Below are 42,225 nucleotides of genomic sequence, written 5' to 3' on the forward strand. Positions count from 1 at the left end.
TGGAGCCGGTGTTTGGCATCATCAAGGCGATACTGGGATTCCGTCAATTCTCACTACGTGGATTGGAAAACGCCAAAGGCGAGTTTAATCTGGTCGCGATGGCATGGAATTTGAAGCGAATGTTTGTGTTGGCAGGATAGTGTAGAAAGGGAAAGGAGTGATTTACGACGGCAATGACCGTTCTTGAGAGCCTGAAAAACGATTTGATGAAAAACTGAAAATACAATTTATGAAATCACGATCAAATCCGCTCGACAAGTCCGAGTTGTTGGCAGCTTTAACGGCAAGACCGACAGGCTGCTAGGAGGTCAGTGCCATGCGTGTTGCCAAGCCAATCCAGTTCGGTTCCGACGATGATCGCCGCCTGCGAGTTATTTCCAAGTGCAAACGTGTTGAAGCGCGCGTTCAAATTCGCAGTCGCATCGTGCTCTTGGCTGCGGCCGGGATGACGGACAAGGACATCGCGCAGAAGCTTGACATTGGTCGCCGAGTTGCAGCGCGCTGGCGGGCGCGCTTTCTCGCCGCTGGCGTCGATGGACTGTTTCAAGATGCGATGCGCCCTGGTCGTCCGCGCACGGCGCGCAATGTGGCCAACGTGGAACAGGTGGTGCGGATCACGCTTGAAAAGACTCCTGCAGGCGCGACGCACTGGAGCACGCGCACCTTGGCTGCGCACTTGGGCACCAGCGCATCTGCCGTTGCCCGCATCTGGCGCGCACATGGACTCAAGCCGCATCGGGTCGAGTCTTTCAAACTTTCCAACGATACACATTTCATTGAAAAACTTGAGGACATCGTTGGCATGTACCTCGATCCGCCCGAGCACGCGTTGGTGCTGTGTTGCGATGAGAAAACGCAGATTCAGGCACTTGACCGTACGCAGCCTGGCCTACCCCTCAAGCGCGGACGAGGCAGAACAATGACACACGACTATAAACGCAATGGTGAAACGACACTGTTTGCTGCATTGAATATGCTGGATGGCAAGGTGCTGTCAATGACCGACCCACTCCATCGGCATCAGGAGTGGCTGAGGTTTCTCAAGATGATTGATCGCAAGACGCCGAAGACCAAGGAACTGCACCTGGTCATGGATAACTACGCAACCCACAAGCACCCAGAGATCAAGTATTGGCTGGCCAAGCACCCGCGCGTTCATATCCATTTCACACTCGCCAGTTCTTCCTGGCTCAACATGGTCGAGCGGTTCTTTCGCGACATCACAGACAAACGCATTCGTCGTGGCGCCTTTGCCAGCGTGGCCGAACTGGAGGCCGCCATCAACAAATATATCGCTGTGCATAACGCCAAACCAAAGCCGTTTATCTGGACAGCAAAGGCCAGCGACATCCTCGCCAAGGTCACCCGCGTTCGTGCCACTTTGAATAAGTGCACTTCTAATTGACGCATCACACTAGCAGGACATGTTGATGCTGCCACCAATCTTACGGGCACGCAACGCAACTAGCCAAACAGGTTAAGCAGCGTGCGTGGTACGCCTGCGTCAGTCCGATTCTCTAAAACTTGAATGGATTTGTATTGGGATACTTACATACCGTCGGTCGAGAGAGTCCAATGTCGTAAATTATGTTCATATAAAACACTCCAGTTTCACTCCGGCTAAACACTGAGGTGGAACAATTGGGCACTGTATCCACACCTAATCTGGAAAATATTGTCCACTTTTTGACAGCCAAATGTGAGGATGTCTCAACCATGGGCAGTGATTGTCCGCTGCGTGAGATGGTCAAAATTGCCTATTTAACCTTATCTTCGTGATATCCCGCTCCTCCTTCAGTTTGTTTGTCGTCGTTGACTTGACTCTAGTTATATGTGTGATACCGCACTGACTATAGATAGATTTGCTATCAGAGTGACCTCAAAGTTTTAACGTTGCCAAAGTTTGGCCGTAAGGATTGGTGCTTATTGAAATGACTTCTTCATCTTCGTTCGCGATGGTGCCAAAGGCTAATAAGAACGGCCAAGGATTCCGTTCTGAGAGTGTTTGCACTGTAAATGTTAAGTATTTGATATGCGGCTCGCGTTGCCTTGGAATTTTACGTCTCGATAAATTATTCTGAAAAGGGCTTAAGTTATATGAGTCAGGATTCTATTATTACTACTGAAAGCAAGCGCAACATATGGGTACGTGGCTTGTATATGTTGTTAATGGTCCTTGCATACCAACTATCTGGGACATTGATGTTTATCGTTGCTATCTTTCAATTTTTGGTGACTTTAATAAACGATACTCCCAATACCCGATTACTTTCATTTGGCCGTAACTTGGGGCGCTACTTTCAGCAAATTGTATATTTCCTTACCTTTGCTTCTGAAGAGGTGCCTTTCCCGTTTAACGATTGGCCATCAGGCGACTGAAGAGAAATTGGAAGACGTCCGACAGAAGTTAACTCAGACGATTTGCTTTAACTTTACGCCTGTTGAGACTCAGTCCGGCGAGACCTATCATGCGCAGAACTAGCAACTTCTCTTGTCAGTTTTGGATAGGATAATCTTCATTAAAAACTCTGCATAATGCAACCATGAGCAGCAACGTCCGCCTTTGGTATCATTGGGTTCTGGCTAATGCGTTCGCCGAAGTTGTCGGTCTCGGTCTCGTAGGAACCATCGGATGGCTCATGTCCGGCGCAATCGGCGAGCGCTCGACAGTAACCGTGGTGTTGGCATTCGCTACGTTTACAGTAGCGCTCGGGGCGCTAGAGGGCGCCGTGGTTGGTTGGGCTCAATCGCTTGTCATTCGTGAGCGGCTTTCGGGGTTTGAAGGCTGGGTTCAGGCTACTATCTTGGGAGCTCTGGTCGCGTGGTTTGTTGGCATGATTCCCAGCACCGTCATAAATTTGATGCCTCATAACCAAGCTGAACTTTCGCCCTCTATCTCACAGAGCATACGCATGTTGCTAGCGGTTGGTTTAGGTTTTGTCGCAGGGCCTTTGCTTGCCGTTTTTCAGTATCGCATCTTGTGTCGATATGTCGGCCGTGCCGGATGGTGGCTCCTTGCCAATGCGCTCGCTTGGGCAGTGGGTATGCCGGTGGTATTCGCAGGGCTTCATGTAGCATATATGGCTGTCGAACCTTGGGTAGTAGGTAGCGTTATTGTCGGCACCCTGGCGCTTGCAGGCGCAGCTGTCGGTAGCATTCATGGCATCTTCTTGGTTCACTTGCTGCGGCCCGAGAATCAGTTGCGTTTTCCCCTTCGTTGCACCGGGCAGCCATCTGCGACCGATGAATTCAAACCTTGATGCTGTTTAAAAATCATCCTTTCCAGTAATTATCAGGGGGAATTTTCCTTGCCTTAAACGTTTCCGTTTCAGCATCAGTAAGCCGGTTGTGATTTTTGCTGCAGAAGGCCGGTATTCCGTTTGGGGTGAACTGTTGACCTGTGTGCGTTATCGAACAGACTAAAGGCTGTATTAAAAATATTCTACGATTTTATTTGGCTTACTGTGCACATTGGGGATTGATCGCAGTTGAGAATGCCCGACAAGACATTGTAAGCAAGGCCAATTTCAACCAAATTGCAGAAATGGAGTCAATATGTATACTCTTGGAGCAAACAGCAATGCCGCCGAAAATCCGACTGACATTTCCCCGTCTGACCTGGATCTTCAACCAAGCGATGAAGAGCGGTTATCGCATATTGCTGAATCTGCCTATTGCAAGGCAGTAGCACGTGGATTTTCCTCTGGCTATGAATTAGACGACTGGGTGGCTACCGAAGCCAGCGGAAAATGATGGAACCCGAACTCATGACACCCAATTTCCCCAAGCAATTAATTGCACCTCTAAGCGCTTTTGACAACAAGATAGAATTGACACTTAGCGAGCAGGGCATGATCTGCGACTGTAATATTCCCACCGGCGATCTGTTCGGCTATCGTCGTGGTGCATCAGCCTGGGGGCATATTTCAGAACTGATGCCAGAACTTGCTGCAATCAAACTGATGCGTGACGGCCAGATTAATCCCCGCTTACGTTTTCTTTCCCATATTGGCCACCGGTTTCAACTGATAAGTTTGGGCGGCAAGCTTTTCGACGTTAAGTTTTTCATCCGCGCTATAGAGAACCAAGGCCAACGTTACTTGCGTGCCATGATTTTTCCATTCGAAGTGGGGTTTAATGCTGTCGGTAGCAATGGGTAATAAACTGGTGAATGATAGGAAACCGCCCTTGCCCAAGAGGACATAAACTTTTTTTGTTTTTGTGACGCGCCTGATTAATGTTGGACATCGTGATGTTGCCCGCTTCACTGTTGGTTGGTTCTCCCTGAAAGGAAAGCGAAGATGAAAACAGTTCTGAACTTTATTGGTTTTTCCTTAGTTGTGATGTGTGCTTCAGCTCATGCTGCCAACGAAGGATGCATGTACGACACACAATGCAAAATTGACCGAATTTGTGACCAGGGCCGCTGTGTGTCTCCTTCTTCGCAAGGTCTTGAATCGGACGATTTCCCGGAGCCCAAGCACACGCAGTGGTTACCAAAGTTTTGTTGCACCCCCGCTGGCAAGTTGGGGCCATACATGAATCCAGATGCAAGAACCGGTAAGCCTGTCTATGAAGGCGAATCGTGCATCGGTATTACACCCATGTGGGGAATCGTGCCCGGTAGCGCTTGTTACTGATTCAGTTCACGACAGTGGATTCTATCGCGACCATGTCGATATTGAAGGCCTTGAGCCAGTCGGCCAAGGCGTTGGGATGGGTGATTATCAGGGCCTGTCTGGATTCCCCCCAGTTTAAGGCTGACATTGCGATTGTATCGGGCCATAGTGTGCTTCGACATTCTGTTTGGAACGTGGCTCCGAATCGTTACGCCATCTTGCTCTCTCATTCAAACGGGATATCGGCGCACCGGTTGCGAACCGCCAAGCCGGTTCAAAGATGTCAATGGCATCACCCATGACTAAGCTAATCCGCAGGCAATATGTACCATTACTATACCGATCTTCTCAAGCACCGCACTTCACTTTGCCACAATACAGCCGCCTCATATTCCTTCGGCGTTATTTGCAGCTGCGAGCCGAAAGCAGACAGCCTCGCCGAGCGCATTGGCGTTTGGCTCCAGCACATCGCTGCTCGTCGGGTACGAGGAAAGCGGGGTTGACGCCGCGTTTAGCTTTTCACACTGTCGCCAAACGATGCGCTCAAGCCGGCGCTGCAAGGCGACGCGGCTAAGCCTGTTCGTTGGGCAGGTCGACATTCCGCGGAAGTAGTGGAGGTAGTCATGCAACCCCAGGCTTCCCGAATCTGCTTGACCAACCCAGCGGTGGTTCCGCCTCCGGGCGGTGGTCGATCAGGATTGCGGGAGTACTCATCACGGGCGGTTCATACAGCGCGTCTCACGATGGTGACCGCGTCGCCGTCGAACTTGACATAACCGAGCACTGGAAGCCGTCCGGCCTGCCCCTGAGCATGGTGAAATTCACTCGCGTGGTACGCATGTTTCGCATTTGGCCAGCTACTTACCGATGGAGAGGTGTCATCGAACTCAGCAAAGCGCCAACTTTGTGCGGGGGATATGGGAGCGCGTACGCAGACGATGACTGAAGGGCTCACGGTGCCAGGCACAAGTCCTTTGTTCACAAAGTGAGCAGTCAGGCACACGGGTAGCTAATTCCGATGGACCATAGGAGGAAGCACAATGGCATCAACCGATAAGTACGACAAAATGGCAAGTGACATTCATCATAAATCTACTGCGCGACCCCGATGCCGGTTTGCTCGCTATATTTCTTTTTCTAGTAAGTCCTTTACGACATAACCCTAAGAAATGAGATTAACATGAAATCCCTATCCCATTGCGTGCCCCTGTTGATTTCGGCGTTCCTCTTGACGGTGATTGCTGCGCCGCTGTCGGCACAGAATACGACTACAGCGCGCGAACCGGTAGAACGCGATCTTGGCCCGGACCACTTTATTGCCGGCGGCACGGTCTCGGTTTCCAAATCCGTCGCGGGTGACTTGGCCGCAGCCGGCGGTAACGTCGATGTCGCCGCAGAGGTCGGCGGCGACGCGCTGGTGGCAGGCGGCAATGTGCGCCTTGGAGCCTCAATCAAGCAGGGCCTGTATGCTGCGGGCGGGCGTGTCTCGGTCAATGGGCCGGTGCAACGGAATGCCCGCATCGCCGGCGGCACGGTCGAGATCGGCCCGCAAGCAAGGATTGCCGGTAACGTCATCGTGGGCGGCGGCGAAGTCCGCATCACGGGAGCGATCGACGGTTACCTCCAGGCGAGCGGCGGGCATGTCGTTATCGACGGCCCGGTTGGCGGCGATGTCGAGGTTGCCAGCGGCTCGATCGAGCTTGGCCCGAACGCGCGTATCAATGGCCGGTTGCGCTACGCGAGCCGCGACGAATTGCGGCGCGATCCGGCCGCAGAGGTTAAGGGCGGGATCGAGCGTTTCTCACCGCGCGCCGCCTGGCCAGTTCCATCCGACGTGCAGGAGCGCGCCGGGCGTGGCGCTGGCTGGGTCTGGACCGTCGGCCTGATGGTCATCGCCGCCATCCTGGTAGCCGCTCTGCCGGGTGTGTACACGGGCATAGGCTCGATCGTGCGGGGGCGCTGGCCGCTATCGCTGCTAGTCGGTTTCATCGCGCTGGTGTGCATTCCGGTCGCGGCCCTGATCGCGATGTTCACCGTGATTGGGGTGCCGCTCGCGCTTGTGATGATCGCGCTGTATCTGGCGCTGCTTCTGGTCGGTTACGTGTCCGCAGGCGTCTCCGCCGGCGAAGCGGCGGTGCAGCGATGGCAAGCGGCGCGCGCCTCGCAAACAAGCTGGCGTATTGCCGCAGCTGTACTCGGCATGCTGGCGGTGAGTCTGCTCGGCCGCCTGCCGTGGATTGGAGGGCTGGTTGTGTTCGCCGCGATGCTGCTCGGCATCGGCGCATTGCTGATGCAGCTGGCGCCAACACGCGCGACGAAGACGGGATGATCGTGGAATAATTGACGTGGTAAATCAGGGAAAATTTGGCTCGACTATGTTTCGAACGGATTCATTCTTGCAGATTGGCGCGGTAATGCAATGCGCGCTTTTCACCGGCGGCTGTCAGTCCCCTCATGTGCAGCGCCTGCCGCGCGCCGATGCACCGGAGCAATGTGTGCTACCCGCGCCGGAGCGATACACGCCGCCTTGGCCAAGACCGTCATCCCGGGCGTGGCATATATTCGCCTTGATGCAAACGCGGCATTGCCGCAAGCAGTGGAACGTCCACAATGAGCGGTTTGTTGAAACCATGAGGGCATGAGCTGTGAATGCGATAGCTAGGCTCAGTGATCTTTCTCATCGCTACAAGAAAATTGTCGCGCTGGACGGTATCACGCTCGACCTGCCGGCTGGCCGTATGGTCGGCCTGATTGGCCCCGATGGTGTGGGTAAGTCCAGCCTGCTGGCGCTGATGGCCGGGGTGCGCAAGATACAGGCCGGCTCAGTGCAGGTGCTCGGTCGCGACATGCGCCGCATGCGTTCCCGTCGCGCCATTTGCCCACGGATCGCCTACATGCCCCAAGGCCTCGGGCAGAACCTCTACATGACCTTGACGGTATTCGAGAACATCGATTTCTTTGGCCGGCTGTTCGGTCAGCCCCGTGAGGAGCGGCTAAGGCGCATCAAGGAACTGCTCGAAAGCACCGGCCTGGCACCCTTTGCCGGCCGTGCTGCGGGAAAACTCTCCGGCGGCATGAAACAGAAACTGGGCTTGTGCTGTGCGCTGATCCACGATCCGCAGCTGCTGATTCTTGACGAACCCACCACCGGCGTCGATCCCTTGTCGCGTCGGCAATTCTGGGAGCTCATCGAGCGGATACGCAGCCGCCGGCAAGACATGAGTGTCATTGTGGCGACGGCCTATATGGACGAGGCTGAGCGCTTCGACTGGCTGGTGGCGATGGATGCAGGCCAGGTGCTCGCCAGCGGCAGCCCGGCAGAGCTGAAGGCCCGCACTGGCACCGCAAACCTGGATGCGGCATTCATCCAGCTGCTGCCCGAGCACAAACGCCGCGACCACCTGGCACTGATCATCCCGCCGCACCAGGTCAAGCATGGCTCGCCGGTCATCGAGGCCAGTGCGCTGACGCGGCGTTTTGGCGACTTCATTGCAGTCGACCAGGTCAGCTTCACCATCGAAGGGGGTGAAATCTTCGGCTTTCTGGGCTCCAACGGCTGCGGCAAGACCACGACCATGAAGATGCTCACCGGCTTGCTGCCCAGTTCAGGCGGAGAAGCGCGATTGTTTGGCCATCCCGCAGATGCACGTGACATCGATCTGAGAAAGCGGGTCGGATACATGTCACAGTCCTTCTCGCTCTACAGTGAACTGACGGTACGCCAGAATCTGCTGCTGCATGCACGCATCTTCCAGTTGCCCCGGGCGGAGATCGAGGCACGGGTGAAAGAGATGACCGAGCGCTTCGGCTTGGACGACGTGACCGATGAACTGGCGGACAAGCTGCCCTTGGGTGTGCGCCAAAGGCTCTCTCTGGCCGTGGCTGTGATTCACGGCCCGGAGATTCTGATCCTGGACGAGCCGACATCGGGGGTGGATCCCGTTGCCCGCGATCAATTCTGGGCGTTGCTGATACAGCTGTCGCGCGACGACGGCGTCACCATTTTCATCTCCACCCATTTCATGAACGAGGCCGAACGCTGTGACCGCGTCTCCCTCATGCACGCCGGACGGGTGCTGGCTCAGGGCTCTCCCGTTGCGTTGATAAGCGCACGCTCTGCCAAAAACCTGAAAGAGACCTTTATTGCCTACCTGGAAGAGGCCGCCGGAACTGAGCCTGCGGCAGCCCAGCTCGGCACGGCGCTTGATCGCAATAATCAGGTCGCAGCGCCGCAGCTCAGATCGAAACGCCTGCCCATCGATCCTGCCCGCCGCGCCTGGGCATACGCCCGCCGTGAGAGTCTCGAAATCATGCGCGACCCGATCCGCATCGCCTTCGCCCTGCTGGGCCCTATTATCTTGATGATTGCCTTCGGCTATGGCATCACCTTTGATCTGGAAGATATCTCCTACGCAGTGCTCGACCACGACCAAACTCCGGAAAGCCGCAACTATCTGGAAAACTTTGCCGGTTCGCGCTACTTCAACCAACGTTCACCGCTGCAGAATTACGCCGAGATGGAAAGCCGGTTGTCCAAGGGCCGGCTTACCTTTGCCATTGAAATACCGCCGGGATTCGGCAATGACCTAAAGCGTGACCGCCAGCCGGAAGTGGGCATCTGGCTCGACGGCGCTATCCCGTTTCGCGCCGAAACCGCGCTCGGTTACATCCTCGGCGTGCACCAGTATTACCTGGAGCAGCGGATACGCAGCGAGTCCAGCAGTGACCAGCGACCGACGCCGCTCACCATCGAAACACACTTTCGTTACAACCAGGACTTCAAGAGCGTCTATGCCATCGTGCCCGGCACCATCATGATGCTGCTGGTCTGGATACCCGCCATGATGACCGCCGCGGGTGTGGTGCGGGAAAAAGAGATGGGTTCCATCACCAACTTCTACGCGACTCCGGTAAGGGGGCTGGAATTTCTGCTGGGTAAGCAGGCGCCCTATGTGGTGATCGCCTTGCTCAACTTCGCCAGCCTGATGCTGTTGGCGGTATTCCTGTTTCAGGTCCCGGTGAAAGGTAGTTTAGCCGCTCTGCTGGTGGGGGGGCTGCTCTATGTCATCGCCACCACCGGCCTGGGACTGCTGATGTCCTCGTTTATGAAGACCCAGATTGCGGCGATCTTCGGCACGGCCATTATCACCACCATGCCCGCAGTCAATTTTTCGGGCTTCTTTGCCCCGGTAGCTTCTCTTACACCCGGCGCCCAGGTATTCGCCCGGATCTTCCCCAGCAGTTACTTCCAGCAGATCAGCTTGGGCACCTTTACCAAGGCATTGGGTTTCGAAGCGCTGATGGTCAACTTCTGGATGTTGGCGCTGTTGATCCTGGCCTACCTGTTATCGGCGCTGAGCCTGTTGCAGACACAGGAGCGATGACCATGAGACGATCCCTCGCCAATATCTTCCAACTGGGCATCAAGGAGCTATATAGCCTGCGTTTTGACCCGGTGATGCTGTTGCTGATCGTGTATATGTTTACCTTCGCCGTGTTCGAGGAGGCCCAGAACGCTAACGTCGACGTGGTCAATGCTGCAGTGGGCATAGTCGATGAGGATCGCTCCCAACTCTCTAGGCGCATCGGCGACGCCTTGCTGCCGCCCCGCTTTCAGCCACCCGATGCTTTGGCGATCGACGAGATCGATGCCGCCATGGAAGCGGCCCGTTACACCTTTGTCATCGATATTCCGCCGGGGTTTCAGGCGGACATCCTGGCCGGCCGTCCAGCAGTGGTACAGCTCAATGTCGACGCCACCGCCATGGGCCTGGCGGGAACCGGCGCCGGTTACATCCAGCGCATTATTGCCCAAGAGCTAAACGCGTTTTTGCAATCGGATGGCGCAACACCCGCTGTGAACATCGTTACCCGTGCCCGCTTCAACCCCAATCTGGAGACGACCTGGTTTCAAGGCGCGATGTCGCTCACCAACAACATCACTCTGATGGCCATGCTGCTTACCGGTGCAGCGCTGATTCGCGAGCGCGAGCACGGCACCATTGAACATTTACTGGTGATGCCGCTGCGGCCGGTTGAAATCATGCTTGCCAAGGTTTGGGCCAACGGCCTGGTGGTGGTCATCGCTGCCAGCCTCTCGCTTTTTATTGTCGTGCAGGGTGCCCTGGCGGTTCCCATCAGCGGCTCAATTCCGCTGTATTTGAGCGGGACGGTGATCTACCTGTTCTCGGTGACCTCACTGGGAATTTATCTGGCGACGCTGGCCCGCTCCATGCCGCAGTTCGGGCTGCTCACCATGATCGTGTATGTGATCATGCTGTTATTGTCCGGTGGCAACACTCCATTGGAGAGTATGCCAGCGCAGTTGCAGACCATCATGCAGCTGGTGCCGTCCACCCATTTTGTCAGGCTGGCGCAGGCCATTCTGTTCCGTGATGCCGGTTTGGCGGTGGTGTGGCCGCAGTTCGTCGCCACCGCAGCCATCGGTGCGCTGTTTTTCCTTGCGGCACTGCTGCGTTTCCGCAAGACCGTTACCCTGATGCAGGGTTGAAGCCATGGGTTCAACAAAGGAGATGGCAATGAGACGAGTTAGGCTGCTCACCATATTGGCCACACTGCTTGTATTACTAATGCCCACGGCACAGGCCGCAAAGGTCGTAACCATCGGCATCGTCACCGATGGCCCTATCGAGCACATCAGCTGGTCACCCGAGTTGTTTAAAAAAGAACTCCGGGTGCTGACCCAGGCCGACTTCGACGTGCGTTCCCCTGCGGCAAAACAGCTCGGTGGCGCCTGGTCGGCCGGCCATATCGCCGCAGCGTTGAAACAATTGCAGAAGGATCCCGAGGTGGACATGGTGTTGGCGCTGGGCTATGTCTCCAGCGCCGTCGCTGCCCTGAGTGGGTCGTTGCGGAAGCTGACCTTTGCGCCGTTTGTGATGGATGCAGGCTTGCAGGGCCTGCCCAGAAAAAACAACACCAGCGGCGTGCGCAACCTGAACTACTTGAGCGGCGAAGCCGACTTTATCCGCGACCTGATGGTCTTTAAAAGCGTGGCCGACTTCAAGAAAGCCGCAGTATTTATTGACGTGCACAGAAATGGGGTTACACAGAAATGCACACAGAAATGGGGTCAGGTCTCAATGCTGTTCGGATAGCGCGCTTGACGGAGTGTTTTTGCTGTTCAGTACGTTGATTTTATTTAACTTATTTTTATTAACCGAACAGTATTGAGACCTGACCCCAGTGATTGACGTCCTCTGAGGCAGGGCTGTCGGCTGAAACCGTTTGTTGGGCCGCTGACCGCTTCTATGTCCACATAGTCACTTCGTCTTGTAGCCAGCCGTTACCTCGTTCTTATGCGCTGCGAAGGCGGCGAGGACTTCTCTCTTCTCACGCGCAGGCACTTTGGCAAAGTCAAGGCTGCGCCCCAACTCGGCCGCAACCTCGTCGAATTCTTCTGGCGATATTTTAAGGTCACGATGCGCCTCCTCAAGGCCCAAATGAGTTTTACCCGGCTTTGTTGGCGAGAATTTGAACGGCCCGCCTGTGACTTCGCAGAACCACAGGGTTCGCATGAACTTGAGGCCCGGCAATCTGCCTAGGTTCTTCGTGTGCCATTCCCTGAGGGCTGGGTTCTGTGAAGTCTTTCCCACAATCGGGTTCTGCACCACCGCGTCGCTAAAATGATCAACAACCGCGGCGATGGCGAAGACGCCGCCAAGCCGTTCATACAGACTCTTCTCAGTTTTTGGAGCGGCTTGCAGCGGCAGTGTCAGTGCCACCATAAATAGAGACAGTATTGCGATTAAGAACTTTTTCATAAAAAACTCCTTGATGTGAGTTATCGCGCCGAAAGTTCGACGTGCGAAGAAGATTGCATGTAAGGCGAGGGTATGTCTGTTCGCCAGCGTACACAGGGTGAGAGACATGTTGGGCAACGAATAGCATTTATCTGCCGCACTCCCCAAACTTGTTAACCCGCGACCTTATTGGCGGCGGATAAACCTCGTTGGACTGAACCATAGGAGAACGGAAACTATGGGGATTGTAAGGTTTTGAAGTGGGGCGTCAACCCAATGTCGTGAGGGGGCGGCAATGGGTGAAGAAGAAGCGGGTATGCTGGAGAGTATTTGTGGCTTGCACCGACACCAAAACGCCGCACAAACTGTCCGGTCAAAGCGCTATTCATCATGTTGCATGGACGAGCAAACCCCCGACTATTGAAACCACACAGCCGCCGGTTGAAACGAGCATAAATAAAAAAAATATTCATGATGGTTTCTGAGGGGGAGCACGCGGTAGCCGAAAAACCTCCTTCTTGAAACCCGAAGCCAAAATTCCCTGCAGCACCCGGAATCGCCCTTCACGGCAGCATGGACAGTTCAGCCACTCGATGCCCGCCATCCGCAGCATGAACGCCTCCACCGACTCCATCACGACCGGATCGGGGGCAGGCGGAGGTTATATTACTGAACATGGGAAATTCTTCTGGAACTAACTCGTAACTATGGACCAAAAAACCTGTGGGGATTTCTACTGTGGGTTGCTCGGCTGGAAGCGTCGCGAAGTAGATGCCGACCCCTTCGGCCCCTACACAATTTTCAGTTGCGGAGGCACTGATGCGGGGAATGACGAATCCCACAACCGACTATTCGCGGTCTCGTTTATCTTGGTGGCAAGCGTTCATTGCTGTCGCTGATGTTGATGCTTGCGCCGCTCACGTCAGCGAACTCGGTGGCGCCATCATTGAATCACCGCATTATGTTCCAGGCGTTGGCCGGGTGTGTATGATCGCTGACCCAACGGGTGCTGTAATTCAGCTTATTACTCCGGCATCTTAAAATTTGTTGTTGCAGGAAATGCTGGTCTTGTAGTGAAACTATGGAGGGCGCAAATATGAAACCTGCTTACTTTGATTTTACGGTCCACGATGTCGCTCAAGCACGAAAGTTTTTCGAAGAGATTTTCGGCTGGCAGTTCGAGCGATTCCCGATGCCCTACGAGTATTACCGGATACAGGCGGGCCCTGCGGGCGAACCGGGAATTGATGGGGGAATCGGAGCGTTGAAAGACGCGCCAATCGCGGGCGGAACGCCTGTGACTCAGCTCACCGTGCCGGTCGCCAATCTCGATGAGGTCATCGCGAAGGTCCAGGCCAGTGGCGGGCGTGTGATCGAGCCTAAAATGCCGATTCCCGGCATCGGCTGGTATGCCACCTGTGCGGAGCCAGGCGGTCTTCGTTTCGGGATAATCCAGGCTGATCCTACGGCCATGTGAATGAGGCTTGATGCCCAGCAATTTATTCCAGCGGATGTTGGGCGGCAGGATCCGCTTCTTGCTACTGCGTCACATATACGGAGGCATAACCTATGCATCAGCCAAATCTTGAGGGAACGCACTATGAAATGGGCCAATACTATGGTGCCCAACTATACGAGCGGGGTTTTCGTATTACGCAGCTGCCCCGCATAAAAACCGATGCAAAGGTAATTGCTGAATCCCAGCGCGCAGTCACGGCAAGGGCATGAGCATGAGGGTGTTGCGCTACAGAAATGACGGTAGGGTCGAAGTCTATTGGCAACTTTGTGTCCGAGTCGATAAGAGCACCTTCGTCGTGGGTGCCGGAATCGGCGACTTTCTCGGCGCGGCGCCAACGATGTCCAAGGGGTGGGAGCGCATATGCAGACAATGATTGAAGAACTTACGGTTCCAGATTCGGCTTCTCAGTTCACTTAAAAAAACACTTAACCATGACTGGAATGGACGGCACTTCACCGCAGCTAAAAACCTGGCGTTGGACACAAAGGAGGCTATACGGGATAGCAAGCTCAAGAAGTTGGCACTTGGCAACTTAGCCCGGTTGACTTCCTCGATATGGGAGCCGCCCATAAGCAACTTGCATGTCGCTTGAATATCAGGTTGCCACGGTGTATTTTGAACGTCGGCCACTTACCGCAATCAACAACGGCATGAGCCAAAGTACTCCTTTCAGTTATATTGATGTGAAACACTGCACGCATCCTCTACCTTGCCCCACCACAAAGCATTGTACCAACTGGCAAGTTTATTCAAAATCATAAACAAGGCGCGTCCACCCAGCCAGCGGGATGTGCTAATAACATCGGAGGCCAAAATGAAAATTTTCAATGTAACTGTAATTGTTATTGCAGTCATTTTCATAATATTGTTATTGGCTCTTTCTCGATATGGTTTATTTGCTTCGGTGAGCGTGTCGGAGAAAGTTGTCGGGCCATATTTACTGATCTACAAGAAGCATATCGGGGACTACAAGAATGTCGGTTTGGTCATGGATGAAATGTATAGCGACCTGAAGAACAACTATTCGATGGAAACAACAAAAGGTTTCGGCCTTTATTATGACGATCCGCGACAAGTGGACAAGGCTCAATTAAGGAGCATTGTAGGTTGCATAGTAGAAGGCAAAACGCGCGAGGATTTGAGCAAGGTCAGCAGCAAGTATGACGTCAGGGAATACCCGTCATCGAAAAGCGTGGTGGCTGAATTTCCTTACAAAGGGAAAATATCGATATTCATTGGAATAATGAAAGTTTATCCGGCTCTGGGTACCTATATCAAAGAACACCAATACAATCGGTCGCCAATAATGGAACTCTAAGATATGCCGAATGAAAGAATCGAATATATTTCTTCGATGAATCTGCCTAAAGAAATATTTGACGATTTTTTAAAATCGAAAGAAAAAAACTAAGGTAACAAGTGTGCTGCACTCGATAGCGGCAAGTTTACTGGCTAACTATTTTACTGGTTAACTATGGCGGCCTCTGATCCCAGATGCGGGACTACCACCCAACAAACAGGAGGTTGGAATAAACGTGCAAAAATTAATCGATACTTATCACCACGCTGACACACGGCTACAAAGTAGGAGGCACTGCCGATTTCGATACCGGCAGTGTTTGGGTGAGTGATTGTCAGTGCGGTTCTGGACTTGGTAGGTCTGAGGTTAAGGCTGCGATTGCGTTGTGCCATAATTTACTCCATCATTCAAGCTGGAATGTGGCGCTGCATCGGGTACATCGACTTGCTCACTTTCTTAAACTGGATATCGTGCCAGCGGCAATATACCACCAGTGCGATTCATCAATGTCGATGACGTCACCCAGTACCAAGCTAACCCGCGGGCAATATGTACCATTGCTATATCGGTCTTCCGCAGCGCCGCCTTCCACTTTGCCATAACACAGCCATTATGTGTTTCTTCGGCGCGTTTAGCTTGATGCGGTTAGACGACTTTAGTTGTCTGCATCCAAGCTTTGCTAACCCACCTATTTTTAGTAGGTGGTAGTTTATTCATCGAACCGCCGTGTATGTGATCCATAAGCACAATTGCGTGAAAAGGAGGGGCCGTGACGCTTCTTCCTATCCCGATTGGGCGGCATCACCGCTCAGGCAAATGAGAAGGACTTAAGGAGAGCCAATGGCAACCAGCATTCAAAAAGAACTACATGTCATTTTCGGCACAGGACCGCTTGGAATGGCTGTCATGCGCGAGCTTGCTAGCCGCGGGAAGCGTGTACGCATGGTCAACACCCGTGGACAGGCTGATGTCCCATCAGGTGTAGAGGTCATAAAAGGCGACGCTTGTTCAATCGATTCCACAACCGAACTGACATGCGGTGCAGCGGTTGTATATCAATGCGCCATGCCGCCGTACACTGAATGGCTACAGAAATTTCCTCCTATGCAGGCTGCCATTCTCGAAGGCGCGGCCAGGAACAAGGCCAAACTGGTCATCGGTGATAACCTGTATATGTATGGTGAAGTGAACGGCAGAATTCACGAAGGACTGCCCTACGCCGCCCAGACTCGCAAAGGGCGGCTGCGCGCGCAGATGGCGGAAAATGCTCTGGCTGCCCATCAGGCCGGCAAGGTGCGCGTAGCGCTTGGTCGAGGCTCAGATTTCTTTGGTCCTGGCGTACTTGCATCATCCATCGGTAAGCAAGCCATACGTAATGCACTGCAGGGCAAACAAGCGCAATTACTTGGCAAACTGGATGTACCGCACACGTTCACATACATTGATGATTTCGGCAAGGCTTTGGTCATTCTTGGCGAGCGCGAAGAGGCCTTGGGGCAGGCTTGGCACGTTCCCAACGATAGCCCAGTCACCCAGCGCGAATTGATGACGTTTTTTTTTGAAGAAATCGGCAAACCCCCGAAGATGGTTGTCATGCGCGGGATGTTGATGTCGATGGTGGGCATGTTCTCACCGGTTGTACGCGAAATGAAAGAGATGATGTATGCGTTGGATAAGCCATACATAGTGGATAGCAGCAAGTTCGAGCAAGCCTTTCAAATGAAGGCTACGCCACTTCGCGAAGCAGTGCGCCGGACGGTAGAATGGTATCGCGCCCATCCGTGAAAATGGAAGCGAAAGAGAATTGCTGACCAACTTTACATCCGCGAGTTCGGTGGGTAAAGTCGAAGACTGGCTAAAAGTCAGCGAATTGTAAGAGCGCAGCTGATACCTCGCTGCTTGCGGCGGGGTGATTTATTTATGGAGCTCACTGATGAAAACAAAAGCTGCAGTCGCATGGAAGTCCGGTGCGCCGCTGACGATTGAAGAAGTTGACTTGGCAGGGCCAAGGGAGGGTGAAGTGCTGGTCGAGATCAAAGCGACCGGAATCTGCCACACCGATTATTACACCCTGTCGGGTTCCGATCCGGAAGGTATTTTTCCATCGATCCTTGGGCACGAAGGAGCGGGCATCGTAGTAGATGTCGGTCCGGGTGTTTCCTCTCTTAAAAAATACGATCATGTCATTCCCCTATATACCCCGGAGTGCCGCCAATGCAAGTACTGTCTGTCGCGCAAGACCAATCTTTGTCAAGCCATCCGCTCGACCCAGGGTCGCGGCTTGATGCCGGATGCCACATCACGCTTCTCGATTGACGGCAAGCCCATCTATCACTATATGGGAACTTCAACTTTTTCTAACTACATCGTAGTTCCTGAAATTGCATTGGCCAAAATCCGCGAGGATGCGCCATTCGACAAGGCGTGCTACATCGGTTGTGGTGTAACGACCGGTGTCGGTGCCGTGGTTTTTTCAGCCAAAGTCGAAGCCGGGGCGAATGTGGTTGTGTTTGGACTGGGCGGCATTGGCCTGAACGTAATTCAAGGCGCAAAGATGGTGGGTGCCAACAAGATTGTCGGAGTTGATATCAATCCCGGACGAATCGAGATAGCGCGTAAATTCGGTATGACGGATTTCGTGAATCCGAAAGAAGTTGGAGATATCGTCAATCACATAATCCAGCTAACCGACGGTGGCGCTGATTACTCCTTCGAATGTATTGGCAATGTCATCACCATGCGGCAGGCGCTTGAGTGTTGCCATAAAGGCTGGGGCCAATCGTTCATCATTGGTGTTGCCGCTGCCGGGCAAGAAATCAGCACTCGCCCATTTCAACTGGTAACCGGTCGCGAATGGAAAGGATCCGCTTTTGGCGGTGCACGCGGTCGCACCGATGTTCCGAAAATTGTTGACTGGTACATGGAAGGTAAATTGAATATCGATGATTTGATTACTCATACATTGCCGCTGGAGCGCATCAACGAGGGCTTTGATTTGATGAAAAGCGGCGAATCGATTCGTTCTGTCGTGCTGTATTAAAGGGCTGCGCCATGCTTGAAATGATCAGCGAACACGCATGCTTTGGAGGAGTGCAGCGGTTCTATAGCCACCAATCCGAAGAAATCGGCTTGCCAATGCGGTTTTCGGTATACCTGCCGCCGCAGGCTCGGGAAGGCAAGGTTCCCGCCCTGTTTTGTCTGGCCGGCCTGACCTGCACGGAAGAAACTTTCATGATCAAGGCGGGTGCCCAACGTATTGCTGCGGAGCAGGGGCTGATGCTGATTGCGCCCGATACCAGCCCACGCGGCGCCAATCTTCCAGGCGAAGCAGACAGCTGGGATTTAGGGGTAGGTGCGAGTTTCTATCTAGATGCGACAGAAGCGCCATGGAACAAGCATTACCGTATGTACAGCTACGTGCTGGAGCTATATGAATTGATTGTGCGGAAATTCCCAGTGTACCCTTCAAGTATTGGCATTACCGGGCACTCAATGGGCGGGCATGGGGCGCTTGTCCTGGCGCTGCGCAATCCGGCTCTTTTTAAATCAGTATCGGCATTTGCCCCGATCTGCGCACCGAGTAAATGCCCCTGGGGTGTAAAGGCATTTGCTGCGTATCTTGGCAGCAAGCAAGCAAGCTGGCATCAATACGATGCCAGCGCACTTATGGAACAAAGGCATGCGCCATTTACAAGCGGGATACTGATTGATCAGGGTTTGAGCGATAAGTTTCTTCCGAATCAATTGTTTCCGCAAGCGTTCGAAGCGGCCTGCCAAAAAGCGCAGCAGCCATTGAAGCTGCGCAGGCATGCTGACTACGATCATGGGTATTACTTTATTTCAACATTCGTCGAAGAACATATTCGATTTCATTATCGAAAATTAGGTGGGACACTTCGATAACGGCATCGATAAATATACGTCCAAATTATTTAGAAGCCATTTGAAAAGTGAAGTCCCTAAGGAGGAATGATCATGAATTGTGGTCGGTTGGTACTAATGGAGTCCACCATGTTAAATGGTAACGCTTATTCAATAACGTAATTTTCGCTATACTTGGCAATGGCAGTGTGCGTTGACCGATTGAATAACAATAACGGAGATCAGCATGGTTAAGCCCACTTTGGTGTTGACAGCGGCCGCATTACAACGGCGTGCCTTTCTCAGGCTGCTCAGGCAGGCGGGCACCTTGGGTGCTGCAAGCGCATTCGGCAGCACGGTATCGACGGCACTTGCTGGAGAGTCCGGTCATGTCACGCTGCCGTTCGAAAATGGTGAGCGTGATCTCGTCGCATACCCGCAAAAGCGTCCGCTGATCTTGCTTACTGCCCGCCCGCCAAAGCTGGAAACCCCATTCAGCGTATTCAATGAAGGGGTGATCACGCCCAACGACGCATTCTTCGTACTTTATCATTGGAGCGGCATTCCTACCTCGATCGATGCGTTGAGCTATCGGTTGCGCGTCGGCGGCAACGTCAACACACCGCTCAACTTGTCGCTCGCCGACCTCAAGCAAATGGCCGATGCGGTCGACCTGGTCGCCGTCACCCAGTGTTCCGGTAACAGCCGGGGCCACTTTACGCCGCGCGTCAACGGCGGCCAGTTTTCGAACGGTGCCATGGGTAACGCGCGCTGGACCGGCATCCCGCTGCGCAAGGTGCTGGAAAAATCGGGTGTCAAAGCAGGCTCGGTGCAGGTCGCATTCAATGGCCTCGACACGCCGCCCGTAGGAAATGCGCCCGATTTCATAAAGGCACTTAATATCGATCACGCGCTCGACGGTGAAGTCATGCTGGCGTGGCAAATGAACGGCGCCGACCTTCCTCTGCTGAATGGCTATCCAGTGCGGCTGGTCGTCCCCGGCTACTACGGCACTTATTGGGTGAAACACCTGTCTGACATTACGGTAACCGGCAAGGTATTCGATGGATTCTGGATGAGCAAGGCCTATCGCATTCCGGACAACCAGTGCGCCTGCATCGAGCCGGAAAAAGCGTCCGTCAAGACCATACCGATCAATCGCATGAACGTACGCTCGTTCGTGACCAGCCTGACCGATGGTATGCATGTCAAGAGCGGACGCCAGACCATCGTGCGCGGGATCGCTTTTGATGGCGGGTACGGCGTGACCGAGGTTGCGTTTTCGCCCGATGGCGGCAAAAACTGGCAGGCCGCCCAGCTGGGCAAGGATATGGGTAGGTACTCCTTTCGCGAATGGAGCGTTGCGTTCACGCCAAAACACAAAGGGAAACACGAATTGCTGGTGCGTGCGGTCAACCGGATCGGTCAGGGCCAGCCGCTCAGCCCGTTGGTAAACCCTGGCGGCTATATGCGCAATGTGGTCGAGTCAACCCACGTCGTTGCTGTTTAAGGAGAAACGCATGAGGCACACCCTGATTCGCATCCTGCTGGCGGCGAGCGCCCTTGCACCTTACTCTGCAATCGCCCTCGATATCCAGCTGCCGCCTGAAACCGCCGTGTTCAAACCAAGCGAGCTGCCCGGCTACATGCTGGCCCAACGCAATTGCATGACTTGCCACTCAGTTCATTACATCCAGTCGCAGCCGCCCTCTTCGTCGCGCGACTACTGGGAGGCCACCGTCAAGAAAATGAGGGTGCCATTTGGCGCGAAGCTTGCAGATGAAGATATCCCTGCTATCGTCGACTATCTGGTCAAAACCTATGGCGCCGAACGCAACAGCGGGACGATGGCACTAAACACAGCGGACAAACCGGCGACCGTTGCGCTCACGGCGACGCCTGACCCTGCCGACGCAAAAGCACTGCTCGGTGCCAACAACTGCATGGCATGCCATGCGATCGACAAGAAGATCGTGGGTCCAGCCTTCCGGGACGTAGCGGCGAAATATGCTTCGAAGGCCAACGCAGCTGCGCTGGTAGCGCGCAATATCCGCGATGGCGGCTCCAATAAATGGGGACCGGTGTCAATGCCGGCGTACGGGCAACTTAGCGATGTTGAGGCCGGTGTCCTCGCACATTACGTTCTATCTCAATAGTTTTTCAGTGTATTGTTCGGGCTAATATTTCGCAACGGCCAGCCAAGCCAGCGCCGCCTTTCTACGGCGTACGCCAGAAGCAGAACATTTGAGGTTTAAAAAACGCTATTTTGAACTGGGAGATTCAAGTTAAACGAGGAACATAGAATGGCAATTACCGCAATCCCAGTGGACCAACGGGTAATCGATATCGATTCACGCCGCTTTGCTTCTGTCGAAAAAGCCCTGGTCGAATTGATTACCAACAGTGATGACAGCTATGCCCGACTGGAAAAGTTAGGCACGAAGGTGACTGGCCGGATTCGCATCCAGTATGAGCGGCATCAGGCAGGCGCGTTGCTGGTGGTCGCCGACCAGGCGGAGGGAATGTCCTTCAAGCAGGCCTGTTATATTTTAGCCTATGGTGGGGCTCATAGCCCTTTGGCGCGAGGTGAGAGCGGCGGGCGCGGTTATTTCGGTCGTGGCTTGAAGCAGGCAATTTATGGCCTTGGTCACGGCTGGATCGAGACCATTCATGGCGGACGATATTCCCGTATCGAGTTATTCCGGAGTGAAAATGGCGGCTATCTCTATGATAATGGGGGCGGTGATAGGCCAACGGACGCTAGAGATTACGAGCGCCTGGGCATTGCTGACAGCGGCACCCAGGTGACCATCATCATTGAAAACATGCAGGTGAACATATCCCACTATCAAACCGTTGTGCAGGCGGTGGCTAATAACATCTATCTGCGCGAGGTGTTGACGCGGCGGAATGTTGAGCTGCTGAACGTGCACCATGGCACGGAGGTGGAGCGCAGCGGACAGGTGCGTTATGAAGAGCCTCCTGCCATTCTGCTGCTGGGTCCCGATCAGGCCGGGTACTTCGAATATGAGAAAAAGCCGTATCCGTTCACGCTCACCCTAAAGCGCGCCCTTGATGTGGAATTAACGCCAAGGGGCGATGAGCGGACGAATGGACTGGTTATCCTGTCCGGCATGGCTATACTTGACTGTCAGCTATTTGAATATGAAAACCAAGTGGGGACGGAGTACCTTTTCGGCACGGTGCGTTGCCCGGCCTTGATCGAAAAACTCGGCCAGGGCGTGGCCATTATCAGCGACGAAAGAGAGGGCTTGAATCGTAAGGACGCTTTTGTGGCGGCGTTTTCCCAGGCCGTCAGCAGAATGATCGCGCCCTGTGTGTTGGCAGAGCAAGAAAAACTGAAACATCTGGAGCTTGCCACAACCTCCGGCCGAACCAGTCATATGATCGAGCACCTGCTTCAACGCATGAATCGGGCGGCAATTCAGGACCTTGGCATCATACTGCCGCCGCCTGACATGGAAACTGCTGCCGTTGATGAGGCAGAACATCCGGCTGCGCTGCGTTTTACCACGCCTTTTTATTATCGCAAGCTCAATCATCCTTTCCACGTCACCTTGCTGATTGATCCCGGTCAGTTTGCCGGTGATGAGGTATTAAACTTTAATTATGCGTTACCCGACTCCATGCACATCGAACCCGCGCCAACGGAGATACCTGTCCGCGAGTTAAATGATAGGCAGCGGATAGAATGGACGATTGTGGGCGACACAGCAGGAGATCGTGGAGAGATCACGGTGCGGGCGGGAACCTATTGGGCCTGGTGTGAAATGGTTGTGGCGGAACATGCTTCCGGGCATAGCTACGGCACAACCGGCCATGTCGTGAAAAAAAGGCTGTCACGGGATCATGGAGAGGCCATGTTCGTTGGGTATGAATTACGCAATCTGAATAACGAACTAGAGCGAGCAGTATATAGCCCCAAGGAGCGAAAAATCATCATCAATACGGGTGCGCCGACCGTGCAGCTGTATGTGGATGGCCGGGGACGTTTTCGAGATTCTGCAAGGCTGCTACTGGCCGAACTTTTTATGGATGTGATTTCAGATGAGCTAGCTCGACGCTCGGTAGATAAATCAGGCCTTAAAGGAAATGTCGAGGCTTATCACGCCGCCAAGCTGGATATCATTCGTCGATACGGCAGTGAGATCCATCTTTCTTTCCTGAAAACATGAGTCGATAGCAATGGGGAGCGAGCACTCGAAACCAAGTGCTTAAATGTCATCTGGCTAAAAGAAACTTTCAAGTTAAAAAAGACAAATCAACTTGAAATTCAAGTTGTTATCCATTTCTAATGTGATAGAACCTGAATCCATCACACTACCTGAATTCAACGAAATACCAAGCGCTACCAAACAAGGTCACTTGCGACGCATTAGTCCCATGATAAGCGAGATGACAAACAAGATAATGAAGATGAAGAACAGTATTTTGGCGATCTCGGCGGCACCGGCCGCAATACCGGTAAAGCCGAGTAAAGCAGCGACAAGCGCGATGACTAGAAATACAACGGTGTAATGTAGCATTTTATTTCCCTTTTTTTGACGGTCGGTCAACTAGACATTGTCATGCTTGAAGACCGACCGCTATTTTTATTTGAGCCGCATATCATTCTTGACCGATTTCACTCCTTTGACGCCACGCGCAACCTCGGCCGCCTTATTGATATCAGCTTGGGAACTGACAAAACCGCTCAGTTGTACCTCACCCTTGAAGGTTTCGACGTTAATTTCGGCGGACTTCAGGGAGGGCTCATTCAAAACAGCCGCCTTGACCTTCGTGGTCAGAACGGTGTCGTCAATATATTCTCCTGTCCCTTCCTGCTTCGACGTAGATGCGCAACCCACAAAAAAAGCCAACAGGGCAGTCAGGAAAAAAGTGGAAAAACGTTTAAATTGTGTCATGGTAATGCCCTCCAGATAAATGATGAAGCTAAATTGCCTCTCGATGCTTGAACTAAAACAGAATCAAGAGTCTCGTGTCTGCAACCTTTCGTTGCGTGGTAAAACAAAAACTTGGATTTCGCTGCCCGCTGAGTAATCGCCAGAAGACGAAATTAGAGCAAATGCGCTATATTTTGCCCATTAGCAACAGAATGATCAGGATCAGCAATACCAGTCCAAGACCACCGCTGGGACCGTAACCCCAACCACGGCTGTGAGGCCAGCTTGGGATCGCACCGATCAGCAGCAGGATAACAATAATAAGCAAGATTGTTCCTAATGACATTTTATATCTCCTAATAATAAATCGTAGCAGCGTAACACCTGAGAAATCTAATCGCAGCACGACAATGTCGCTTTCATCGGCACGTTGGAACCAGCCTTCCAGCTGTTTCAAAAGCTGCCCCTTCGAGACAAGTCATTTACTAGACTACGCAGCAACCCCCGTTGATCTTGGCAGTCATAGTCATGCCCTTATTTGAAAGTATCGCTCAAACGAGGGCGGTCGTCTGTGCTCCACCGCACACAGAAAATCAATGCAAAGTAATATTTCAGAGCGGTTTATTCAACATTCTGGCTAGATATTCTGATCAATCTATTCGATGATTTACTATGTAAGTTCGCCTCAATCTTTGACTTGGTAGACCGATAAAAGGAATACGATAAGCCACACGGGCATAAAGTATGATTATAGATAGACAGCGTAATGGTAGGCTTTATCCAAGGTTGATGAGGAGATAAGTCTTCTACTGAAAACGATGCACAGACTAAACCACCATTGAGTGTTGCACTGCGAAATTGAATCCACAGCGTGAAATCCGTAAACATGTCAAATGAGAACCCCCACAAAGCTACCGGGCTACGCCGGTTGGTGAATGCCATGAGCTATTCCCTTTCTGGACTACTGCTTGCTTGGCAAGATGAGGCCGCCTTTCGCCAGGAAGTTATTCTCGCCATCGTTCTTGTGCCGGTGGCCTTCATGGTGCCAGTGGGTGTGACCCAGCGGGTGCTGCTGGTAGCTAGCGTCATGCTGGTGCTGGTGGTGGAAATGATCAACTCGGCCATTGAAGCCACCGTGGATCGGGTATCCCTGGATATTCATCCATTGGCCAAGAAAGCAAAAGACATGGGCAGCGCTGCTGTTTTGTTGGCACTGACGAATGCCGTTCTGACTTGGACCATGATTCTCTGGTCCTTGGGGTAAAGATAAATATGCTCGGGCGATTCGTGTCTTTGATCATGCGCTCATTGCGCAGAGGCAATGTTCTGGTGGATGCCACGATCAATCAGACTCGTCTGGGAGTGCTTGGTTTACCTGCTGATGTTGGCCTGTGCAGCGCCGGCTTGGCAAGTGTTCTGCTAGTGCGGGACGAGGCGCTAGGGCAGTGTTGCGCACTATCGTCAGCACGGAATTTTAGAAAGGCAGGGCCGCTGGCCATACTGGCATCGGGAGGGTCCGGCCAGAAATTTATGGACCAGTTCGCCCGCAGTCTTGATAGCCCCGATGAATGCAGCCGCGGTGCACTTGTTTTTTTCCGTATTACCGATGATTGTGCCGAAACCATGGGGCGACTTGGCGCTAATCGTTTCTTTGATGAGATTGATGCTTGTGGTGTGACAGCACAACACGCTGTGCTGGTTCAGGAGGGTCAGGCGATCTTCGATTGGCAAAACCATGATCTACTTATCAAACAGTGGCAGGCCTGGAAGACTTGGGCTACTAATCATCATGCTCCCATTCTCCTGATAATCGAGGATATTAACGGAGCTCATGGTTTTTTGTCATTACTGCGAATGTTGCCGGAACTTGTGCCCAACCTCGCAGTGCTGGACGCGGATTGCGGCGGTGGCTTGTTAACGGTTGAACGGTGGGCGGGGCAGGATAAGAGTGTAAATCGGCAATTCGGCCTGAAATTGTCCGCACAGGATAAATCTCTGCATTCAGATGGCTCTGAAATGAATGCTAGAGGGCAGGTGGTTCTTTATGCGCCTGACCAAGGGCGGGTCATAGCGACAGCCGCTATCGTGGCTGGGGTAAAGGGTGTGCCCGCAGAATGGACAGTGGTAAATAATCTGTCTGATATGGAAGCGGTCTGTAATAATGCGGTGGCCGCTACCATCCTGTTGCATGCGGATGGTGACCAAGAGTTTGAAACGCTATCGCGATTCGTCCATCGCATGCGCCTGTCCCATCCACGTTCCCTAAAAATTATCGTGCGAGAGGTTGGCAATAAACTCCGTTACAACAATGAGTTGGTGCTCCTGCGTTTGGGGGTAAACTTGATGGTGCACAAGGAAACTCCATTCTCTCGCTTATTGCAGGTAATAAATGACATAGCTGCCCAGACCTTCAGTCGTCCGGTTGAGAATGAATATCTTCTTGCTGTGCAGGCCGCTGAGCCGAACCGGGTTGCCGGTTACCTATCGCCGTCCACCTTTTGTCGCGAAGTGGCAGCAATGCTCAAACGTTCCGAGCGTATCAATCTGGGCCATAGCCTGGTGCATCTTCCAATTCTTTCACGGGTAGCACAACTGGATGCTCTCCAGGCCTGCCAGGCACGAAGATTTGGCGATATCTTTACCGCCGATCAGAATAGTGTTTATCTGTTTTTGTTTGCTTGCCGGGAGTCTGATGTGGATTCGACGCTCGATCGGCTTTTTTCCGTGCCTGTGACGGAACTGTTTTCTTCCCATATCATTGAGCCGACACCAGAGCTGATCTTGGAAACCGTAGGTCAGCTGCGGCGAGACAACGAAAGCTCGCCTATGTCCGATTACTCGGCGATGCTGCAAGTCGGCCTGCCGATTCTGGAAGACAAAGTCGAGCGCCCGATTGCAACAACTGGCCTCCAGGAGGAGGTGGTGCAAATTTTCCCGCCTTCATCGACTGAAATCACTGAGCCCAAATTGACATGCCCCGTGGTCAAGCACCGGGCCATGCGGCCTTTCCCCCTACCTCGGCATGTAACGACTGACATGCTTTCTACTTTTTCTGAACAAGCCCTCAATAATGCTTGAAAATTTCCTGTTATCCTTCCTTTCAGGCGCAGTGCTAGCTGTAATTGCCTATTATGTTCTGAAGTACCGGTTGCTACGACGCCTGTTCTTGCGTCGGCATTTGCGTTGCATAGTGCCCTATAAGCCTAGTCACACCGAACGGGTGCCTGGCTCAAGGGACTGACTCATGTTCAAAATTGCCATTGTTTCAGCCGCAGGCGGTGTCGGTCGATCCACTCTGACGGCCAGCCTGGCCACTTTGCTTGCCCAGCGCGAAATTGCGGTTCTGGCCCTGGACTTCGATCCCCAAAACCTATTATCCACTCTGCTCGGTAGTGATGAAGTTAGCTTAGGTGGACTGCTACCGGACTACCTGACAAGGAAAGAATTTGGCAAGAGTGCGCTTGTCAATTCAAACGAAGTGGCTTGTTTGCCGTTTGGTCGGGCTAATGAAGCCAGCCTGGTTACTTTTGAGCAACACCTGCGTACAGAACCCGAGTGGCTCAAGAAATGTATCGCTCAGATTGATTATCCGCCAGGGGCTTTTCTACTAATGGATACACCCCGTTTGCCTTCTCCCTATGCACGCCAGGCCATGGTTGCAGCAGACTTGGTGCTTGCTGTGCTGGCGCCAGATGTTCGCTCCTTGGCTCTGTTACCAGCGGTGGAAGCTGCGCTGTCCCGGTGCGCTCCAGGGCGTCAGTCCATCTATGTGATGAACGGTCTGGATAGTACCCGAGCACTTCAAAGCGATTTATTGGCACGATTCCGGTCGTCTCTGCAGATGCGGCTATCACCTTATCCCATTCATCGGGATGAGGCGATTCCACGTGCAGTCGCAAATCGGGCGAACTTACAGAGCTTAAGCCCGGACTCCCTAGTCGCCCATGATTTGAACGGCTTGCTCAACTGGCTGCTTGCTGGACCTGCAAGCAGCCTCGACGGAAGGGTGCAAGTTTGATGCGCTATTTTCTGCTCTGGGCCGCTCGTCATTTTGGTGTGTTTCGGCCGGACCAATCAAGTCTATGGCTGAAGCGACTGTTCTGGTTGCCGAAGGCTGATGAGTTGGCTGCATCGGCCCGACTGGAGGTTAGATCGCGCCCTGATCCGATGGGCTGGCTGGCTAAGGAACTGGGAGTGGTTGACAAGCGTAGCGTCTGGCAGTGGGTGCTGCATTTATTTATTTATCCTCCGGATCGAGCCGCACGCACTGAAACCTCTTTCTGGAGCACTTTTCTTGCCTTGTCGGTTCACACTATTGGCCTGCTGTTTTCCGCTGTGGTGTGGATTGTACTGGCAGGAGTTCGAGTCCTGCGCTGGCTTTGGCAGCGGCTGCTCTCATTCCTGCCGACAGTGGACCACGAGGCGGTTGGTCGCCGCTTGGAGGGCTGGCTGGAGGCGCCTTCTTTTCGCAAGCCTTTGCTACTCTGGTTGCTGGTTCTATCTTCAACATTCTTTTTCTGGCTGGTGGTCACCACTCCCTTTACCTGGTTTGGGCAGTTTTTATTCCTTGTCTGCTTGTGGGGAACCGCGCTGTTCGTGCGGCGCATTCCCGGTAATCTGCCCGCTCTGATATTGATCGCCCTTTCAGTGCTGGCATCATGCCGCTACGGCTGGTGGCGATTGACCCAGACCATCCCGCTGGATTCCGGCTGGGAGACCTTTCTTGCCATCGGTTTGCTCCTTGCGGAGATATATACTTGGCTGGTTCTTCTGCTTGGCTACGTCCAGAATGCCTGGCCCCTCAAGCGGCACACCTTGAGCCTGCCAGCGGACACCACCCTGTGGCCCAGTGTCGATGTATTCATTCCCACCTACAACGAGCCTCTCAAGGTGGTGGAGCCGACGGTTCTTGCTGCCAAGGGGATAGACTGGCCCAGAGATAAGCTCAATATTTATATCCTAGACGATGGGCGACGGGATGAATTCCGTCGCTTTGCCAAGGAAGCCGGGGTGGGTTACATCATTCGGCCCGACAACGCCCATGCCAAGGCGGGCAATCTGAACCATGCACTAAAATTGACTAGCGGCGAGTACGTGGCCATTTTTGACTGCGATCACCTGCCCACTAACTCCTTTCTGCAGTCGACAATGGGCTGGTTTCTCAAGGACAAGCGTTGCGCCATGCTGCAGACGCCCCATCACTTTTTTTCCCCTGACACCTTCGAGCGCAACCTCGGCACTTTCCGCAAGGTTCCCAACGAGGGCGCCTTGTTCTATGGCTTGATCCAGGACGGCAACGATTTCTGGAATGCCACCTTTTTCTGTGGCTCTTGTGCGGTAATGCGTCGGGGGCCACTCGAAGAGGTAGGAGGGGTTGCCGTTGAAACGGTGACCGAAGATGCCCACACCGCCCTGAAACTCCACCGGCTCGGCTACACTACTGCCTACATCAATATTCCTTTAGCAGCAGGGCTGGCTACCGAAAGCCTCTCAAGCCACATCGGCCAGCGTATCCGCTGGGCACGAGGCATGGCGCAGATTTTTAGAATCGACAATCCATTCTTGGGTAAGGGTTTGAGCTTCTTTCAGCGCATCTGTTACAGCAACGCGATGCTGCATTTCTTCTATGGAATTCCGCGCCTTATTTTTCTGACGGCCCCTTTGACCTATCTTTATTTCGAAGTCCACATCATCAGCGCGGCAGCCGCCATGCTCGCCCTCTACGTGCTGCCCCACATGCTGCAGGCCAATCTGGCCAATGCACACATCCAGGGGCCGCATCGGCACTCGTTCTGGGCCGAGGTATATGAGTCGGTTTTGGCTTGGTACATCATCCTGCCCACTGCCGTCGCCGTCTTTAATCCTGGGGCCGGAAAATTCAATGTCACGGCCAAAGGAGGCCTGATCGAGAACTCTTTCTTCGATTGGACCATTTCCAAACCGTATATCGTACTAGCTGTACTTAATATTGCCGGGTTGTCCATCGGCCTGGGGCGGCTTTTCTTCTGGAACACTTTTGAAATGGGAACAGTGTTGCTCAACCTGAGCTGGACAATCTACAACCTCCTGATATTAGGTGCAGCAATTGGCGTCGCCACTGAAGCCAGGCAAGTGCGAGTATCCCACCGGGTATCTGCTAACCTGTTGGTAGCATTGCATTTTATGGATGGGAGTACCAAGATGTGTCGCACCGAAGACTATTCCATGACTGGCCTTGGCCTGATGCTCGACCGGGAATTAGAGTTGCCGGTGAAAGAACGGGTTTGGGTTTCGCTTTGGAATGACGAGGTGGAATTCGCCTTTCCTGCAAGAGTAATTGCGAGTCATGGCAACAAGCTTGGAGTTCAGTTCGACAATCTGAGCATAGAGCAGGAAGCAAATCTGGTTCAGTGTACTTTTGCCCGGCCCGATGCCTGGAGCAATTGGTCGGACGAGCAGGGCGTGGATCGCCCGCTGCAAAGCCTGAAAGAAATAGCCACCTTTGGGTTCAAGGGTTACCGCAGTCTGTGGCGTAACCTGGGCAAGGGTTTGGCGAGGCAGCGTCAGTTGGTGCGGGGTTGGCTTGGGAGACAAATGATTTGATGATTTCAGGCTGTATAAATTTCGGGAGTCGATAACAAATATGGGTTACTGGAGTATTTATTTTATTGCCAAACTGGGCCTGTTTTACAGCGGGTTTATTGGTTTTCACTGGCTACCAAACCTGATCTTCGCCGTTACGCTTGTACTGCCTCTGGCGTCTAACCGCCATCGCCTGATACGCACGGTTCTGGCGATGCCAGTAGGTCTAGCCCTGCTTTATCATGATTCCTGGCTGCCGCCGATTTCGCGCGTCCTTTCCCAGAAGGAAGCTCTGACAGGGTTCGGCAATGATTACCTGCTGGAGCTCCTGGGCCGCTTTGTGAATCTCTGGATACTTGCTGCTCTGGGACTTCTGTTGGTGGTTTATCTGCTGCTGCGTCGCCGTCTGCGTTTTGCCACACTGGCTTTTCTTGGCATCCTGAGCGCGCCTATTGTTAGCCTACAGGGTGGCAATATCGTCCAGATTGTTTCTCCCCGTCCGGCGCTAGCGGGTGTAAGCGCCACTGTTTCGCCGGATAAGCAGGAGCCGACGGCCCAGCTAGAAGCCTTTTACGCCGCCGAACAGGGCAAGCGGGTGAGCTTTCCATCTATTGCAGACTCTGCCGTGCCCTTTGATGTGGTGTTCCTGCATGTCTGTTCTCTTTCATGGGACGACATGGACTACGTGGGCGAAAGCAACGTCACCCTGTTAAATCATTTTGATGTAGTGTTTCGTCGTTTTAATTCGGCCGCCAGTTACAGCGGTCCCGGTGCCTTACGCCTGTTTCGCAGTAATTGCGGCCAACTTTCGCACAGCAAGATGTATGAAGGGGATGCATCCCAGTGCAACCTGTTCCGCAATTTTGAGGCTGCTGGCTTCGAAGTGCGTGGCCTGCTCAATCATGACGGACACTTCGACCAGTTCGCAAGTCTGGTACAAGGATTATCTGGTATCGGGGTAAAGCTGGACGACAATCGCTTCGCGCCCGTATCTATGCGAAGTTTTGACGACACCCCTATTTACGAGGATTTCCCGCTACTCTCGGAGTGGTGGAAGCACCAGCAGCCATCTGGCCGGCCACGAGCCTTGTACTACAACACCACTACCTTGCATGACGGAAACCGTATTCCTGGGGTAAAGTCGCGTTCTAGTCTGGAAACTTTCAAGCCGCGTCTGGATAAATTGATGTCGGATTTTGATCGCTTCATCACCTTTCTTGAGGACAGGGGGAGGCCGGTGGTAGTGATTCTGGTGCCAGAACATGGCGCTGCCTTGCGGGGAGACAAGGTGCAGATATCCGGTATGCGTGAAATTCCCAATCCCAAAATCACCCTGGTACCTGCCGCCATCAAGCTGATAGGCTTCAAAGGTAAGTCAGGGGATGCTCCACGCCAACCCTTGCAGGTGGTCAAGCCGGTTAGTTACTTTGCGATTAGCACGCTTCTTGCCGACTTTATCGCGGATAGCCCCTTTACCGGGACTGGCGGCAAACCTCTGGCGGAGCGGGTACAAAATCTGCTGGATACACCTTTCGTGAGCGAAAATGAGGATATCGTTGTAATGGGACGTGAGAACGGTTATCTGATGCGCTCGGAGGGCACCTGGGTCGATTATCAGCCTGGGTTGTGATCAGAAGCGGGAGTAGGGCCTAGCCGTTATCGGCGGGAAGCGCGCTGGTTCTGAATGAGCCTTAAACAAGTAGCGCAGGTATATAAAAGTTAAGTTTGGAGTATAGAAGGCTGTGCGATCCATGTTGTGATATCCACCAATGGCCAGGTTAGGCGTAACCTGGTATTCGGTTGCCAACCGCAGGGAATAGCCTTTTCCACCACCGTCCCCCCCGGGGTAAAATCCAGGGTCGATGCTATTGCCACTATTGACAGCATCACTTTGCAAAGCGCTGTTTGTTGGGTAATAAGGCATACGTTTCTCATCGGTCCAGGCGAAGGAGGTTGAACCCCTCAGCAAATAGGAAAGCTTCCCGCTACGGCCTGCCCACTCTATCGGCAGGTTCACTGAAGTGTAGCTTTGCGGGCTGTAGTAACCGCCATGACCAAAAGTGTAGAAGGACTCGTTTTCCTTGTAGCGCCAGTGGGTCAGGGTTAGTCCCAGATTGACCCACATGTCTTCCCGGCGCAGCACGTCCTTGTCTATGCCGATGCGCAGGGCGAGACGATTGTTATCGAGTACATTCTTGCCCCGCAATAGGCCATATTCGGCGCTGGCGAAGGTATTAAACTGACCAAAAGTGTGGGCAAGCCGACCGCCAACCCCGGTATAGGCTATCCCCCCCCAGATTTCACCTGTAGCGGGGTCGCGCGCGCCGGAATAGGAAAGCAGGCTGTTAGTTTGGGGGCGTCGGAAAATTTCAAGGGCGTAGTCCACTTTGTTTGCTTCCCAGCCTTTGCGAATGCCCCCGACCATATTCTGGACCGGAAAACCGATACCGATCATGCCCAAATCCCAGCGTAATTCATCACCCTCATAGCCCATACCGACCGAGGTACCATCTACCTTTTGCGCAAATGGAGGAGGGAGAGAGGATGGCCTCACTCCCAACTTGCCAAAGAGAGGAGCATCGCCTGCGGCGAGCTCGCCAGCATCGACACTGACCCGGTCCATATGGATGAAGCCATGCCCGTCATAGCCTACCGGCCACCACCCGACCATTGGAGTCTCCGTTCCGTGATAGGTGGATGTGCCGTTTGAAGAGTTCCTGCTGAGCTTTTCGAACCCTATTTCAATGCGGGGATCTCGCCTGGCCTCAATACGGGTAATTTCCTCCTCTGCTCTGGTGGGGCGGCGAATTAAAGCTGTTTTCCCCAGCTCTGGTATGGACGGGACGAGGGGGATGTCGGTGCCCAGGTTTGTGATGTCTTCGGTCATGAGCAGGCCATGCAAGTTGGATTCCGCTACAGATTTTGGTTTGTCAGCGGCACCTGCATTCTTACCTGCATCGGGCAACCCCAGGGAGTTGCCAAGTTGTAGTGCTAGGCCGATCAGCGGGCGCTCATGTTCTAGATTGAGGAGAGGCACTGAGTCAGCGGTCGTTGCAATGGTCGTTGCCACGCCCGGAGCACGCCTCTCCAGGGCCAGTGCTTGGCGGAAATAGGCCAGGGCAGCATGATACTGTCGGTCACTGTGTTCGATACGGCCTGCCTGGATTAGAATATCCGGATTGCCGGGGTTGCTGGCGAGCAGATTTGCAATCATCTTTCTAGCTTGGGCTATATTTCCAAGGCGAACTTCCAGCCGGATAACGGATAGCCTGGTATCCACATCATTCTCACGCAAATGCGGTAGCAGCTGATCGATCGTCTCCTGAGCAGCCTGCTTTTCCCCTGCCTGGGCGTATGCCTGTGCGAGGTTTAAACGTGACTCCAGGTCGTCCGGATGTTTATCCAGTATCGCCTTCAAGATCAGCAGGGCGGCTTTCGAGTCGTTAGCCTCCAGCAGCAGGCGAGCCTGGGCTTTCAGGGTCGAAATCTCGCCTGCTCGACCTGACACAGACGCCCGGGCGGCAAGGGTGCGAGCCTGAGCTTCTTCGCCTCGCTGCAGCAGATGCTCGATTTGCCGGGCAGTAAGGTCAGTTTCGATTGCCAGAATGGTCTCCCGTTGCTCGTCATTCCAGTCGGAGCGTTGCTGTAGTTCGGGCAGGAAAATGCTTAGTGTGTCATCCTGTTTGGCCCGATTGAGCAGCGATGCGTAATAGAGCTGGCTGCCGGCCGTTGCAGTTTTCGCGTCAATCAGGTGTCGCTTCATCAGGGCGAGGCCGCGAGCTGGTTGATCGATGGTAAACCAGCCTTCCGATACTTGTTCGATCGCACTCGGCTTGTCCGCGGCATGTCGTTCAGCAAGAAGCAGCATCTGGACTGCTGTGTCCCTCTTGCCGCCAGCTTGGAACTTCTTGGCCTGACGGATGCGCAACTTGATCCAGGTGCGCGTTTCCAGTTCGTTCATGGCGCTGGAACGTGCCGACAGGGGGATGCGGGCCAAGCGCTGGAGCGCTTCTTCTTCTCGCTCTTGGGCAGTCAGCACCAAAGCATAGGCATAGTTCATGCCGGAGTCGTCCGGGGCCAGCGCAGCACCCTCTGCCATTACACGGCGACTGAGGGTCTGCAAGCCCAGGCTCTCATACAGATTTGCCAGATCATGGCGAATCCAGGCATCACGAGGGGCGAGGAGTAAAGCGGTTTCCAATGCCAGCAGGGCATGGCTGGTGCGGTGAGCGCTGATGAATGCCTCGGCTTCATCCCGTAGCAGGCTGGCTTGGGTTTCGTTGAACCGGTTAGCTTCCTTGGGGTTTCTTTGGCGAAATTCGGCGATCAATGCTTGGGCTTCATCGCGTCGTTCGCTGCGGGAGAGAAGCGCAAGTAGGCCGCGCATAGCCGAAGCATTGCCCGCATCCCGTTTGAGAGCATCACGGTAGAGTGATTCGGCACCGGCCAGGTTCTGGCCACGGGCGAGAATATTGCCCAGCAGGGCGAGCCCATCGGCATTGTTCGGTTCGATACTCAGTGCTTGCCGTGCAAACTGTTGCGCTTCAGCCAGCTTTCCGGCTTCGAGTAACGCATCGGCCCGTTTCATTTGCCCCCAGAAATTTGCAGTGCGGATCAGGCCACGCCATTGGTTGCTGCCCGGTTCAACCCTGGCCGCACGCTGAAACCAGCTCTTAGCCTCTTCGTGACGCCCTTGGCGCAAGCGAAGCAAGCCGATGCTACCCAGCACTTTGGGATCCTTGGGGCGTTTTGATAGCGAGTTTTGCAGTTCACGCTGGGCATCTTCCAGCTGTTCGTGTTCCAGAAAAGCGATCCCAGTTTGACGGGCACGTACCGCAGGGTCATTGGCGATGCGCAACGCTTTCTCATGCAATTGTTGTAGTTCCGCCAGATATTCGATGGCATTCTGGTCATTAGGAAATTCTTTCAGATAGCGCAGGACCCAGGGCAAGGTTGCCGGTGCTGCCGCGAGACGCTTTATGGCAGCCCACCAGTTTTCGCGTATTTTTTGTCGGTTAACGTCGGGCGCAGCGGCCAAGGATTCATAACCTTGCAGGATTTCCTGTTTGCTGCCCTGATTGCTCTGCAGCTTGAGCCAGGCAAGGCGGTAGCGTGCTTCCCCTGTTTCCCGGTAGAGCTTGTCGAGAGCGGATTTTGCCGTTTGCTGATCTGCGGCAGTGCTACTCACGAGTTGGTAATATTCGAGTCCGAGTTCACCTGGGGGGGGACCTTCCGGAAACAACCGGCGCATGATTCTGGCAGCTTCCTTGGCGTTGCCGGCTCTGGCCATCAGACGTGCGTTTGCCAGAGCCAGCTTCTCAGTGGTGTTAACCCGATACAGGCTGCGCAGACCCAGAGTCTTGGAGTGTTGAGGATAACGCTGTTCCAGGCGACGCAAATATTCACCGGCAAGTTTTATATTCCCCGTACGCAGTTCAATGCTTCCCAGCATAAACAGCACTTCCGGATTGGATTCGATCGCCAGTAATTTTTCCAGCATGACACGTGCCAGATCCGGACGATCCTTGGCTTCCCACATGCGGGCGCTGCGCAGCAGGTCGGCACTAGCGCTATTTTCTGGACTGGCAAGGGCTGGAGCACTCAACAACCCGGCCAGAGTCAGTGCGAAGGCAAGCGGGATGAGGCGGAGCTGCATGGTTTTTGCCAAGAGGGCAGCAGGCTGCCATTTTTCGTGAAATGGTAGCGCCCTTCCATCCAGCCATGGGCAAAGAGGGAAAGCGCCTGTTCATAGTAGGCGTCCGGCCGCGGTGGGCGAGCCGTCAGACGATCGAGTTGTCCCTGCAGGGCGGCGCTATCTTCCCGGGCGGCCAGGAAGGGTAGCAGTGCGGCGGAAAATCCTGATGGCCCTGGGCCATTGGCTTCACCCGTGATTATATTGACATACTCTGGCGGGTAGCCGTGGCGCGCGATAAAGCCAGCCATGGGAGCAAAAGCAGCAAGAAGTCTTGGTTGGGCAGGAGCTTCGGGCGCAAGCATGCCGGTCCACAGATAAACCCGGATGGCGTTATAGCCACCTGTGCCTTTTTCTTCTCCCGCACTATCCATTCGGAATCCCCTGCTGTCCTGATAGATCGTCCAGTCAGGCGAGAATCCCCGTGGGGCGGATTCCAAGATGATTCGCAGGGAGGATTCCGAGATCCGCTGCCAAGTGGGATCTGGACTCCGGCTGCTTAGCCAGTCCATTAGCTGCATGGGCAGGTAGCTGGGATTGAGGCGCCAAGCCTTCTCTCCCACCTTGAAGCCGCGCGGTGCAGGTAGCAGGGTGGGACCTAGACCCGGCAGGTCTGCGGTTTCTTCGCGCAAAATACGGTTGGCCAGCAGCGATGAAAGCGCAACGAAGCGGCGGTCGCCCCAGAGCCGGCCCGCTTCTCCCAACGCATAGACCATCCACAGATCGGCATCCGATGCCGGATTTTTGTCCAGCACACCCCAGTTGCCATCATCTCTGCGACCCCATAGCCAAGCTGGCAGATGGCTGGTCAGGTCACCATTTGCCAGATTGTTTTCGGTCCATTGCAGGATTTTGTCGAAGGTTTTGCGATCGTTGGCCACCAAGGAGAAAAACAGCGCATAGGCCTGTCCTTCTGATACGGTCTGTTTGCGGGGGGTATTGCCATCCACTACTCGTCCGCCCTCACTAATGAATCCTGACTTGAAGCTTTGCCAAGCAGGCCAGTCTTCCTGGCAAGTGGGTTCTGCTGTTATTGCTTGAGCAGCCCCCAAGCAGAAGCAGAGCGCAGCGAGAATTTGGCATCCCCGGCACAGCAAAACGCCTGCCTTACGTATGGTACCCACGAATAAATATTTCATTTCCAGGTGCTTATTCCTTATGTTGGCCGAGTCGTCTGGCAGCCAGGCTACGTAGGGCACCAAAGGCAAGCAGCGCAACAAAAAGGCCGATTGCGATGCCGATAGCAGTCAGGAACAGAGGGTGGTGATACAGGTGGAACCATATCCAGCGCCACCAGGGCAATTCGCCAACGTAATACACATTATTAACGCGGAAACTCTCGACACTTTCCCCACGCATCAAAGCGATGTCACCGCGGATGTATTGAACCTTCCCGCCATCACTCAGGGCGTCAAGAGCTGAGGTCAAAGCTGCGGGGGTATTGGCAGTAAGGGCCACGACACTTCGTGACGGGCTCAGCGGTGATTCAAAGCCGATGATGGCGGCCAAGGGTCCGGAGCCAAGAAATATGGTGCCTGCTCCGGATTTGACTGTTTTATTCTCACTCAGTCCGAACCATTCATAAGCCATATCCATGGCTTTGCCTAAAGGCGTAAAGGTGCGGCTTCCTTCTTCCAGCAGGGCTGGAAGGGATTTACCCCAACTGGCGAGAAGATCCTTGTTGGCACCACTGGCAATCACCAGCAGATCTGAATCTTTTGCCTCCTGCACTGATTTTGTCAGTATGAGCTTGAAGCGCAGGGCGGGAACGCCGGTGGAACGGCCCATGTGGCCCAGCAAAGCGAACATGGCTTCCATGTCAAAGGTATTGGGCCGATCGGGGATGACGATCGCGGTCTCGGCGAGGTCGGCGTACTTGGTGAACGGGAATCCGCTGTTAGCGAAAAATGCCAGGTTTGGCATCGCTGCGTAGTGGTAAAAGTGGCTCAGATCCAAGGTTGAATCCGGGTCGATTGCAGCGCGCATGTTTCCTTGTGGTGAAGATTTGCAGCGACCGTTGTCACTGGACGGAATGGAAAATGAAAACTGTAGCTGATTATTGCTGCCCAAGTGGAAAGCGGGGATTACCACTCCGCTTTGCTCGCGCAGGGAACCATCATCCAGAATAGGCAGTATCAAGCGGTTCTTTTCTCGGGTTCCCGTGCTGGACAGCAGGGGTATGGCCTCGATAAATTGGTTGTTTATTTCGATTTTCAGGCTGGCATCACCTTGTTCCGCCGGTGGCGTGTAACGGTATTTGAGGTCAATCGGCACTCCCTTCACTTCCCAGGTAAACAGATCGGCTGGCAAGCGGGCGTTGATAAGGATTGATTCGAGGGGCTGACCCTGGCGCTGTAGGTCGGCGGGGCTATTGATGAGTTGGCCCAATGGGATGGGGCGGCCTGACTGCAGCCAGTTGGGCGCATCGTAAGCGACACGGCGCGGTGGATATTCCAGTGTCTTGACGGCAATTGAAGTACCAGTCATGGCAGCCTTACCAAGAGCCAAGGCATCGGCGGCTAGCTGCAGGTCGGCAGCATTACGGCCAAGAATGAGAAGTAACTTGCCTGTTGGATTCTCCGGGTGTTGAACCAGAGAGATAGTCGGTGCGTCCACTTTGGGATATTTAGCAAGAAATTCAGGCCGTTCGTCATTGGTTGCGAAAACCACTCCATAGCGTTCAGGCAGACGATTCAAATAGGCCGGAAAGCGAGCACCGCGATAGCTTGCCAAAGCACCAAACCAGGAGGCGATACCGCCCGCCGCCCGCAGGGAATTCAGTGATGGCTTGGCGGAAAATATGAAAGGCAGATTAAGCAAGCGATTGTCTCGTTGATCGAAGAAGGGCGCTGGCAGCAGAGCAAGATCGTTGCGTAGAGCTATTGATTGCAGATTTATTTCAAGCGTGCTCATGTTGCTAATGTTGGCCCACAAGCTGGAGTGGAGAGGAAATTCGCAATCATTGGTGTAATGGCCGATCAACTGCAGGTGCAGTTTGTTAAAATCAGTGAAGAAACGTGGATCAAGATCAAGATCAAGTTTCTGTGGGCCAGCCAGACTTTCCTTGGTCACCGGCAGCGTGGCCAACACTTCATCGTTCAGGTAAACCTTGAGATGAGAGAGATTTGGTAACAGTGCGGGGGACAGCGTGTAGTTTAGGCGCAGCCTGGCCTTGGTGACGACCTCGTCCAGCCGCACGCCCAAAGAAAGATAGGCGTTACCATCCACGCCCTTCAACTCGATTGGGCGGGAGGCGCCAATGTCCTTCATGGTTAGTACTGACTGGCGGCTGGGAATTGGTGCGGCTTCTGCCTTTGGCAAGAGAAGTGGTGCATTTATTTGAGCGGCCCATGAAAGAGATGAAAAGCTTAAACAAAGAGCTGCGAACAGTACGAAATATTTGTTGAGGTTGGTAATCACAGAAACTTTCATTTTTGATTTTTTGGTTTTATCTGATTTCAATTAATTGGCAGGGGATTCTATTATCTTTTTTATCATTGGTTTTACCATTGCAATTCATTATTTCTAGTTTGAATTATCAGAGAAATGTAATCGGCACGATAAATGGATTAAGGCGGAGAATTTCCTCCTGCTTGTCATTTAGTAATGCACAAGTTTGGTAGTTCAGTTCTCTTTTGCATTGAGATGAGAAGACAAAGCCGTGGCTATTTTCTAACTTCCTAAAATGTGGACCCGAATAGTTGCCGTACTTATTGCGTTGCCCATCAGACAAATGTATCCGCATGATCCATCATCGCTCAGTGTGCGGGAGCGTAAACACGTATTGGCGGTTGCCAATTCGGACGAATTCGGTAGCCTGCCACCCAGTCAGATCGTGCCGATATTGGCGGATCGAGGAGAGTACATCGCTTCTGAATCAACGTTCTATCGCATCCTGAGAGCCGAGAACTTGCTCCGGCATCGGGGTGCCGAACGACCCGCGCAACGCCGTCACAAACCGCGTGCGCTCGGCGGAACCGCGCCCAATCAGCTGTTCAGTTGTGACATCACTTACCTGCCGACGCCGGTGAAGGGCATCTATTTTTACCTGTATCTGTTCATGGATATTTTTAGCCGGAAAGTTGTCGGCTGGCAGATTTATGATGCGGAAAGCAGTGAGCTGGCGAGCGATGTTATGCGTTATATTTGCGCACGAGAAGCCATCAAACCGGATGAGGTGGTACTGCATCGGACAACGGCAATCCGATGAAAGGCGCCACGATGCTGGCTACCTTGCAAGCACTGGGCGTCGCGCCGTGGTTTAGTCGTCCGGCGGTTAGCAACGATAATCCCTATTCAGAATCGCTGTTCAAGACCTTAAAATACCGACCTGCTTATCCGCGCCGGGCGTTTGAAAGTATGCTCGCTGCAAGGCAATGGGTTGGCTTATTTGTGCAATGGTACAACGAAGAACACCGACACAGCGCCATCAACTTTGTGACCCCGGCAGAGCGCCATGCTGGCCTCGACACGGCATTATTGGAGAAGCGTGCCATCGTCTACGAGGCGGCAAAGAACAGATGCCCTGAACGTTGGAGCGGGGCCACACGAAATTGGCAGCCGGTTCTCGTTGTGCACCTAAATCCGGATCAACACAAAGACTAACATAAGAAAGGAGATTTAGCGCACAAAATAGCAGTATGAACAAAAACATTCAGGCGACTTAGCTTGACGATCACCGACCCCGAGTTCGCTAAACTCGGAATGATCGCAAATGCTCAGCCTAAAATTCAAATCGTGGACACCCATGAGCTACCTGGAACTTTATCAATATTGACGTTGCCGTCGGTGTATCTCAATTTAACCGGACACGAGTGATAGTATCCGCAAAATCATGGCTGTTATATAGGAGTCATAAACAATATGCGTGGATATATAATATTCCATCAATCAAGACGAGTTCGCACTTTTACGAAATAACCCTCATTCCCCGGCTTTCCACCAATACTCAACTTTCACTGTCCCAATTCAGCGAAATAAGAGTGGGGCATCCATGCGCCATTGCCCCGACATGTGAGCCCACTTTTGCTAAGCTTTCAATCGATGATTTTGAAAAGGTAAAAATTGCAGGCATACATCCGGACTTAAACTTTCCTCAGGTAACATGCCTTGAGCATAAAGCTGCCAGAGTCCATTTTGCAGTCCACCTCATGGTCCCCTGCAACCAAGCGGATGCTCTTGACCTTGGTGCCCATTTTAAGAGTAATAGACGACCCCTTGACTTTCAGATCTTTGATCAGCGCCACCGAGTCGCCATTATCCAGCACGTTGCCATTGGCATCTTTCACCTCCGGTTCTGCGTTGTCGTCTGCCCGTGCGGTCTTCACTATCGGCCACTCATGGCCGCAGTCGGCACAAATATAGTTGTCGCCATCCTGGTAAATGTTCTCCATAACACATTGGGGGCAAGCTGGGATGGTAGGCATAATTTTTTTAAACTTTAGGTGGCTCAGATACACCCGGCTAAGGCTGCGGCAGGATATCCAGTACAGATTCAGATGGTCGACACAAGCGAGTCCCCAAAGGCGTTACGACAATCGGGCGATTGATCAGAATCGGGTTCGCGATCATGAAGTCAATCAGTTCATCATCGCTCCATTTCGGATTATCCAGGTCAAGCTCTTCAAACAGCGAATCTTTTTGGCGTAGCACATCACGCACCGGCTTACCAATGGCTGCAATCAAAGCCACCAGTTCGGCGCGGCTTGGCGGCGTTTTTAGATACTCGATAACACGTGGTTCAGTGCCACTATTGCGGATCATCGCCAGAGTGTTGCGCGAAGTGCCACAATTGGGGTTGTGATAGATGGTTATGTCAGTCATAGGCTGCTTTACTTAAATATTCAGCCCCGATCATACCAAGACCTGGAGTTGTTGACGACACGAACCACCAAAAGCATGACGGGCACCATCTTAAGGGCGCCTCTAAAAATTCAATTTTCTAAGCAAGGCAAGGCACGAGTAAAAAATTTGAGCGCGGCATATAGTTGATATGTAAGCGATAAT

The 42,225-nt window shown here is 53.3% G+C and carries 38 protein-coding genes and 1 pseudogene; 27 read left to right on the top strand and 12 right to left on the bottom strand.

The window, feature by feature from the left end:
- The 7 genes from MJ768_RS14345 to MJ768_RS14375 form a co-directional block, all read left to right on the top strand.
- Positions 1 to 140, top strand: a 140-nt coding sequence (locus tag MJ768_RS14345) for a transposase (protein WP_239292738.1), incomplete at its 5' end; no start/stop codon positions are given.
- Positions 141 to 316: 176 nt separating this feature from the next.
- Positions 317 to 1,405, top strand: coding sequence for an IS630 family transposase (locus MJ768_RS14350; protein ID WP_239292679.1), 1,089 nt, complete (start codon positions 317 to 319; stop codon positions 1,403 to 1,405).
- Positions 1,406 to 2,097: 692 nt separating this feature from the next.
- Positions 2,098 to 2,379 (top strand): DUF4389 domain-containing protein, encoded by a 282-nt coding sequence (locus tag MJ768_RS14355; RefSeq protein WP_239292681.1) that lies wholly within the window; start codon positions 2,098 to 2,100, stop codon positions 2,377 to 2,379.
- A gap of 164 nt (positions 2,380 to 2,543) precedes the next feature.
- The gene (locus MJ768_RS14360) at positions 2,544 to 3,260 is read left to right on the top strand and encodes a hypothetical protein (RefSeq protein ID WP_239292683.1); all 717 of its coding nucleotides are present in this window, start codon (positions 2,544 to 2,546) and stop codon (positions 3,258 to 3,260) included.
- Positions 3,261 to 3,555: 295 nt separating this feature from the next.
- A complete protein-coding gene (locus MJ768_RS14365) occupies positions 3,556 to 3,753 on the top strand; it encodes a DUF2934 domain-containing protein (protein ID WP_239292685.1) in 198 nt (65 codons plus the stop codon).
- A gap of 14 nt (positions 3,754 to 3,767) precedes the next feature.
- Complete coding sequence (locus tag MJ768_RS14370; RefSeq protein WP_239292687.1) at positions 3,768 to 4,160, top strand: hypothetical protein; 393 nt, start codon at positions 3,768 to 3,770, stop codon at positions 4,158 to 4,160.
- 141 nt (positions 4,161 to 4,301) lie between these two features.
- Positions 4,302 to 4,640 carry a hypothetical protein gene (locus MJ768_RS14375; protein WP_239292689.1) on the top strand — a complete coding sequence of 113 codons (339 nt, stop codon included), beginning with the start codon at positions 4,302 to 4,304 and terminating at the stop codon, positions 4,638 to 4,640.
- A gap of 1 nt (position 4,641) precedes the next feature.
- On the opposite strand, the gene MJ768_RS15215 is transcribed toward MJ768_RS14375, so the two are convergent.
- Both MJ768_RS15215 and MJ768_RS14380 read right to left on the bottom strand, forming a co-directional pair.
- The gene (locus MJ768_RS15215; RefSeq protein WP_256449873.1) at positions 4,642 to 4,767 is read right to left on the bottom strand and encodes a hypothetical protein; all 126 of its coding nucleotides are present in this window, start codon (positions 4,765 to 4,767) and stop codon (positions 4,642 to 4,644) included.
- Positions 4,768 to 5,343: 576 nt separating this feature from the next.
- Positions 5,344 to 5,601 (bottom strand): hypothetical protein, encoded by a 258-nt coding sequence (locus MJ768_RS14380; RefSeq protein ID WP_239292691.1) that lies wholly within the window; start codon positions 5,599 to 5,601, stop codon positions 5,344 to 5,346.
- 198 nt (positions 5,602 to 5,799) lie between these two features.
- On the opposite strand from MJ768_RS14380, the gene MJ768_RS14385 reads away from it, so the two are divergent.
- From MJ768_RS14385 to MJ768_RS14405, 5 genes are all read left to right on the top strand, one after another.
- Positions 5,800 to 6,948 carry a polymer-forming cytoskeletal protein gene (locus tag MJ768_RS14385; protein ID WP_239292693.1) on the top strand — a complete coding sequence of 383 codons (1,149 nt, stop codon included), beginning with the start codon at positions 5,800 to 5,802 and terminating at the stop codon, positions 6,946 to 6,948.
- Positions 6,949 to 7,038: 90 nt separating this feature from the next.
- Positions 7,039 to 7,233, top strand: coding sequence for a hypothetical protein (locus MJ768_RS14390; RefSeq protein ID WP_239292695.1), 195 nt, complete (start codon positions 7,039 to 7,041; stop codon positions 7,231 to 7,233).
- Positions 7,234 to 7,264: 31 nt separating this feature from the next.
- Entirely contained in the window at positions 7,265 to 10,003 is a 2,739-nt protein-coding gene (gene rbbA, locus MJ768_RS14395) for a ribosome-associated ATPase/putative transporter RbbA (protein WP_239292697.1), read from the top strand.
- A 2-nt stretch (positions 10,004 to 10,005) separates the two neighbouring features.
- Positions 10,006 to 11,130, top strand: coding sequence for an ABC transporter permease (locus tag MJ768_RS14400; RefSeq protein ID WP_239292699.1), 1,125 nt, complete (start codon positions 10,006 to 10,008; stop codon positions 11,128 to 11,130).
- Between the two features lie 28 nt (positions 11,131 to 11,158).
- Complete coding sequence (locus MJ768_RS14405) at positions 11,159 to 11,737, top strand: hypothetical protein (protein ID WP_239292701.1); 579 nt, start codon at positions 11,159 to 11,161, stop codon at positions 11,735 to 11,737.
- Positions 11,738 to 11,902: 165 nt separating this feature from the next.
- Here MJ768_RS14405 and MJ768_RS14410 read toward each other — a convergent pair whose 3' ends face one another.
- Complete coding sequence (locus tag MJ768_RS14410; RefSeq protein WP_239292703.1) at positions 11,903 to 12,403, bottom strand: group I truncated hemoglobin; 501 nt, start codon at positions 12,401 to 12,403, stop codon at positions 11,903 to 11,905.
- An 807-nt stretch (positions 12,404 to 13,210) separates the two neighbouring features.
- On the opposite strand from MJ768_RS14410, the gene MJ768_RS14415 reads away from it, so the two are divergent.
- The 3 genes from MJ768_RS14415 (at position 13,211) to MJ768_RS14425 (ending at position 15,219) form a co-directional block, all read left to right on the top strand.
- Entirely contained in the window at positions 13,211 to 13,423 is a 213-nt protein-coding gene (locus MJ768_RS14415) for a VOC family protein (protein WP_239292705.1), read from the top strand.
- Positions 13,424 to 13,478: 55 nt separating this feature from the next.
- Complete coding sequence (locus MJ768_RS14420) at positions 13,479 to 13,859, top strand: VOC family protein (RefSeq protein WP_239292707.1); 381 nt, start codon at positions 13,479 to 13,481, stop codon at positions 13,857 to 13,859.
- Between the two features lie 856 nt (positions 13,860 to 14,715).
- Positions 14,716 to 15,219 (top strand): GyrI-like domain-containing protein, encoded by a 504-nt coding sequence (locus tag MJ768_RS14425; RefSeq protein WP_239292709.1) that lies wholly within the window; start codon positions 14,716 to 14,718, stop codon positions 15,217 to 15,219.
- A gap of 143 nt (positions 15,220 to 15,362) precedes the next feature.
- Here the strand turns inward: MJ768_RS14425 and MJ768_RS14430 are convergent, their stop codons facing one another.
- On the bottom strand, positions 15,363 to 15,593 hold the full coding sequence (locus tag MJ768_RS14430) for a hypothetical protein (protein WP_239292711.1): 231 nt from the start codon (positions 15,591 to 15,593) through the stop codon (positions 15,363 to 15,365).
- A gap of 448 nt (positions 15,594 to 16,041) precedes the next feature.
- On the opposite strand from MJ768_RS14430, the gene MJ768_RS14435 reads away from it, so the two are divergent.
- The 6 genes from MJ768_RS14435 to MJ768_RS14460 all read left to right on the top strand — a co-directional run bounded on the left by MJ768_RS14435 (position 16,042) and on the right by MJ768_RS14460 (position 23,258).
- On the top strand, positions 16,042 to 16,986 hold the full coding sequence (locus MJ768_RS14435) for an NAD-dependent epimerase/dehydratase family protein (RefSeq protein ID WP_239292713.1): 945 nt from the start codon (positions 16,042 to 16,044) through the stop codon (positions 16,984 to 16,986).
- Between the two features lie 148 nt (positions 16,987 to 17,134).
- On the top strand, positions 17,135 to 18,241 hold the full coding sequence (locus MJ768_RS14440; RefSeq protein ID WP_239292715.1) for an S-(hydroxymethyl)glutathione dehydrogenase/class III alcohol dehydrogenase: 1,107 nt from the start codon (positions 17,135 to 17,137) through the stop codon (positions 18,239 to 18,241).
- A gap of 11 nt (positions 18,242 to 18,252) precedes the next feature.
- Positions 18,253 to 19,104 (top strand): S-formylglutathione hydrolase, encoded by an 852-nt coding sequence (gene fghA, locus MJ768_RS14445; protein ID WP_239292717.1) that lies wholly within the window; start codon positions 18,253 to 18,255, stop codon positions 19,102 to 19,104.
- Positions 19,105 to 19,309: 205 nt separating this feature from the next.
- Positions 19,310 to 20,572, top strand: a complete 1,263-nt coding sequence (gene sorA, locus MJ768_RS14450) for a SorA family sulfite dehydrogenase catalytic subunit (protein WP_239292719.1) — start codon at positions 19,310 to 19,312, stop codon at positions 20,570 to 20,572.
- A gap of 10 nt (positions 20,573 to 20,582) precedes the next feature.
- On the top strand, positions 20,583 to 21,218 hold the full coding sequence (sorB, locus tag MJ768_RS14455) for a SorB family sulfite dehydrogenase c-type cytochrome subunit (RefSeq protein WP_239292721.1): 636 nt from the start codon (positions 20,583 to 20,585) through the stop codon (positions 21,216 to 21,218).
- Between the two features lie 147 nt (positions 21,219 to 21,365).
- Entirely contained in the window at positions 21,366 to 23,258 is a 1,893-nt protein-coding gene (locus MJ768_RS14460) for an ATP-binding protein (RefSeq protein WP_239292723.1), read from the top strand.
- A 186-nt stretch (positions 23,259 to 23,444) separates the two neighbouring features.
- On the opposite strand, the gene MJ768_RS14465 is transcribed toward MJ768_RS14460, so the two are convergent.
- From MJ768_RS14465 to MJ768_RS14475, 3 genes are all read right to left on the bottom strand, one after another.
- On the bottom strand, positions 23,445 to 23,609 hold the full coding sequence (locus MJ768_RS14465) for a DUF1328 domain-containing protein (protein WP_239292725.1): 165 nt from the start codon (positions 23,607 to 23,609) through the stop codon (positions 23,445 to 23,447).
- A 66-nt stretch (positions 23,610 to 23,675) separates the two neighbouring features.
- Positions 23,676 to 23,987: a BON domain-containing protein gene (locus tag MJ768_RS14470; protein ID WP_239292726.1), complete on the bottom strand. Its 312-nt coding sequence runs from the start codon at positions 23,985 to 23,987 to the stop codon at positions 23,676 to 23,678.
- Between the two features lie 166 nt (positions 23,988 to 24,153).
- Complete coding sequence (locus MJ768_RS14475; protein WP_239292740.1) at positions 24,154 to 24,312, bottom strand: DUF3309 family protein; 159 nt, start codon at positions 24,310 to 24,312, stop codon at positions 24,154 to 24,156.
- Positions 24,313 to 24,906: 594 nt separating this feature from the next.
- On the opposite strand from MJ768_RS14475, the gene MJ768_RS14480 reads away from it, so the two are divergent.
- The 5 genes from MJ768_RS14480 (at position 24,907) to bcsG (ending at position 32,157) form a co-directional block, all read left to right on the top strand.
- The gene (locus tag MJ768_RS14480; RefSeq protein ID WP_305855941.1) at positions 24,907 to 25,230 is read left to right on the top strand and encodes a diacylglycerol kinase; all 324 of its coding nucleotides are present in this window, start codon (positions 24,907 to 24,909) and stop codon (positions 25,228 to 25,230) included.
- A gap of 35 nt (positions 25,231 to 25,265) precedes the next feature.
- Positions 25,266 to 27,044 carry a cellulose biosynthesis protein BcsE gene (gene bcsE, locus MJ768_RS14485; RefSeq protein WP_239292728.1) on the top strand — a complete coding sequence of 593 codons (1,779 nt, stop codon included), beginning with the start codon at positions 25,266 to 25,268 and terminating at the stop codon, positions 27,042 to 27,044.
- 166 nt (positions 27,045 to 27,210) lie between these two features.
- On the top strand, positions 27,211 to 27,984 hold the full coding sequence (gene bcsQ / locus MJ768_RS14490; RefSeq protein WP_239292729.1) for a cellulose biosynthesis protein BcsQ: 774 nt from the start codon (positions 27,211 to 27,213) through the stop codon (positions 27,982 to 27,984).
- Positions 27,984 to 30,548: a UDP-forming cellulose synthase catalytic subunit gene (gene bcsA / locus MJ768_RS14495; protein WP_239292730.1), complete on the top strand. Its 2,565-nt coding sequence runs from the start codon at positions 27,984 to 27,986 to the stop codon at positions 30,546 to 30,548. Before bcsQ ends, bcsA begins: the two co-directional genes overlap by 1 nt.
- Before the next feature lie 40 nt (positions 30,549 to 30,588).
- Positions 30,589 to 32,157: a cellulose biosynthesis protein BcsG gene (bcsG, locus tag MJ768_RS14500; RefSeq protein WP_239292731.1), complete on the top strand. Its 1,569-nt coding sequence runs from the start codon at positions 30,589 to 30,591 to the stop codon at positions 32,155 to 32,157.
- Here bcsG and MJ768_RS14505 read toward each other — a convergent pair whose 3' ends face one another.
- The 3 genes from MJ768_RS14505 to bcsB are packed head-to-tail and all read right to left on the bottom strand — an operon-like array spanning position 32,158 to position 39,540.
- Positions 32,158 to 36,183: a cellulose synthase subunit BcsC-related outer membrane protein gene (locus MJ768_RS14505; RefSeq protein WP_239292732.1), complete on the bottom strand. Its 4,026-nt coding sequence runs from the start codon at positions 36,181 to 36,183 to the stop codon at positions 32,158 to 32,160.
- The gene (gene bcsZ / locus MJ768_RS14510; RefSeq protein WP_239292733.1) at positions 36,147 to 37,358 is read right to left on the bottom strand and encodes a cellulose synthase complex periplasmic endoglucanase BcsZ; all 1,212 of its coding nucleotides are present in this window, start codon (positions 37,356 to 37,358) and stop codon (positions 36,147 to 36,149) included. Before bcsZ ends, MJ768_RS14505 begins: the two co-directional genes overlap by 37 nt.
- 10 nt (positions 37,359 to 37,368) lie before the next feature.
- Positions 37,369 to 39,540, bottom strand: a complete 2,172-nt coding sequence (gene bcsB, locus MJ768_RS14515) for a cellulose biosynthesis cyclic di-GMP-binding regulatory protein BcsB (RefSeq protein ID WP_239292734.1) — start codon at positions 39,538 to 39,540, stop codon at positions 37,369 to 37,371.
- Positions 39,541 to 39,970: 430 nt separating this feature from the next.
- Here bcsB and MJ768_RS14520 point away from each other — a divergent pair.
- Positions 39,971 to 40,824, top strand: a pseudogene (locus MJ768_RS14520) (IS3 family transposase); the annotation flags it as partial.
- A 479-nt stretch (positions 40,825 to 41,303) separates the two neighbouring features.
- On the opposite strand, the gene MJ768_RS14525 reads toward MJ768_RS14520, so the two are convergent.
- On the bottom strand, positions 41,304 to 41,645 hold the full coding sequence (locus tag MJ768_RS14525; protein WP_239292736.1) for a zinc ribbon domain-containing protein YjdM: 342 nt from the start codon (positions 41,643 to 41,645) through the stop codon (positions 41,304 to 41,306).
- Positions 41,646 to 41,682: 37 nt separating this feature from the next.
- Positions 41,683 to 42,042 carry an arsenate reductase (glutaredoxin) gene (gene arsC, locus MJ768_RS14530; RefSeq protein WP_445083008.1) on the bottom strand — a complete coding sequence of 120 codons (360 nt, stop codon included), beginning with the start codon at positions 42,040 to 42,042 and terminating at the stop codon, positions 41,683 to 41,685.
- Positions 42,043 to 42,225: the final 183 nt, after the last annotated feature.

The sequence above is a fragment of the Candidatus Nitrotoga sp. 1052 genome (genome assembly GCF_927312905.1).
GTDB lineage: Bacteria > Pseudomonadota > Gammaproteobacteria > Burkholderiales > Gallionellaceae > Nitrotoga.

Excerpts from the sequence above, each read along its gene's own strand:
- bcsZ (WP_239292733.1), bottom strand. The coding sequence starts at position 37,358 with ATGAAATATTTATTCGTGGGTACCATACGTAAGGCAGGCGTTTTGCTG.
- MJ768_RS14410 (WP_239292703.1), bottom strand. The coding sequence starts at position 12,403 with ATGAAAAAGTTCTTAATCGCAATACTGTCTCTATTTATGGTGGCACTG.
- bcsG (WP_239292731.1), top strand. The coding sequence starts at position 30,589 with ATGGGTTACTGGAGTATTTATTTTATTGCCAAACTGGGCCTGTTTTAC.
- MJ768_RS14465 (WP_239292725.1), bottom strand. The coding sequence starts at position 23,609 with ATGCTACATTACACCGTTGTATTTCTAGTCATCGCGCTTGTCGCTGCT.
- MJ768_RS14480 (WP_305855941.1), top strand. The coding sequence starts at position 24,907 with ATGAGCTATTCCCTTTCTGGACTACTGCTTGCTTGGCAAGATGAGGCC.
- MJ768_RS14370 (WP_239292687.1), top strand. The coding sequence starts at position 3,768 with ATGACACCCAATTTCCCCAAGCAATTAATTGCACCTCTAAGCGCTTTT.
- MJ768_RS14430 (WP_239292711.1), bottom strand. The coding sequence starts at position 15,593 with ATGGCACAACGCAATCGCAGCCTTAACCTCAGACCTACCAAGTCCAGA.
- sorB (WP_239292721.1), top strand. The coding sequence starts at position 20,583 with ATGAGGCACACCCTGATTCGCATCCTGCTGGCGGCGAGCGCCCTTGCA.
- MJ768_RS14355 (WP_239292681.1), top strand. The coding sequence starts at position 2,098 with ATGAGTCAGGATTCTATTATTACTACTGAAAGCAAGCGCAACATATGG.
- MJ768_RS14440 (WP_239292715.1), top strand. The coding sequence starts at position 17,135 with ATGAAAACAAAAGCTGCAGTCGCATGGAAGTCCGGTGCGCCGCTGACG.
- MJ768_RS14375 (WP_239292689.1), top strand. The coding sequence starts at position 4,302 with ATGAAAACAGTTCTGAACTTTATTGGTTTTTCCTTAGTTGTGATGTGT.
- MJ768_RS14525 (WP_239292736.1), bottom strand. The coding sequence starts at position 41,645 with ATGCCTACCATCCCAGCTTGCCCCCAATGTGTTATGGAGAACATTTAC.
- MJ768_RS14365 (WP_239292685.1), top strand. The coding sequence starts at position 3,556 with ATGTATACTCTTGGAGCAAACAGCAATGCCGCCGAAAATCCGACTGAC.
- MJ768_RS14420 (WP_239292707.1), top strand. The coding sequence starts at position 13,479 with ATGAAACCTGCTTACTTTGATTTTACGGTCCACGATGTCGCTCAAGCA.
- MJ768_RS14505 (WP_239292732.1), bottom strand. The coding sequence starts at position 36,183 with ATGCAGCTCCGCCTCATCCCGCTTGCCTTCGCACTGACTCTGGCCGGG.
- MJ768_RS14425 (WP_239292709.1), top strand. The coding sequence starts at position 14,716 with ATGAAAATTTTCAATGTAACTGTAATTGTTATTGCAGTCATTTTCATA.
- bcsQ (WP_239292729.1), top strand. The coding sequence starts at position 27,211 with ATGTTCAAAATTGCCATTGTTTCAGCCGCAGGCGGTGTCGGTCGATCC.
- MJ768_RS15215 (WP_256449873.1), bottom strand. The coding sequence starts at position 4,767 with ATGTCAGCCTTAAACTGGGGGGAATCCAGACAGGCCCTGATAATCACC.
- MJ768_RS14385 (WP_239292693.1), top strand. The coding sequence starts at position 5,800 with ATGAAATCCCTATCCCATTGCGTGCCCCTGTTGATTTCGGCGTTCCTC.
- bcsE (WP_239292728.1), top strand. The coding sequence starts at position 25,266 with ATGCGCTCATTGCGCAGAGGCAATGTTCTGGTGGATGCCACGATCAAT.
- MJ768_RS14390 (WP_239292695.1), top strand. The coding sequence starts at position 7,039 with ATGCGCGCTTTTCACCGGCGGCTGTCAGTCCCCTCATGTGCAGCGCCT.
- MJ768_RS14360 (WP_239292683.1), top strand. The coding sequence starts at position 2,544 with ATGAGCAGCAACGTCCGCCTTTGGTATCATTGGGTTCTGGCTAATGCG.
- MJ768_RS14475 (WP_239292740.1), bottom strand. The coding sequence starts at position 24,312 with ATGTCATTAGGAACAATCTTGCTTATTATTGTTATCCTGCTGCTGATC.
- MJ768_RS14470 (WP_239292726.1), bottom strand. The coding sequence starts at position 23,987 with ATGACACAATTTAAACGTTTTTCCACTTTTTTCCTGACTGCCCTGTTG.
- MJ768_RS14415 (WP_239292705.1), top strand. The coding sequence starts at position 13,211 with ATGACGAATCCCACAACCGACTATTCGCGGTCTCGTTTATCTTGGTGG.
- MJ768_RS14400 (WP_239292699.1), top strand. The coding sequence starts at position 10,006 with ATGAGACGATCCCTCGCCAATATCTTCCAACTGGGCATCAAGGAGCTA.
- MJ768_RS14350 (WP_239292679.1), top strand. The coding sequence starts at position 317 with ATGCGTGTTGCCAAGCCAATCCAGTTCGGTTCCGACGATGATCGCCGC.
- arsC (WP_445083008.1), bottom strand. The coding sequence starts at position 42,042 with ATGACTGACATAACCATCTATCACAACCCCAATTGTGGCACTTCGCGC.
- MJ768_RS14460 (WP_239292723.1), top strand. The coding sequence starts at position 21,366 with ATGGCAATTACCGCAATCCCAGTGGACCAACGGGTAATCGATATCGAT.
- bcsA (WP_239292730.1), top strand. The coding sequence starts at position 27,984 with ATGCGCTATTTTCTGCTCTGGGCCGCTCGTCATTTTGGTGTGTTTCGG.
- MJ768_RS14435 (WP_239292713.1), top strand. The coding sequence starts at position 16,042 with ATGGCAACCAGCATTCAAAAAGAACTACATGTCATTTTCGGCACAGGA.
- MJ768_RS14405 (WP_239292701.1), top strand. The coding sequence starts at position 11,159 with ATGAGACGAGTTAGGCTGCTCACCATATTGGCCACACTGCTTGTATTA.
- fghA (WP_239292717.1), top strand. The coding sequence starts at position 18,253 with ATGCTTGAAATGATCAGCGAACACGCATGCTTTGGAGGAGTGCAGCGG.
- sorA (WP_239292719.1), top strand. The coding sequence starts at position 19,310 with ATGGTTAAGCCCACTTTGGTGTTGACAGCGGCCGCATTACAACGGCGT.